Genomic DNA, 55,291 nt, shown 5'->3' with positions numbered 1-55,291 from the left:
CGCGGCCATCCTCCTCAATGACCGGCGACTTGCCGAGTGGATGGACGGCCTTCAGGCTGGCCGGCGCGCGCATGTCCGGGCCACGCTGATAGGTCTTCACCTCATAGGGCAGCCCCAGTTCCTCCAGCAGCCAGAGAATGCGGTGGGCACGGGAATTGTTGAGATAGTGAACGATGATCATGGCAATCGGCATTCAGGAGAACAGTTTGGCACGGCCGCCGGCGGGCCTCAGCAGACTGTGCTGAACGAGGGCCAAAAGCAACCAGGGGAGTGTGAGGATGACGACCAGCAGGAGCAAGTGCGGAAGGCTTGAGCCATCAAACACCACCGCATGCATGATCCGGTAGGGCATCAGCGTGAAGCCACCGGCAATCAGGATGCTGCCGACATAGATCTGCGTGACCAGCCGGCGATGCGCGGCAATGCGGCCGCGGCGCGCCAGCCAGACCACCCGCAGGCAGCCGACGACGACGAGGATCGACAGCAGGTGGATCGGGCTGAAACCCTGCCACATCCTCAGTTCGTGAATGAAGAAGGACGACAGCGCCGAGACCAGCATCAGACCGATCCAGATCTTGCCGAGCAGACGGTGCAGCGGTGTGCCCCGCCCGCGCCAGACCAGCAGGAAGGCGCCGATGAGGGCGGCCGGCAGGATGGTGGCCACATGGATCTGGATGGCCAGCGGCGCCTCCAGAAGGGGTTCAAGGGTCATGGAAACATGCCTCGCGGAAAGCCTCGATTGAATTCTGCTCCGATCTTCGGCAAAACGAAACGGGACGAAAGCGCATCTGCGCCAACCGGGAGAAATGCTTCGTGAATGCAGGGAAACTGCAATCCGCGCTTCGTGAATTGCAGGCCTTTCTGCTGGCGCCGCGCTATTGGCTGACGGTCGGCGTGGTCGTTGCGGTTTTCACCATCAGCGGCCCGTTCGGCACGCTGAAGGCCATGCCGCTTCTGCCGCGCCTTGCCTTCTGGCTGCTGCTGCATGGGTTCGCCTTTTGCGTGGCCATGGCGTTTGCCGTCGCCAGCAGCCTGCTGCTGGCACCCCTTCTCTCCTCGCGGCTGATCCGCATGATGATCGGCTCGGCGCTGGCCGCCCTGCCAATCGCGGGCTGGATCGTGATGCTGCAGGCAGGTTTCGTCAACGATCCGGTCACGCTTGCCGGCTTTACCGAGCAGGTGGGTGTCTCCGTTCCGCTCTGCCTGATCTTCTGTGTGCTGACCTATCTGACGACCGGCACCGGTGCGGAAGCCAGCCCGGCGCGGCAGGCCATGGATCATCCCGCCGTCCCTCCGGAGCTGTCCAAAAGCGAGCCGCAGGACGGGATTGCGCAGCCTGCAGCGACCCAGCCTGCCCTTCTCGCGCGCCTCAGGCCGGAGAACCGCGGGCGCCTGCTGAGACTTTCCGTACAGGATCATTACACGGAGGTGGTCACCTCCCGCGGACGCGAACTCATTCTGCTGCGCTTTGCCGATGCGCTGAACGAGACCGGCAACACGCCCGGCCGGCGCATTCACCGCTCCCACTGGGTCGCCGATGCGCATGTGGAGAGCCTGAAACGCGACAAGGGCCGCCTTTGCCTCTTGACCGGCGACGGCACCGAACTGCCGGTCAGCCGCCCATACGAGGCAGAGGTGCGCCACCATTATGCCAGTTCCACCGGAGATAAGACGGTTGCGGCAGAGCGTAACTGATCGTCCGGCATGGCTGTCGCCTGTCCGGGATTTCGCGCCCCGTTTCCTGGCGCCCCACACGGCATCCACAGGTCGGCGTTTTTCTGCGCAACAGGCAAGATCGGGGGTTCCTTCCGCGCGGACATTTGCCTATAAGCCGCTTCTAGCCTGAAAAAGAACACCTCTGTGCCCGACCGATGCCTCTGCATCCGGCCGGCTTTTTGCGCAGGGAAGAAGAAGCGGAAAGACGAGATGCCGAAGCGCCAAGATATCAAATCCATCCTTATCATTGGCGCGGGGCCAATCGTCATCGGCCAGGCCTGCGAGTTCGACTATTCGGGCACCCAGGCCTGCAAGGCGCTGAAGGAAGAGGGTTACCGGGTCATCCTGGTCAACTCCAACCCGGCCACCATCATGACCGATCCGGGCCTGGCGGACGCCACCTATGTGGAGCCGATCACCCCGGAAGTGGTGGCCAAGATCATCGCCAAGGAGCGCCCGGACGCGCTGCTGCCGACCATGGGCGGCCAGACGGCACTCAACACGGCGCTGTCGCTGAAGCGCATGGGCGTGCTCGACCGCTACAATGTCGAGATGATCGGCGCGAAGCCGGAAGCCATCGACAAGGCCGAGGACCGCGCTTTGTTCCGCGAGGCCATGGCCAAGATCGGCCTGGAAACGCCGCGCTCGATGCTGGCGAATGCCACCGAAATCAAGGACGCCGACCGCAAGAAGCATGAGGCCGAACGCGCCAAGCTGCGCGAAACCCTGTCCGGCGACGATCTCGACAAGGCGCTCGATGCGCTTGAAAACCAGTGGAACCTCGGCGAAACCGACCGCAAGCAGCGCTACATGGCGCATGCCATGGCGATTGCCGCCCAGGCGCTCGATCACGTCGGCCTGCCGGCCATCATCCGCCCCTCGTTTACGCTCGGCGGCACCGGCGGCGGCATTGCCTATAACCGCTCGGAATTCTTCGACATCGTCAATGGCGGTCTCGATGCCTCGCCGACCACCGAAGTACTGATCGAGGAATCGGTGCTCGGCTGGAAGGAGTATGAGATGGAAGTGGTCCGCGACAAGGCGGACAACTGCATCATCATCTGCTCCATCGAGAACATCGATCCGATGGGCGTTCACACCGGCGATTCCATTACGGTTGCCCCGGCGCTGACGCTGACGGACAAGGAATACCAGATCATGCGCAACGCATCGATTGCGGTGCTGCGCGAGATCGGCGTGGAAACCGGCGGCTCGAACGTGCAGTTCGCCGTCAACCCCGCCGACGGCCGCCTTGTCGTCATCGAAATGAACCCGCGCGTCTCGCGCTCCTCGGCGCTCGCCTCCAAGGCGACCGGCTTCCCGATTGCCAAGGTCGCCGCCAAGCTTGCCATCGGCTACACGCTGGACGAACTGGACAACGACATCACCGGCGGTGCGACGCCGGCCTCCTTCGAGCCGTCCATCGATTACGTCGTCACCAAGATCCCGCGCTTTGCCTTTGAAAAATTCCCGGGCGCAGAGCCGACGCTGACCACCGCCATGAAGTCGGTCGGCGAAGTGATGGCCATCGGCCGCACCTTTGCCGAATCGCTGCAGAAGGCGCTGCGCGGCCTCGAAACCGGCCTCACCGGCCTCGACGAGATCGAGATCCCCGGCATGGAAGCCGGCGAAGCCTCGAAGAACGCGATCCGCGCCGCCATCGGCACCCCGACGCCGGACCGCCTTCGCATGGTGGCCCAGGCCCTGCGTCTCGGCATGACCGAAGCCGAGGTGCATGAAGGCTGCAAGATCGATCCCTGGTTCATCGCCCAGTTCAAGGCGATCGTCGACATGGAAGCCCGCATCCGCGAGCATGGCCTGCCGACGGACGCGGAAAACCTGCGCATGCTGAAGGCCATGGGCTTTTCCGATGCGCGTCTGGCAAGCCTCACCGGCAAGCGCCCGAAGGAAGTGGCCGAACTGCGCAACGGCCTTGGCGTTCGCCCCGTCTTCAAGCGGATCGACACCTGTGCCGCCGAATTCGCCTCGCCGACGGCCTACATGTATTCGACCTATGAGACGCCCTTCGTCGGCCTCGCCCGCTCCGAGGCGCTGGTGTCTGACCGCAAGAAGGTCGTCATCCTCGGCGGTGGTCCGAACCGCATCGGCCAGGGCATCGAGTTCGACTATTGCTGCTGCCATGCGGCCTTCGCACTGAAGGATGCCGGCTTCGAAGCCATCATGGTCAACTGCAATCCGGAAACCGTCTCGACCGACTACGACACCTCCGACCGCCTCTATTTCGAGCCGCTGACAGCCGAAGACGTGATCGAGATCCTGCGCGCCGAGCAGGAAAAGGGTGAAGTGGTCGGCGTCATCGTGCAGTTCGGTGGCCAGACCCCGCTGAAGCTCGCCGAGGCGCTGGAAAAGAACGGTATCCCGATCCTCGGCACCGCGCCGGACATGATCGATCTTGCCGAAGACCGCGACCGCTTCCAGAAGCTTCTGATGAAGCTCGACCTGACGCAGCCGAACAACGGCATCGCCTATTCGGTCGAACAGGCCCGCCTCGTGGCATCCGAGATCGGCTTCCCGCTCGTCGTGCGCCCGTCCTACGTGCTTGGCGGCCGCGCCATGCAGATCATCCATTCGGAAGGCCAGCTGCAGAGCTACCTGCTGGATACGGTGCCGGGCCTGGTGCCGGAAGACATCAAGCAGCGTTATCCGAACGACAAGACCGGCCAGATCAACACCCTGCTCGGCAAGAATCCGCTGCTGTTCGACAGCTACCTGACCAATGCCGTCGAGGTGGATGTCGATGCCCTGTGCGACGGGGAAACCGTCTTCGTCTCCGGCATCATGGAGCACATCGAGGAAGCCGGCATCCATTCGGGCGACTCGGCCTGCTCGCTGCCGGTGCGTTCGCTTTCGAAGGAGATCGTCGACGAGCTGGAACGCCAGACGACGGCGCTTGCCAAGGCGCTCCATGTCGGCGGCCTGATGAACGTGCAATATGCCATCAAGGATGGCGTGATCTACGTTCTCGAAGTCAACCCGCGCGCCTCGCGCACGGTGCCCTTCGTGGCCAAGACCATCGGCGCGCCGATTGCCAAGATCGCTGCCCGCATCATGGCTGGTGAAAAGCTCGACGCGGCGATTGCCGCCTATGGCGAAAAGCCTGATCCGCGCAATCTGAAGCACATCGCCGTCAAGGAAGCCGTCTTCCCGTTTGCGCGCTTCCCCGGCGTCGATACGCTGCTGGGTCCTGAAATGCGTTCGACCGGCGAAGTCATCGGCCTTGACACCAGTTTCGCGCTGGCCTTCGCCAAGAGCCAGCTCGGCGCCGGCGTCGAACTGCCGCGCGAAGGTACCGTCTTCGTCTCCGTGCGTGACGAGGACAAGGAGCGCGTATTGCCGGCCATCAAGCTTCTGGTCGAAAACGGCTTCCGCGTGCTCGCCACCGGCGGCACGGCCCGCTTCCTCGGCGAAAAGGGCATCGAGGCCACCAAGATCAACAAGGTTCTGGAAGGCCGCCCGCATATCGAGGATGCCATCCGCAACCGCCAGGTCCAGCTGGTCTTCAACACCACCGACAGCAACAAGGCGATTTCGGATTCCAAATCGCTGCGTCGCGCAACCCTGATGCAGAAGGTGCCCTATTACACCACCATGGCCGGCGCCATGGCGGCCGCGGAAGCGATCCAGGCCCTGCGCAAGGGCCAGCTGGAAGTACGCCCGCTGCAGAGCTATTTCTGATCGGGCTTGCCCGTCCGGCCGCAGGTAGTTGCCCGTGGGAAGCCGGAGAGATTAAAGACGACGAAGGGCGGCTCAAGGCCGCCCTTCCGCGTTTCAGGGATGTGTCCGACACACCGGCCCGCGTCGGCCGCCGTCAGCCGCCTGGGCCGTCTTCAACGGCACGAAGCGGCATCAAGAACGGTCGGGATATGCCGGAACCATCGTGTCTGCGCGCGCGCCCGATCGCCCCGACGCACTCAGCATACGTCAGGCGGCCTTGCTCACCGTTTCATGGCCGGCAGCGGTGCGGACGACCTTCTGGCGCACCTGATGCCATTCGCCGGTCAGCGCGGTCCGATACTGGAAGATGATCTCGCCACCCGAGAAATCCGGTTCGAGAAGGATGATCGACGAGTAGTTTTCCGGAATGACCGGACCGACACCGGCATTGGAAGGCCAGAAGATTTCCGGCCAGCCCGTCAGGTCGATGCGGACCTTGGAGCCAGGCCCCATGACGGTTTCATAAATCAGGGTACCGGTGACATGCGAGGAGATGCCGAGCGGCGGATTGACGGCCTGCGTCACTTCCGAATGCCCGGTGACGATGCTCTTCGGCGTGTAAACCGTCAGGCTGAGCGTGTTGACCGGAGCCCCCGGCGCACCCTCCGAGCGCAGCGGCAACAGGAACAGACCCATTTTCTGAACACCTTCGATGGCCATGAAATTTCCTCCCTTTTCTATGGCGTACGATTTTCTGTGACGTAAATTCCCGAACATTGATCTCCTCTAAATCAACCTCCGGGCGCAATAATTATGCGCGTATTGCGAAATTATACAACCTTAAGAATTCAGGGAATTCTGCGTGCGGCAAGTCAAATGGACATCAATACAGCGGGAGGATTGCGTTATCGCTGTGGAGTTTACGAAAAAATCATGACGCGGCACCAAGCACATGCAGAAGGTCTTCACGGAACCGCGCATCTTCCGCCTGCCGTGCCTGAGGATCGGGAAGGCGCAGCAGATAAGACGGATGCACCGTGACCAGCAGCCGGCGCCCCTCCGTCATGCCGAGCATCTGGCCGCGTACGTCTGACAGACGGCGCCGCTCTCCGGTCAACGAGAAATAGGCGGTCGCGCCGAGGGCAACGATCAACCGGGGGCGGATCAGATCCACCTCCTGTTTCAGCCACCAGCGGCATTGGGCAATCTCCGCTTCGTTCGGCTTCTGGTGGATGCGCCGCTTGCCGCGCGGTTCGTACTTGAAGTGCTTGACCGCATTGGTGACGTAAAGCGCGGCGCGCTTCACGCCGATCTCGGAAAGAACCGCATCGAACAGTCTGCCGGCCGGGCCGACGAAGGGATGTCCGGAAAGATCCTCTTGGTCACCGGGCTGTTCGCCGACCACCATCACGCGCGCATCCTTCGGTCCCTCGCCGAACACGGTCTGCGTGGCGTGGCAATGAAGGGGGCAGCGGGTGCAGGCGCGTGCCGCCTCGCGCACCGCTTCCCATGAGCCCGCCGGCACAATGTCGTCCGCCCCGCGTTCCGCCTGCCGCGCCTGCAGGCGCGCATGGAAGGCCGGCGGCTGCGAGGTGGCCCTTTCCGCCATTTCCCGCACCTTCGCCTCTGCATTGGCGATGAGTTCAGGAATAAGCTCGGCCTCCGGCAGGTTCTTCCAGTATTTCCGCGGCATTTCCGCGGTCATCGCCTTCACCTTCAGCCGTGCCGGATTGAAGATGTTGGCATAATAGATGCGCCACAGATCGTCCGCATCGTCGCGGATCTCGGGTTTGTCGGCCGGGGCATCGCTCACCGTCAGTTGCTCGCCATCCCAGGCGGCCGATCCCTTCGGCGTCGCGATCACCCAGTCCATGTCGAAGAAGCGGCGGCGGAAGAAGGGCGCCATCCGCGCTACGATGAAATGATCGGGCTCGAACCAGGCCAGGAAGGAGCGGCGGCGGCCGGTCGGATCGCTGGAGGCCACCTCCTTGAAGCGGACGAAGGCCTTCATCTTGTGGCTGTCGCGCCGCACCGATTTTTCCAGCCTGCGCGCCGCCATCACATCCGGATCGGAGACGACCTGCAACAGATGGCGGTCGCCGCGAAGGCGCCACAGCAGCCGATAGAGCAGATCGAACCGCCCCGGCTCAGAATGGCAGATCACGGTTTCCGCCAGGTCCACGAAGGCCGGCGGCACCGTGACCGCCCTTCGCTCCGCCGGCAATGCGAGAGCCTGCCGTTCTGCGAAACCGGAAAGCGCACCGCCCTCCCCGGCGATCCGCCAGGCCACCGCGCCCGGTTCGATGTCATTGAACAGCAGCAGGCGCGCGGCATCGCGCCATTCCTCAAATTCGCCGCGCCCTTTCAGGAAGATCGTCTGCATCAGAATAGCGCCAGCTGTTCCGGTTTCGGCGCAAACAGGTCCCTCAGATCGGAGCGCTCCAGCAGCCGGTTCGGCGTCCAGCCTTCGGCCACGATGAAGGGCTGCACCTTGCGCAACGACACGCCGAGCCGACCGAGATCCTCCAGCCGGATGCGACGGAAACGGCGCGAGGACAGGATGGCATTGACCGTCTTTGTGCCGAAACCCGGCACGCGCAGCAACAGCTCCTTGCCTGCCCGGTTCACGTCCACCGGAAAGCGCTCGCGATGCGCCAACGCCCAGGCGAGCTTCGGGTCGAGGTCGAGATCGAGATTGCCATCTGCGGTCACCGCCGTGATCTCGCCGATCTCGAAGCCATAGAAGCGGTAGAGCCAGTCCGCCTGATAGAGTCGGTGCTCGCGCATCAGCGGCGGCTTGACCAGAGGCAGCTTGGCGGACGCATCCGGAATGGGACTGAAGGCGGAGTAATAGACGCGCTTCAGGCCATAGCTGCCGTAAAGCCTTGCACTGGTGCCGAGAATGGTGGCGTCGTTTGCCCCATCGGCACCGACGATCATCTGCGTGCTCTGCCCGGCCGGTACGAAATGACGGCGCCTCTTCGTGCGCAGCGTAGGCTCGGCCGCATCCTCGATCTTCAGCCGCAATTCGCCCATGGCGCGACGGATGTTTGCCGGCTTCTTTTCCGGCGCGAACCGCCCGATGCCGCTGTCGGTCGGAAGCTCGATATTGATCGACAGGCGGTCCGCATAAAGCCCCGCCTCCTCGATCAGCGCGGCCGAGGCTTCCGGAATGGTCTTCAGATGAATGTAGCCGCGGAAGTTATGGGTGGTGCGCAGCTCGCGCGCAATGCGTACCATTTCCTCCATCGTGTGGTCGGAGGAACGGATGATGCCGGAGGAGAGAAACAGGCCCTCGATATAATTGCGCCGGTAGAATTCCAGCGTCAGCCAGATCACCTCTTCCGGCGTAAAGCGCGCCCGCTCCACATTCGAGGAGGATCGGTTGATGCAATAGGCACAGTCATAGATGCAGAAATTGGTGAGCAGGATCTTCAAGAGAGAGATACAGCGCCCGTCCGGCGCATAGGCATGGCAGATGCCTGATCCTTCCGTCGAGCCCAGCCCGCCCAAGCCCGCGGAATGGCGTTTCGTCGTGCCGCTCGATGCGCAGGAGGCATCGTATTTGGCGGCATCCGAGAGAATGGCGAGACGTTCTTTCAGCGACTTCTTCATTAGCTTGTTCACTATACGTTCTGGTCGTCTCCGTCAAGATGCGGTTACCCCGGCGACAGACCACCTTGCTCGTGCTGGGCGGCGCCCTATTTCGAATTTTCTGGAAATTCGCGTCACGATTCTGCTATGATTCGCGAAGTTCAGGTTTTCACAGGGTTCCGGGGCATCCCTCCGGGACCTGTTTCTTTTTGTGGCCGCCGGTTGCGGCCATGAGACTGAGGAAAAGAGAAATGGTTGATAAGGTACCGATGACGCCGTCCGGATTCGCCAAGCTGCAGGAAGAACTGCGCTGGCGCCAGCAGGAGGAACGTCCCCGCATCATCGAGGCCATTGCCGAAGCCCGCGCCCATGGCGACCTTTCGGAAAATGCCGAGTACCATGCCGCCAAGGAAGCGCAGAGCCACAACGAAGGCCGCATCACCGAGCTGGAAGACCTGACGGCGCGCGCCGAAGTGATCGACCTTACCAAGATGTCCGGCTCCAAGATCAAGTTCGGCGCCCGGGTCAAGCTCGTGGATGAAGATACCGAAGAAGAGAAGGTCTACCAGATCGTCGGCGACCAGGAAGCCGATGTGAAGGAAGGCCGCATCTCCATCTCCTCACCGATTGCGCGCGCGCTGATCGGCAAGGAAGTGGGCGACAGCATTGAAGTGAACGCACCCGGCGGCTCCAAGGCCTACGAAGTGCTGTCCGTCAGCTGGGGCTGAGAGCCCCTGATCCTGTGACACGCGATCTCGCACAGGTCGAGGTCATCGCCCCGCACTTCAAGCGAAGACTGTCGGGCGTGACCTCCACCGTCATCCAGCTGGTGCCAGTTCAAAACAGCCTCGGCCAGAAGGTCGTAACCTTCGGGCCGGGCCTGCCCTCGCATCTGCCGTCGATGTCTGCCGCCGACCTGTGGCGCCTGTGGCGTTCGCCCGCCGGACGCCGTTACCGGGTCTGGCATGCGCGGCGCAATATCGAGATGCTGCCCGGCATTCTGCTGCGCGATGTGCTGCGCATGCCGCTGAAGCTCGTCTTCACCTCGGCCTCGCAGCGCAGGCATACCGGCTGGACGAAATGGCTGATCTCGAAAATGGACCGGGTAATCGCCGTCTGCCAGAAAACCGCGTCCTATCTGGAGCGGGAGAGCACCGTCATCCTGCACGGCATCGATCTCGAGCGCTTTTCGCCCGCCGGGGACAAGGCGGCCGCGAAACAGGCGCTCGGCCTCCATCCGGCCCGCCGCCATGTCGGCTGCTTCGGCCGCGTGCGCCATCAGAAGGGCACCGATCTCTTCGTGGATTCGATGATCCGGCTTTTGCCCGACCATCCGGACTGGGTGGCGGTGGTCGCAGGGCGCGCCACCGCCAAGCATGTTGCCTTCGAGGATGAACTGAAAGCGAAGGTGAAGACCGCCGGCCTTGGCGATCGCATCCTCTTTGTCGGCGAGCACACCAATATCAACGACTGGTACCGGGCGCTCGATCTGTTCGTCGCGCCACAACGCTGGGAAGGCTTTGGGCTGACCCCGCTCGAAGCCATGGCAAGCGCCGTGCCGGTGATTGCCGCCGATGTCGGGGCCTTTGCCGAACTGATCCTCGACGGAGAGACGGGCCGGATGGTGGAGCGCGGTTCGCTCGACAGCTTTGTCGATGGCATAACCCCCTATCTTGCAGACCAGACGCTCTGCCGCGAGCACGGCGCGCACGCCCTCGCCCATATGCGCGCCCATTTTTCCATCGAGCGCGAAGCGAAAGCGATCGGCGAGGTCTATGCGGACCTGCTGGACGCCGGATGAGGCCATCGTGACCATCTACGTGATCAATCTCGACCGCGCCACCGAACGCATGGCCCGCATGCAGGTGCTGCTCGAGGCGCGCGGCCTGCCCTTCCGGCGGATCCCCGCCGTGGACGGAAGGGCTCTGCCGCAGGAGACGCTGGCCGAATGGTCCGGCCGGCATGCCGATGGCAGCCTGATCCTGTCCCCCGGCGAAATCGGCATCCTGCTCAGCCAGCGGGAGGCCTGGTCGCTGATCGCGGCGGAGGGCGTTCCCGGCATCGTCTTCGAGGATGATATCCATCTGGCCAAGGGTGCGGAAACCCTGCTCGCGAACCTCGCCTGGCTGCCCGCCGATGCCGATCTCGTGAAATTCGAAACCACCGGCCGCAAGATTGCCGTGTCGCGCCGGCAGCAGGCGATTGCGCCCGGCATCCAGCTCGCCAGGCTCCGCAGCGCCCATCTCGGCGCCGCCGGCTATATCGTGACGCCGGCAGCCGCCCGGCGTCTGCTGGCAGTGGTGCGGCGGATCGACCGGGCCGTCGACCACGAGATTTTTGATCCCGTCGCCCCCCTGTTCGCGGAACTGACCATCTACCAGACGATCCCGGCGCTGTGCATTCAGGACCAGTTCGTCCGCCGCCAGCAACTGGGTCTCGGCGGAGAGATCGAGCGCGCCTGGGCGATCGAGAAGAAGAAGCGGAAGCTCCCCCTGCCGCAAAAGGTTCTGCGCGAAGGGCGGCGGCTTGGTACGCAGTTCGCCTTCGCCTGGGCCGGCTCGCCGCTCAATCCCCTGAGCAAATCGACCACGCTGCGCGTGCCCTTTGCGGGGGACGCCTGAACCCTCACACCTCCACCAGCCCCAGCTTCTTCACCTGGCGGATGGTCAGCATGGTGCGCACGGTATCGACATGTTCGTTGGCGGCCAGCACCTCGATCACGAAGTCCTGGAAGCTGGTCAGGTTTTCGGCCGTGCAGCGCAGCAGGAAATCGCTGTCGCCGGAAACCATCCAGGCCTCGCGCACGATCGGCCAGCTCTGGGCGAGCGCCGCGAAGGCCTTGAGATTGGCTTCCGACTGATGCTTGAGACCGACCAGGCAGAAAGCAACGAGGTCGAAGCCGAGCTTCGGGCCGTTGAGGATCGCGGCATAGCCCTCGATCACGCCCGCCTCTTCCAGCTTGCGCACGCGGCGCAGGCAGGGCGGCGCGGAAATGCCGACGCGCTCGGCCAGTTCCACGTTCGTCATGCGGCCATCCCGCTGCAGTTCGCGCAGGATCTTGATGTCGATGGCGTCGAGTTCAGCTCTGAGCACGGGAAACCTCATGTCGGTTTTTGCCATGCTATTAGCCAAAGGAATCCCGAACGCAAGGATTGCGCGCAAGATTATGTCGCCATAGCGCACCATTATTGTGCGTAACTTGGTCTGCCATGCCTTCGACGCAGTGCTGACCTTGAATTGGCGCATGGAACGTTCATAAATGAGCGTGAAAGGCGTCGAACGCTTGCGCCTGCACGGCAAGTTGCACGCGCGCGCGATGCCAGCTGAAAGGAAAACTGCAATGTCTGCCCGCCATGCCCACGTTCTCATCATCGGCTCCGGCCCGGCCGGTTATACGGCCGCCATCTATGCCGCCCGCGCCATGCTGAAGCCGGTGCTGATCGCCGGCATGGAACAGGGCGGTCAGCTGATGATCACCACCGATGTGGAGAACTATCCGGGCTTTGCCGATCCGATCCAGGGTCCCTGGCTGATGGACCAGATGCTGAAGCAGGCAAAGCATGTGGGCGCGGAGATCGTCAACGATCTCGTGACCGAAGTGCAGCTGGCGCAGCGCCCCTTCATCATCCGCACCGACTCCGGCCAGGTCTGGACCGCCGATACGCTGATCATCGCAACCGGTGCCAAGGCCAAGTGGCTCGGCATCGAGAGCGAGCAGCATTTCCAGGGCTTTGGCGTCTCCGCCTGCGCCACCTGCGACGGCTTCTTCTATCGCAACCGCGATGTCATCGTGGTCGGCGGCGGAAATTCCGCCGTCGAGGAAGCGCTCTATCTCTCCAATATCGCGAAATCGGTGACCGTCGTGCATCGCCGCGACAGCTTCCGTTCGGAAAAGATCCTGCAGGAGCGCCTGTTCCAGCGCCCGAATGTCGAGGTCGTCTGGAACAGCGAAGTGGCCGAGATCACCGGCGAGCCGGCAAAGCCGCCGATGCCGCCGTCGGTCAACGGCGTGAAGCTGCGCAACACGCTGACCGGCGAGATCAGCGAGCGCGCCACCCACGGCGTCTTCGTGGCAATCGGCCATGCGCCGGCAACCGAACTGTTCAAGGGACAGGTCCGGCTGAAGGACAATGGCTATATGTGGACGGCGCCGGATTCGACGGCGACGAACATTCCCGGCGTGTTTGCCGCCGGCGACGTGACCGACGACACCTTCCGCCAGGCCATCACCGCGGCCGGCATGGGCTGCATGGCAGCGCTTGAAGCGGAACGCTATCTCGCGGGCATCCAGCCCGTGGCCGAAGCAGCGGAGTAACAATGGGCGTGCCACTCGACTGGGACAAATTGCGCATTTTTCACGCGGCGGCGGAGGCCGGCTCGTTTACCCACGCAGCCGACAAGCTCCACCTGTCCCAGTCGGCCATCAGCCGTCAGGTCAGCGCGCTGGAACAGGATGTGGGCGTCAAGCTCTTCCATCGCCATGCGCGCGGCCTCATCCTGACGGAACAGGGCGAGCTTCTCTATCGCACCGCCCATGACGTGCTGCTGAAGCTCGAAAGCGTCAAGGTGCAGCTGACGGAGACGACGGAGAAGCCGAGCGGCAAGCTGCGCGTCACCACCACGGTCGGTCTCGGCCAGGGCTGGCTGACCGACAAGGTGCAGGAGTTCCTGCAGCTCTATCCGGAAATGTCGATCCAGCTGATCCTCGACAACGAGGAGCTGGACGTGAACATGCGCCATGCGGATTGCGCGATCCGCCTGCGCCAGCCGCAGCAATCGGACCTCATCCAGCGCAAGCTGTTTACCGTGCACATGCACGTCTACGCGGCGCCCTCCTACATCAACCGCTTCGGCGAGCCGCAGACGATCGAGGATCTCGACAACCACCGCATCATCACCTTCGGCGAGCCGGCGCCGAACTATCTGCTCGACGTCAACTGGCTGGAATATGCCGGGCGCAATTCCGATAATCCGCGCCTGCCGCACCTGCAGATCAACAGCCAGACCTCGATCAAACGGGCCTGCCTGCTCGGAATCGGCATCGCCGTGCTGCCGGATTACATCGTCGGGCGCGATCCAGGGCTGATTCAGCTGGCCATCAATGCCGACATTCCGTCCTTCGATACCTATTTCTGCTATCCGGACGAGATGAAGAATGCAGCCAAGCTGAAGGTTTTCCGCGACTTCATCGTGGCCAAGGCGCGCAACTGGAATTTCTGAGCGACCCTACGCTGCCCGTGAGACCTGCGTTTTGTCAACGAATTCGGGGGCTTGGCCTGCATGATGGGCAGCGGCAGAAAGTTATTTCGCATAGCATTGCGCGATCCGCATGGCTGCGTTGCACAAAAATGCATTGTTCACTGCACAAGAAAGCACCATATCGCACACAGCTGATGCACATGGTGGCTTTTCCTCCCAGTTCCACCGCAGCAGCTGTTCCCCTCTGGAGGTTTTTTGACCTTCACACTTATAAGGGCCCTGGAGCAATCCGGTGGCCCTCTTTTTTTAACGGCCTGTTGCCCGTAACTCCCAAAATTCGTTGAGAGAACCGCCTGCGCCTCTTGTCGCGCGAGATGATCCCACCCATATTGAAGGTAGCTGGTGCGTCCTGGCGACATCCCCTCGTTGCCCTGCGCCGGCTGTTCCCCTCTGGAGGTTTTTTAACCTTCACACTTCAGGCCTCGGGCATTCCGGGGCCTTTTTTTTGCTTAGCAGCACGACCCCCTTTAAATCGGAAAAACGCGATCCATATATCGTTCAGAAGCGATTTAAGACCGTTTCCGAAGGATCGCAGCATGGACAAGACCGAAATCCTGAAAGCCCTCTCGCATCCGGCGCGCGTGGAATTCCTCGAATGGATGCGGCAGCCCGAGGCCCACTTTTCCTCCCAGGCGCACCCGCTCGACATGGGGATCTGCGCCAACCAGTTCGAGAAGCGCTGCGGTCTCTCCCAGTCGACGGTGTCTGCGCATCTGTCGACGCTGGAAAAGGCAGGGCTGGTCAAGACCACCAAGGTCGGACAGTGGACCTTCTACCAGCGTGACGAGGAGATGATCCGCCAGTTTCTGACCCATTTGGGAGAGACGCTCTGAGCGCTTCATTGCCTCACCCGTCCTCCCGCCCCTCCCCATTCACTCCCCATTCACTCCCAAGACATCCAGAAAGAGGATATCCCATGCCGACATTGTTCGATGAGGTCACATTTGGCGATCTTTCGCTGAAAAATCGCGTGGTCATGGCCCCGCTCACCCGCAACCGCTCGCCGAAGGCGATCCCGAACGACCTCAACGTCGTCTATTACGACCAGCGCGCCACGGCAGGACTGATCGTCTCGGAAGGCACCGCCATCACGCAGCAGGGCCAGGGTTATGCCGATGTGCCCGGCCTCTATCTGCCGGAAGCGCTGGCGGGCTGGAAGAAGATCACCGATACCGTGCATGCGCGCGGCGGCAGGATCGTCGCCCAGCTCTGGCATGTCGGCCGCGTCTCGCATGTCTCGCTGCAGCCGAACGGCCAGGCGCCGGTGGCCCCGTCAGCGATTGCCGCCAAGTCCAAGACCTATATCATCAATGCAGACGGCACCGGCGGGTTTGCCGAAACCTCCACGCCGCGGGCGCTGGAGCTTGCCGAACTGCCGGGCATCGTCGAGGATTTTCGCAAGGCTGCACGCGGTGCCGTGGATGCCGGCTTTGACGGCGTCGAGATCCACGCCGCCAACGGCTATCTGCTCGACCAGTTCATGAAGGATGGCGCCAACAAGCGCGAGGATGCCTATGGCGGCTCGATCGAGAACCGCATCCGCCTGACGCTCGAAGTGGTCGATGCCGTCGCACAGGAAATCGGCGCCGGCAGGACGGGCATCCGCCTGTCGCCCACCACGCCTGCCAATGATGTCAGCGACAGCAATCCGCAGGCCGTGTTCAATGCGGTTGTGGAAGCACTCGCCACCCGCAACCTCGCCTTCATCCATGTCATCGAGGGCGCCACCGGCGGTCCCCGTGATCATCAGTACGAAGGCACACGCTTCGATTACCACGCCTTCAAGCAGGCCTATGTTGCGGCCGGCGGCAGGGGCGCCTGGATGTTGAACAACGGCTATACGGCGGAGAGTGCTGCCGAAGCCGTGGCCAGCGGCAAGGCGGACCTCGTCTCCTTCGGCAAGCCGTTTATCGCCAATCCGGATCTGGTGCGCCGCATCCGCGATGGCGCGGCCTGGAACACCATCAATCCGCAGACCCTCTATGGCGGTGGCGCGGAAGGCTATACGGATTATCCGGCACTCGACGCCGCCGAATAAACCCGACCTGACATTTGTCTCACGGAGGCCCGCCCTCAAGGCGGGCCTCTTCATGTTTCGGGAACCGGCGGCCCTCAGACCGGGCCGGCAACGGGCTTGCCCGCACGCGTCCGGCCCTCGGCCCTGCCATGGGTCTCATCCGGAAGGCATCCAAGGTCGCGCAGGGTGGTGCGAAGGGCATCATCGAGCGGAGTCTGCGGCTCGGCCCCGAGAAAGGCACGCAGCTTTGCATTGGAAAGCCGCACCGGGCGTTGCCAGAGATAGCGCATTTCCAGCACCTCGCGGAACAGCGGCACGAAGGGGCTGGCCAGCACCACCGCCCACCAGGGGAAGCGCCGATGCGAGAGCGGATGGCCGACAACCCGCTCGATGGCCTCGGCCATCTGCACGCCGCTGTGATCCCACACCCCGTCCATGTGGAAGGTCTCGAAGGAACCGAGCCGGTCCGGCATCGACAGCAGACGCACCATGGTTTCGGCGACATCGGGCAGATAGGCCCACTGGTGGCCGATGCCGGGGCGGGCAACGAAGCCGACCGAGCGCAGCGGCTTTCCCGGCTTGACCACGCCTTGCGCAAACCAGCTGTTGGCAGACCCGGGGCCGAAGAAATCGCCGGCACGAACGATCAGCACCGGCACGCCCTCTTTCGCAGCAACCTGCAGCCGCTGCTCCATCTGCACACGGATGGTGCCCTTTCGCGTCAGCGGCTTCTGCGGGCTTGTTTCCGCAATCAGCGGAAAACTGTCGGGACCATAATTGTAGACGGTGCCGGGCAGCAGGATGCGCGCCCCGTTTTCACGAGCGGCGGCAATCGTATTCTCCAGCATCGGCATCACCAGCTTGTCCCAGTCGCGGTAGCCGGGCGGATTGACCGCATGAACGATGAGGCGCGCGCCCTGCGCGGCAGAGCGCACCGCTTCGGCATCCATGGCGTCACCCTGTCTCCAGTCGAAGGCGGGTTCCCTGGCTGCAACCTCCGCCGCCTTGCGGTTCAGGGCGCGGATGCGCCAGCCCTCCTGCAGCAGACGGCGGGCCACCGCGCCACCAATGCCGCCGGTGGCGCCGAGCACCAGTGCCAGCGGCTGTTCGGTCTGGGACAATGCGATCTGGTTCTGCATGGCGGCAACTCCTTGTCTTGTGCCTTGTGTTTCGATGGCTGGAGTATCCGCGCAAACGGCGCTATACAAAATTGCCGAAACATGTGGAGCAATCATTCAAAAATGAATGACCCCGACTGGAGCCTCTACCGCACCTTTCTTGCCGTCTGCCGCACAGGCTCGCTGTCGGGCGCCGCGCGGGACCTGGGGCTGACCCAGCCGACGGCCGGCCGCCACGTGGATGAACTGGAACGGCTGCTGCGCCGCACGCTGTTTACCCGCTCCCCGCATGGGCTGATGCCGACGGATGCGGCGCTTGAAATCCGCCCCTACGCGGAAAGTCTCGCAACGACCGCCGCCGCTCTTCTGCGACAGGTCTCCGGCGCCACGGAGCGCGTGGAAGGGGTGGTGCGTATCACGGCAAGCGATGTCATCGGGGTGGAGGTGCTTCCGCCGATCCTGGTCCGCCTGCAGGCCGCCCATCCCGGTCTGGTGGTGGAATTGTCGCTCTCCGATCAGGTCGAGGACCTTCTGCATCGGGAGGCGGATGTGGCCGTGCGCATGACACGGCCCGTGCAGGATGCACTGGTGGTGCGCTCCATCGGCGAGATCGAACTCGGTCTTTACGCGCATCCCGACTACCTGACGCAGGCGGGAACGCCGGAAACGTTTGCCGACCTTTCCCTCCACCGCATGATCGGGTTCGACCGGCAGACGGCCTTCGTGCGCATGGCGGCGGCCGAAATGCGGCGCCTTAATCCCGGCTTTTCCACCGTGGAGGAAATCGGCTGGCATTACCGCACCGACAACAATCTGGCCCAGCTTGCCGCCATCCGTGCTGGCGCTGGCATCGGCTTTTGTCAGACACGGCTGGCGGAACGCGAGCCCCGGCTGCAGCGTGTCTTGCCAGAGGTCCGCTATCCGCTCCCCAGTTGGGTGGCCATGCACGAAGACCTGAAGACGTCGCCACGCTGCCGCGCCACATTCGATGCCCTTGTCGAAGGGTTGCAGGACTATGTCTCGCCCCCCTCAAGCCGGTAGACGACGCCCGCCCGCCGCGGCTATACAGGCGGCATTGGCAACAGCCGGATCGAGGCGTCTCGTGATTCATGCTTTCGCTGCCCGTGCCTTTTGGCCGGCTTTCCTGGCCGGCGGTCTGATCGGCACCTATTTCGCGTTCCAGTCCTCCAGCCCGCTCTTCTGGTTCAATGTGGTCTATCTCTCGGTGGTGGCGCTGATTGCGCTTGCTGAACGCCTGATGCCCTACGAGAACGAATGGCTGCAGGCCGATGGCGAAACCTTCAACAATGTCGCCCATACGCTGCTGAGCAAGGGGGCGGTGCAGGTGTTTGCTGCGATCGGCGCCTCGCTGCCGATGGGTATAGCCAGCATCGTGCAGCCGCTGACCGAGCCGCAGTTCGATCTGTGGCCCCAGCATGCGCCGATGGTGCTGCAGGTCGTGCTCGGACTGATCGTCGCCGAGTTCGGCCTTTATGCCGCCCACCGCATTGCTCATGAAAACCTGTTCCTCTGGCGCTTCCACGCGCTGCATCACAGTGTCAGCCGGCTTTGGGTGGTCAATACCGGGCGTTTCCACTTCATCGATTCCGGATTCAAGATCGCGCTCAGCCAGATCCCGCTCTATCTGATCGGCGCGCCGCTGCCAGTCTTCCTGTGGATCGGCGCGGTGACGGCCTTTGTCGGCCTGCTCACCCACTGCAACATCGCGGTCAACACCGGCCTTCTCGATTACATCTTCAGCACGCCGCGCCTGCACCGCTGGCACCATTCCAAGGTGATTGCCGAGGGCAACACCAATTACGGCGAAAACCTCGTGCTCTGGGACCAGATCTTCGGCACCTATTTCAACCCGCCCCGCGAACCCTCGACCGATATCGGTATCACCGGGCGCGTGTCGCCGCATTTCATCGGCCAGCTGGTGCAGCCATTCTCGAAAAAGGGTGCACGCCAGATCCTCGGCAAGGCGCCGAAGCCGGTCCCTTCCACCGTCAGCGAACAACCGATCGCAGCCATGGACGAAGCCGCCCCGTTACCCTGAGGGAACGGGGACGGTCGCTTGCGGCTGGATGCGGCGAGGCCGGGATCTTTCAGTGACGCACGGCGCGCGCCGCATAATCCGCGTCGTCGACCTCTGCCTCGGGGCGGTCGCCGCCATCGCTGTATTCCACGTGCCAGTTGCCGTCCGCATCCTGCCAGCTGATTTCCTCGGGATCGCCGCCCACCTGCTGTTCGGCAGCAACAATACGGGCCGCCGCCAGCGCATCGCGATGGCTCGGGAAGGTTTCGGAATAGACATCGCCCATCCGGTAGGCCCAGCCGCCATCATGCTGCACCACCTTGTAGATCACCTTGGTCATGGTTTTCCTCCTGTCTGTCCTTCAGTTATCCATTGATCCACGGACGGAATTCGAAACCACGGGCTTCGGTTCCGTCGGCAGTCCTGTCGGCAGAGGCAACGGAAACGGTTCGGCGGCAGCGGCGTGACGCAGGAACAGGCCGGATGCCGGCTTGATCGCTCCGGGCATCGCCATAGATTGCTCCCACACAAGCAGGAGCCGTTTCAGAGCATGCCATCACTCCTCAGCCGAGAAAAGTTTCTTCTGGTCGCACTTCTGCTGGCCGTGCTCACTCTCTTCACCGAGCACGCGATCCTAGAGGCAGGCAAGCTGGCAGCGCTCGGCGGCGCCGCCCTGCTGATTGTCGTCATCGTGCTCACCTCCACGCGGGTGGCGCATCATGCGGAAGTGCTGGCACACAAGGTCGGCGACCCCTATGGCACCATGATCCTCACGCTGTCGGCCGTGGCCGTCGAGGTGCTGATCCTCGCCATCCTGATGAATGACAGCGAATCCCCGACGCTGGTGCGCGACACGATCTATTCCGCCGTCATGCTCGACATTAACGGCATTCTTGGTCTTGCCGCGCTGCTCGGCGGCCTGCGGCACGGAGAACAACCCTACAACGACAATTCCGGCAAGACCTATGGCGTGATGATCCTGACGGCCATGGGCATTTCCATGGTGGTGCCGGAATTCGTGCCGAGCGATCGCTGGCACTATTACTCCGCCTTCACCATCGTCGCGATGATCGCGCTCTATGGCCTCTTCCTGCGCATGCAGGTGGGGCCGCACAGCTATTTCTTCTCCTACAGCTATCCGCGGCCGAAACCGCAGGCAACAGCCGCAAAGCCCGCCACCGGGGGGACCGGAGAAGGCTCCACCACCGCCGCCATCGCCATCATCCTGATCGGCGTCGTGCTGATCGGCGTGCTGGCGGAATTCATGTCCGCCTTCATCAATGCGGGACTGAAGGGAAGCGGTGCGCCGCCGGCGCTGATGGCCGTCATCGTCGCGGCGATTTCCGCAGCGCCGGAAATCCTGACCGCACTGAGGGCAGCGCTGCGCAACCGCATGCAGTCGGTCGTCAACATCGCCATGGGCGCCTCGCTTTCGACCGTCATCCTGACGGTACCGGTGATGGAGGCGATCGCGCTCTATACCGGCCAGCCCTTCGTGATGGCCATGACGCCGGTGCAGACGGTGATGGTGGCGATCACGCTGATTGCCGCCGCCATCAACCTCAACGACGGCGAAACCAATGCGATCGAGGGCATGACGCATTTCGTGCTGTTCGCCACCTTCCTGATGCTGACCATGATCGGCCTCTGACCGGCCCTGCGGTGGACAGAAGCGGCGATCACCCGCCGATAAAGCAAACTTGAACGGCGGCACGACGGGCGTGTGGCGCAGGCGACCCTACATCTCCTGCAGATCCGCCGCCTTGGACGGGTTGCAACATGGGAGCCGAACTCCGGGACGAGTTCGCCACTGACCGGGAGATAATCATGACGCGCCTGCCCCTTGCCCTTGCCAGTTCTCTGCTTGCCGCAGCCCTCGCCGCGTCGGCCCTTGCACAAGAGGCCGGCCCTCCTGCCGAACGCAAACCGCCGAACGCGCCGGACCAGCAGCCGGCCTTTTCCGGCCAGACCCGCGCGCCGCAACCGCCGCAGATGCCGAAGATCAGGGCCGAGACGGTGGCGGAACGCCTGCCGCATCTCTGGTCACTGGAATTCCTGCCGGATGGCCGCATGCTGGTGACGGCCAAGCAGGGCGCCATGCACATCCTGTCCCCTGATGGAAAGCCGGGCCCCGCGATTGCGGGTGTGCCGAAGGTGCTGGCAAGCGGTCAGGGCGGGCTGCTGGACATAGCGCTGGCGCCGGATTACCGCCAGTCGGGCCGCATCTTCTTTTCCTTCTCCGAACAGCGGGAAGACGGCAACGGGACCTCGGTGGCCTCCGCGCGGCTGGTCCCTGATGCACAAGGCGGCGGAAGACTGACCGACGTCAAGGTGATCTTCCGTCAGATGCCGAGTTATGACGGCAACAAGCATTTCGGCTCGCGCCTCGCCTTCGGGCCGGATGGCGCGCTGTACGTCACCGTCGGCGAGCGATCCGACCGCGAACCCCGCGTGCAGGCGCAGGATCTGAAGAGCGGCCTCGGCAAGATCTTCCGCATCACCGCGGACGGCAAGCCGATGGCAGGCAATCCCTTTATCGGCCGCAGCGATGCCCAGCCGGAAATCTGGTCGCTCGGCCACCGCAACCTGCAATCCGCCACCATCGATGGCCGGGGCCGGTTGTGGACAGTGGAGCACGGCCCGCGCGGCGGTGACGAGCTGAACCGCCCCGAGGCCGGCAAGAACTACGGCTGGCCGGAGGTGACCTATGGCGTGGAATACAGCGGCGATCCCGTCGGCAAGGGCATCACGCGCATGGCAAACACAGAACAGCCCGTCTACTACTGGGATCCGGTGATCGCCCCCTCCGGCATGGCCTATTACGACGGCAACGCCATTCCGGAATGGAAGGGCGCCTTCCTCGTCGGCGGGCTCGTCTCCCAGGGCGTCGTCGTGCTGCATATGGAGAATGACCGCGTGACGTACGAGGAACGCGTGCCGCTCAACGCCCGCATCCGCGACGTGAAGGTGGGGCCGGATGGCGCGGTCTATGCCGTCACCGAGCAGCGCGGCGGTGGAAGCTCGACCATCATCCGGCTGACCAAGGCCTGATCGCCATGCGCCTCAGGAGGCCATGCGCGCCAGGATGGCCTCCCGCTGCTGCCGCGATCCGGAAAGCCTTTGCCGGGCTGCAGCCAGCACCGTTGCGGACGCAGCATCCGGCGTTCCCGACGAAAACGGCGGTGCCGGCGCATATTCCAGCGCAAGCTGCACCGTTTCGGCCTCCTCAGCTCCCAGCAGTTCGGCAATCACCGCAAGGCCGAAATCGATGCCGGAGGTGATGCCGCCGGCGGTGATGAGATTGCCATCCCGCACGACACGTTCGGCGACCGGCTCGGTCCCGAAGGCTTGCAGAAAATCCATCGCATACCAATGGGTGGCGGCCTTTCGCCCCTGCAGCAGGCCGGCTGCACCAAGCACCAGCGAACCGGTGCAGACCGACGTGACGAGACGGGCGCCCGCCGCCTGCCGGCGCACGAAGTCCAGCACGGCCTCATCCTCCAGCAGCGCGTTTACGCCGGCACCGCCCGGAATGCAGAAGACATCATGCTGCGGACTGTCGGCGAAGGTGGCGTTCGGCTGGAAGGCGAGGCCGGTGGAAGAGATCACCGGTTCGCGCGTCTTCCAGACGAGATCGACACGGGTGCCGGCCGCGGCGGTGAACACTTCATAAGGACCCGTCAGGTCCAGTTGCTGGATCTGCGGAAAGATGAGAAAGCCGATGGAAATCGCCATGATCGAACTCCTGTTGACCCCAAAAGCATAGAGGCCAATAGTGTGGCGCGTTTGCCAAACATCCCTCCATTTCCGCCATGACCCTGCGTATCGAGATCCTAGCCTTCGACAAAAGCCAGGTCCTGGACATCACCGGGCCGCTGCAGGTCTTTGCGACAGCAAACGATCTGGCCCGCATTCGAGGCGTGCCAGCGCCCTACGAGATCCTCGTGGTGGCGCGCGAACAGCCGGTCTCTACGTCATCGGGGATGCAGATCGTTACGCTTCCCCTGCCGGATACCAATGGGGCGCTGCACACGCTGATCGTCTCTGGCGGCTACGGCGTCAATCAGGCCATGGGTGATGCGGACCTGATCACCTGGATCCGCGCGCGGTCGCGACGGGCAAGGCGCACGGCGTCCGTCTGCAGCGGCGCCTTCCTGCTCGCCACCGCGGGGCTTCTCAAGGGACGGCGCGCCGCCACCCACTGGCAGCGTGCCGCTGAATTTGCCGCCTGCTTTCCGGAGGTTCGGCTGGAAACCGATCCGATCTTCATCCGCGACGGATCGATCTGGACCTCGGCCGGCATCACTGCGGGCATCGACCTGGCGCTGGCCCTGGTGGAGGACGATCTTGGACACGAAACCGCGCTTGCCATTGCCCGGCAGCTCGTGGTGTTCATGAAGCGTCCGGGCGGACAGGCGCAGTTCAGTGCCGCCCTTCGCCTGCAGGATGCGGGAGGCCGGTTCGATGTGCTGCATGCCTGGATCGTCGAGAACCTCAACCGCCCGCTCTCCCTTGCGGTGCTCGCCGAGCGAATGGCGATGAGCGAGCGCAGTTTTTCGCGCCATTACCGGCAGGCGACCGGGCGCACGCCGGCCCGCGCGGTGGAGGATCTGCGGTTCGAAACGGCCAGGCGGCTTCTGGAACAGGGCGTCAGCGTGGCGCGCGTCGCAGCCCGCTGCGGTTTCGGTGCGGAGGAGACGATGCGACGCGTCTTCCTGCGGCAGATCCGCGTCAGCCCGAAGGCCTATCGCGAGCGGTTTTCCGAGTGAATGCAAAAAGGGCCCGCCTTTCGGCGAGCCCCACAAGACCCGTTAAAACAAGGCCTTACTTGCAGTTGTTGCAGAAACGCTGGATGCGGCGGCAGGCTTCTTCCAGAAGCTCCTCCGATGTGGCGTAGGAGATGCGGAAGTTGGGGCCGAGACCGAAGGCCGAACCATGCACCACGGCGACACCTTCCGTTTCCAGAAGCTCGGTGACAAAATCCTCGTCCGTCTCGATAAGCTTGCCCGACGGCGCCGTCTTGCCGATCAGACCGGCGCAGGACGGGTAGACGTAGAAGGCGCCTTCCGGGTTCGGGCAGGAAATGCCCTTGGCCTGGTTCAGCATGGACACGACGAGATCGCGGCGACCTTCGAAGATCTTCTTGTTCTTCGCCACGAAATCCTGAGGGCCGTTCAGCGCCTCGACGGCCGCCCACTGGGCAATCGACGCGGCACCAGACGTCTGCTGGCCCTGGATCATGTCCATGGCCTTGATCAGTTCCAGCGGGCCTGCCGCATAGCCGATACGCCAGCCGGTCATCGCATAGGCCTTGGAAACGCCGTTCATGGTCAGCGTGCGGTCATAGAGCTTCGGCTCCACTTCCACCGGGGTCACGAACTTGAAGTCGCCAAAGGTCAGGTGCTCGTACATGTCGTCCGTCAGCACCCAGACATGCGGATACTTGACGAGAACATCGGTGAGCGCCTTCAGCTCGTCGTGGCTGTAGGCAGCGCCCGACGGGTTGGACGGCGAGTTGAACACAAACCACTTGGTCTTCGGGGTGATCGCCTTTTCCAGTTCGGCCGCCTGGAGCTTGAAGTTGTTCTCCTGCGTCGTGGAAACGATCACCGGCGTGCCGCCGCACAGCGCCACCATTTCCGGATAGGACACCCAGTAGGGTGCCGGGATGATGACTTCGTCGCCGGCATTCAGCGTCGCCATGAAGGCGTTGAACAGGATCTGCTTGCCGCCCGTGCCGACAATCGTCTGCGCTGGCGTATAGTCGAGACCGTTCTCGCGCTTGAACTTGGCAGCAATTGCCTCGCGCAGCTGCGGAATGCCGGAAACCGGCGTGTACTTCGTCTCGCCGCGATTGATCGCATCGATGGCTGCCTGTTTGACATTGTCCGGCGTATCGAAATCCGGCTCGCCAGCACCCAGCCCGATCACGTCACGGCCCTTGGCTTTCAGCTCCCGGGCTTTCTGCGAAACGGCAATGGTGGCGGACGGCTTTACGCGGGAAAGTGCATCGGCAAGAAAGGCCATGATGTTGGGATCCTGAAGCTGTTGAAAACGGCAGGCCGGTTCGGTCCTGCCGCAGGGTTCTATGTCGAAGAAAATGGCCTGTTTCAAGGCCGAAACGACCGCCAGCGCGGTCTTTCTTGCCGTAAAACCGGCTCAGACAAAGTGCTTTCTTATCCTGCACTTGGCGTACCTGTCCCCTCATTCATGGTATCCAAATCGTTAACGCCTTGATTCTGCCACAATAAATGTCTGTGCCTGCCCCAATCCCGTCCTTCTCGCGTCGCTTTCACAGGGTCTTTTGACCGTCATTGATCGAGCACGTGAAGGATGACGCCATGTTTCTGGATGACGAGGAGGCCACCACCCGGCTTCGGCTTCGCAGACTGGGCAGCAGCATCTGGATTGCCGCTGCAGCCCTTGCGGCCTGCGTGGTGATGATGCTGGCACTGGTGGAAAGGGCACAGGCAGGCGAACTGCCGACGTTTTCCGAAGTGGTGGTACCACAGCTTCTGTTCAGCCCCGCCTCGTCCGGTGACCAGCGCGTTCTGTTCGGCGCATTGACCCTCATCTTCACGATGGCCGCCGCCGGCCTGTGGCGCCTCAGCTTCCGCGACCTGCCGTCGAAAACGCAACGCAAGACGGAAGACACGCGCATCAGCCGCTTCTGACCCTGCTTCTGCGGCAGGCAACCACCGGCTCGACGGTTGTCCGCCCCTCTACCCGACTGGACCGGACGGCTTTGCCCTTGAAGCCATGACCTCCCCCTGTTAGGGAGCGCCTGCAAGGCCCGCACGCGGCCACCTGACCGCCCTCCCCTTCAGGACCGATCCCATGACACGCATGCAGGCGAATCTCGTTCTTCTTCTGGCGGCCGCCATCTGGGGTGGCGGATTCGTTGCCCAGTCGGTCGCCATGGACAAGATCGGCCCCTTCTGGTTTGTCGGCCTGCGCTTTGCCATCGCGGCCCTGGCCGTGCTTCCCTTTGCGCTTGCCGAGCAGAAGCGGATCGGCTCGAAGCCGACAATGCGCCAGATGGGCAGCTTCGTGCTCGTCGGCACGGCCCTGTTCGGTGGCGCCATCACCCAGCAGATCGGCCTCGTTACCACGACGGTGACCAATTCCAGCTTCCTGACGGGGCTTTACGTCGTCTTCGTGCCGGTCATTTCCATCCTGCTGTTCCAGCGCTTTCCGCACTGGATCATCTGGCCGGTCGCACTGATGGCCCTTGTCGGCATCTTCCTGCTGAGCGGCGGCAATCTGCAGGCCATCTCCACAGGCGATCTCTGGAGCATTCTCTGTGCTGTCTTCTGGGCGCTGCAGATCGTGCTCGCGGGCCATTTCGTCGGCGGCTCCGGGCGGCCACTGGCGCTGTCGGCCACGCAGTTCGCCACCTGCGCGATCCTCGCAATCGCGCTCGGTCTTGCCTTCGAACCGCTCACGCTTGCGGCCGTCCAGGGATCGCTGGCGGAAATCCTGTATGTGGGACTTGTCTCTTCCGGTCTTGCCTTCGTGCTGCAGGTCATCGGCCAGCGTTACACCACCGCGCCTCAGGCCGCGATCTTTCTCTCGTCCGAGGCCCTGTTCGGCGCCTTCTTCGGCGCGTTGCTGCTCGGCGAGACGCTGCCGGCCTCCGGCTATGCCGGCTGCGCGCTGATCTTTGCCGCCATGCTGGTGGTGGAACTGGTGCCGGAACTTCTGAAACGGCGAAGCAGCCCGCGTTTGGCGGATTGACGAACGGGCGGAAAAGGCGTTTTCTTGCCTTTCATCCCGCCCTTGACTGCCCAAGAAAACAGCAACTTCAGGCCACCTCGCGCAAAACCCGCACCTTTTGAGGGTGGATAAAGCGCAGTGCGGTGTTGCGTATTCGCGTCAGAAAACTTTTTCTTGCCAATTTACGATAAACGCAGCACTCTGTGGCTGTTCGGGCAATTTGCGAGCATGGGAAAAGCTATAATGAAGCGATCCGGAAGCGCCAAAACTTCCGGGCGGGGGATGCGGTAAGGATGATGTCAAGTCCTGATCTCTTTCCCTGCGGTAACACGGGCCCCTTTCCTCCATTTTCGAAATGCCTGCCGCCTGCCCCTTGTGGGCAATATCGTGATGCTGTCCGCCGCTGAACACGGACAGAGGAAAAAGGACCTGATGCATGGCCGAAACTGGCACTGTAAAATTCTTCAACACGGACAAAGGCTTCGGCTTTATCAAGCCCGACAAGGGCGGAGCCGATATCTTCGTTCACATCTCCGCCGTCCAGGCTTCCGGCCTGTCCGGCCTGACTGAAAACCAGAAAGTAAGCTTCGACACGGAACCGGATCGTCGCGGCAAGGGCCCCAAGGCAGTCAATCTGCAGATCGCCGGCTGAGCCTGATCACCGCTTTCATTTCGAGTTGAAGCCCGGCAGTGATGCCGGGTTTTTTTGTGCCCGCACCCCGCATCGGCGCATCCCTGCAGCCGCCGAAGCAGGGACACCGGGTGCGGTCGCGCGTGCTCACATACCGCGCAGGAACTGGTTATCGCGGCGCTCGTCACCGAGGCGGCTGCCCGGACCATGACCACACAGGAACCCGACATCATCGCCGAGCGGGAGAACCTTGTCGCGAATGCTGTCGAGCAGCTGCTGGTGATTGCCGCCGGGCAGATCGGTGCGGCCGATCGAACCGTTGAACAGAACGTCGCCCATGATGATGAAGCGCATGTCGCGGTTGAAGAAGATCACGTGGCCGGGCGCATGTCCCGGGCAATGCAGTACCTCGAAACGATGCTCCCCGAAGGAAACGACGTCGCCATCGTTCAACCAGCGATCGGGGGTCAGCTTGCGGGCCGGCACGTCGAAGCCAAGGGCGGCGGCGCGCGTATCGAGGATGTCGAGAAGCGGCTTGTCGGCCTCGTTGGGTCCGATGACCGGTGCACCCAGCACCTCGCGCAGCTCGTCTGCGCCGCCGGCATGGTCGATGTGACCATGCGTGATCCAGATCTCCCTGATCGTCAGGCCCTGTTCGCGCACGACCGCGACGATGCGGTCCACATCCCCGCCGGGATCAACGACGACGCCTTCCTTGGTGTCGCTGTCGAACAGCACTGCGCAATTCTGCTGGAAGGGTGTGACTGGAATGATACCCGCTTGGAGCTGACCCATGATGCCTCGCGTGATGACAGGAAAGATCTTCCTATAGCGTCCCCGCTGCGGCATCGCAGCAAAAAATCAGTCGGAGACGAAGTAGCCCCCGTCCGCCGCCACCGTCGGCGCCATGGCGGCACACCCCACGAGCACGGCCGCGACTGCAAGCTTCGCGGCAAGAACGGCCACCAGAAGGGGGCGCAGGGAATGGGAAGGGCCGGATGCGGGCAGGTCAGCCTGCGCCGGCGCCAGTTTGGCGGGCGTTGCCAAGCTCATGTTATCTCTCCTGTTTTGTTGCCCTCGCAACGGGCTGGCGCGGGAAAGGTTCCGCAGATCCCGCAGCCGGAGCGGCGATTGCGGCAGGACGGCAACAGCCATGCCCCAGGGATCCTCAGCAAGCGCGACAGAAAATCGGGAGTGGCAGGGGACGAGAGCAGAGCAGCCTCACAATCCGGTTGATTGTTGGCCCGCTTCACGCTTTATCAGTGACTTCGTGAAAACTGTCGTTCGGACCCCTCAGCCGGCCGGACGGCGCGCCCGCTCCGGCTCCGGACGGCGGGCAGCGCGAAGGCTCGAAAGGAATGACTGGTGCCCTCGGGATCGACCGCCAAAGCCGTCAGGAAGACGCTGCCGCCGATGCCTGCCGTCGATGAAGGCAAGATCGACTTCGAAACGATCGAACTCTTCTTCTTCGCCTATCGCGATTTCATCTCGGATCCGGACGCCATCCTCGCCAAGATCGGCATGGGGCGGGCCCATCACCGGGTCGTCTATTTCGTCTGCCGGCAACCCGGCATGATGGTGACCGATCTTCTCGACACGCTGCAGATCACCAAGCAGAGCCTCGCCCGGGTGCTGAAGCAGCTGATCGACAGCGGTTATATCCGCCAGATGGCCGGCGCCAAGGATCGCCGCCAGCGCCGTCTCTATCCGACGCTGGCCGGACGCGAACTGGCGCTTGCCCTGTCGGAGCCGCAATCGGATCGCATATCGAAAGCCATGCAGGCGCTGACGCCGGAGCAGCGCGACGGGGTGGTGGCCTTCCTGCGGGCCATGCGGGGACGCGCCGAGGGGCTCGAGCCCCCCGAAGAAGAGGTGGACTGACCATGGGGAACAATCCGGTTTCGCTGTCCGATGATGCCGCCCATCTTCTGGTGGTGGACGACGACACGCGCATCCGCGCGCTTCTGCGCCGCTATCTCAGCGAGCAGGGCTTTCGCGTCACGATCGCCGGCGATGCGGCCGAGGCGCGGCGCAAGCTGGAGGGGCTGGATTTCGACCTGATCATCCTCGACGTGATGATGCCCGGCGAAACCGGCCTTTCACTCACCCAGTCGCTGCGCGACAAGCGCCGTATCCCGATCATCCTGCTGACCGCCCGCGCCGAAGCGGATGCCCGCATCGAGGGCCTGGAAGCCGGGGCCGACGACTACCTGCCAAAACCCTTCGATCCGCGCGAACTGGTGCTGCGCATCAACAACATCCTGCGCCGCAACACCAATCCGGACACGCCGAAGATCGACCAGATCATGTTTGGTCCCTTCACCTTCTCTATTGCGCGCAAGGAACTGCGCCGCGCCGCCGAAACCATTCGCCTGACCGACCGCGAACAGGACATCATGCTGCTGTTTGCGCTGCGGGCCGGCGACACCATTCCGCGCCACGAACTGATCGGCGACGATGCGGAGGTGGGCGAGCGCACCATCGACGTACAGATCAACCGGCTGCGGCGCAAGATCGAGGACGATCCGGCCAATCCCGTTTACCTGCAGACGGTGCGTGGCGTGGGCTATCGTCTCAGCATAGACTGATGCCCGCAGTCGAACGGGCGATCGGCAGCACGAAGCCGGAAGGACGGGCATGAAGGGCGTGGCAGAAACAGCCAGACGGCAGGCCGGAACCTTGCTGTCCCGCCTGCGGCAGGGACTGGCAGTCATGCGCTGCCAGTCGGTGCGGCTGCAGCCGCCAGGCTGGGCCGCCTTCGGCCGCTGGCTGAAGCGGCGCATGCCGACCGGGCTCTACATGCGCTCGGTTCTGATCGTCATCATTCCCATGCTTCTCCTGCAGAGCGTGGTGGCCGCCGTGTTCATGGAACGCCACTGGCGGCTGGTGACGGAACGCCTGTCACAGGCCGTCACCCGCGATATTGCCGCCATCATCGAGCTGATCCGCACCTATCCCGACCCGAGCGATGATTACAGCGCAATCACCCGCATCGCCCGCAACCAGCTGTCGCTCAACATTTCCATCGAACCGGATGCGCAGCTGCCGCCGCCGCGCTCGAAACCCTTCTTCTCGATCCTCGACGACATCCTCGCCGACCAGATCAACCAGCAGATCCGTCTGCCCTACTGGATCGACACGGTGGGCGACAGCCGGCTGGTGGAAATCCGCATCCAGCTGGACAACAAGGTGCTGCGCGTCTTCACCCTGCGCAACCAGACCTATGCGTCCAACACGCATATCTTCCTGGTCTGGATGGTCGGTACGTCGCTGCTGCTGATCGGCATTTCTGTTCTTTTCCTGCGCGGCCAGATCCGCCCCATCCTGGCGCTTGCCGATGCGGCCGAAAGCTTCGGCAAGGGCCAGAAGATGCCGGCGCCCTTCTCCCCGCGCGGTGCCGACGAGATCCGTCGCGCCGGCATCGCCTTTATCCAGATGCGCGAGCGCATCGAGCGGCAGATCGAACAGCGCACCGCCATGCTGACCGGCATCAGCCACGACCTGCGCACGATTCTGACCCGCTTCAAGCTGCAACTGGCGCTCGCCGGCGACAACCCCGACCTGGCCGGCATGGGCACCGACGTGGATGACATGCAGAGCATGCTGGAAGGCTATCTTGCCTTTGCCCGCAGCGAGGCTGCCGAGGATTTCGGCGAGATGCGCCTCAGCGAGTTGCTGGAGAAGATGACGGCGGATTTTGCCCTGCACGGAAAGACGATGACCTACCGCATCGACGGCGAGGACAAGATCGCGGTGCGCCCCGGCGCCTTCCAGCGTCTCGTCGGCAATCTGGCGTCCAACAGCCGCCGCTATGCCAACAGCCTGCATGTGGAGGCCCGCCACAACGCCAAATGGCTGACGCTCACCTTCGATGATGACGGCCCCGGCATTCCGGAAGCATCACGCGAGGATGTGTTCAAACCCTTCTATCGGCTGGACGAGGCGCGCAATCTGGATGCCTCCGGCACCGGCCTTGGCCTTGCGATTGCCCGCGACATTGCCCGCGCCCATGGCGGTAACGTGACGCTGGGTGACAGCCCGATGGGGGGCCTGCGAGCCACCGTGCGCGTGCCGGCCTGATCCAGCCCGGCCCCGCGCCTCACATCATCTTCATGCCGTTGGGGACAGGTCTCTCGACGCCGGCGAGCACGATGGCGCCGGTCTCGTCGGCAAAGCCGAGCGTCAGCACTTCGGAACGCACCGGCCCGATCTGGCGTGGCGGAAAATTGACGACGCCGAGCACCTGCCGACCGACAAGCGACTCCGGCGTGTAATGCACGGTGATCTGCGCGGACGAGCGCTTCACGCCGATCTCCGGCCCGAAATCGATGCGCAGCTTGTAGGCAGGCTTGCGCGCCTCCGGGAAGGGTTCGGCCTCTATGATGGTCCCGACACGGATATCGACCTTTTCAAAGTCGTTCCAGCTGATCTCTTCCGCCATCAGGCCTGCCCCTTCCGTCCTGTCCGCCCTCAGCGTCCCAGTTCCTCGGCCCGCTTGCGGGCGGCGGCAAGCGCCGCATCGAACAGCGGCTGCATGCCCTTTTCGTCCATCAGCACCGACAGCGCAGCCGCCGTCGTGCCGCCGGGCGAGGTGACGTTCTGGCGCAGGCGCGAGGCTTCATCGCTCGACTGGAAGAGAAGCTCGCCGGCGCCGGCCACGGTTTCGCGCGCCAGCCGCATGGCGAGATCGGCCGGCAGGCCGAGCTTGCGCCCCGCTTCGGCCATGCATTCCACGAGATAGAAGACATAGGCGGGACCGCTGCCGGACAGCGCCGTGACGGAATCGATATCGCTTTCGGCGGCCACCCATTCCACGGGGCCGCTGACCTTCAGCAGGTCGTGCACATTTGCGCGCTCAGCTTCGCCGACGCGCGCATTGGCATAAGCGCCGGTGACGCCGCGGCCGATCATGGCCGGCGTGTTCGGCATGGCGCGCACCATGGCCGCCTCGCCGAGATGGCTTTCAAGGAAGGCGAGCGTCTTGCCGGCTGCGACCGAGACGACGACGGTATCGGCCCCCACCAGAGGCTTCAGCGGCGGCAGAACCGCCTCCATCACCTGCGGCTTGACCGCAAGAAACAGGATCGCCGCCTCAACGCCGGAAGGCGCTGCCGTTTCGTGGCGCACGCCCGAAGCCGCAAGCCTTTCCTTCATCGCCTCGGAAGGCGACGGATCAATCACAAGAATGGACGATCCCGGCACCCCGCTTTTCAGCCAGCCCGACAGCATGGCACCGCCCATATTGCCGGCACCGACCAGCACCACAAGCCCGGATACGGTCGCAGACATCAGCACTCTCCGACGGTCTCGAACAGAACCGCATCCATGGCGGCCTTGGCCTCCATGCCGGACCACACGACGAACTGGAAAGCCTGATAATAGGTCTCGCAGGCTTCGAGCGCGCTGGAGAGCAGCACTTCCACCTGCTGGTTGGTGGGTTCCGCACCGCCTGCCAGCAGCAGCGACTGGCGGAAGATCACCACATCCTCCTGGCGCCACAGGTCGAAATGCCCCATCAGCACCTGACCGTTGACGTGGGAGAGCAGGCGGATCACCTCGTTGACGCGCGGTTCGGGCACCTTGATGTCGAAGGCGCAGGCCAGATGCAGCGCCTCGAACTCCTCCATCCAGGAGAAGGAGACGTGATAATCGGCCCAGTGACCCGCAACGGTCATGGCGATCTCGTCCTCGCCGGACCGTTCGAAGGTCCAGTCATTGGACGCAGCCACGAATTCGATCATGTCGACCGGATTCGACTGGCGTTCCATCTGTATGTCCATGAGGCTCATGCGGCACCCTCTTAACCGGAATGGAAGCGACATTCGTGTTAACGAAAAACACACCAACGCACGCGTACTGACCGGAAATCCAACCCCTCGATGATTCCCCGCGACGGTCAGTCCAGCACATTCATCCTGCGCGGAACGGCCCATCGGACGTTTCGAATCATCATTTAAAATCAGTGTATCGGCCCGGAGTCCGAGTACCAGCCCCCGGCTTTCGTTTTTGCGGGGACGACTCAGGTTTGCGCTTCGCCCGCGGCCTCAGCCGCAGCGATTAACCGACTCTGGATGAAGCGTTTTTCGACTATGTCCACAGGCTGCGATTTTGTTGGGCAAACAACCGTGAAAACTTGCGTCAAGACACAAAAAAGCGCGCCCCCCGTTTTCCAGAGACCGCGCTCGACTGTCGAAGATGATTCAGGCTGGACGGCCGCAATTACTCGGCGTTTCCGGCAAGCTTTGCTTCCAGCGCATCCAGACGTGCCTTCAGCGCATCGTTTTCATCGCGCGCCTTGATTGCCATATCGCGCACGACATCGAATTCCTCGCGGCGCACGAGATCCATACTGTTGAGAAAGCGCTCGGCCTGCGCCTGGAAGGCCGTCTCCACTTCGCGGCGCATGCCCTGGGCCGCACCGGCGGCATCCGTCATCAGGCGCGCGAATTCATCCATCATGCGGTTCGGTCCGGTGGACATGACCTCATCTCCCGTTGGCTGCGCCGCAAGGCGGCGTTCGGTCTCATTGCCTGCGTGGAGGTAGGGTCTGATGCAGGCCGTTGCAAGGAGAATCGCCGGAAGCGCCCAAATTCCCGCCAATTCCTTGAGGATCATCATGAAACCGAAAACATGGGTCTTGACCCGAACAGGGGCTGCCGCCATGTTCCGCCGCAAACGCGGCACGTGGCCAGGGTACGTTAAACTTGTATTCACCAGCATCATTCCTCGCCATCTTGCCATTTCCCAACATCGATCCGATCGCGGTTTCCATCGGGCCTCTTGCGATTCACTGGTATGGCCTCGCCTATGTCGCAGGCATCATGCTCGGCTGGTTCTATGCCCGCGGTCTGATCGCCAGGCCTGAGCTGTGGGCCGGTGGAACGCCGCCGACAAGCCGGGAGAAGCTGGACGATTTCCTCGTCTGGGCCGCCGCCGGTATCGTGCTCGGCGGGCGCATCGGCTACGTGCTCTTCTATGACCTTGCGGCCGTGATGGAGAACCCGGTCCGCGCCATCGAGATCTGGAACGGCGGCATGTCCTTCCATGGCGGCCTGACCGGCACGACGATTGCCATGATCCTGTTTGCCCGGCGCCACAATATTCGCGTCTGGAGCCTGTTCGACCTCGTGGCCTCCGTCGCCCCCTTCGGCCTGTTCTTCGGGCGCATTGCCAATTTCATCAATGGAGAACTCTGGGGCCGCATCACGGATGTGCCTTGGGCGATCGTGTTTCCCACAGGCGGACCTTTTGCCCGCCACCCGAGCCAGCTTTACGAGGCGGCGCTCGAGGGAATCGTGCTATGGGTCGTCCTGAGAATCGCCACCCACGGCGGCAAGGCGCTGCGGCAGCCGGGTGTCGTTTCGGGCATTTTCGTCTGCGGCTATGCGCTGTCGCGTATTTTCGTGGAATTCTTCCGGGAGCCTGACGCGCAGCTGGGCTATCTGGCCTTCGGCTGGCTGACCATGGGAATGCTCCTGTCCCTGCCGATGCTGTTCATCGGGCTCTGGGCCATCTGGCGCGGCCGCCGCGCTGCCGCCACCATTTGACGCGAGGACGAGTCATCCATGACCACGCCGCTTGCAGACAAGATCAAAAACCTCATCCGGGCGAACGGGCCGATCAGCGTGACCGACTATTTCGCGCTGTGCCTGGCAGATCCGGACCATGGCTACTACCGCACGCGCGATCCCTTCGGCCGCAACGGGGATTTCGTCACGGCTCCCGAAATCAGCCAGTTGTTCGGCGAGATGCTCGGGATCTTCATGGTGCATGCCTGGCAGCAGCATGGCAGCCCGACGCCGGCCAACCTCGTGGAAGTGGGCCCCGGCCGCGGCACCATGATGCAGGATATGCTGCGGGTGATCCGCCGCCTGGCGCCCGGCCTCTACGAGAACCTCGACGTCCACATGGTGGAAACGAGCGACCGTCTGCGCGGCGTGCAGCGGGTGACGCTGGAAGCCTATTCCTCCAAGATCACCTGGCATGCGGCCTTCGAGGATGTGCCCGGCGGCTTCACGCTGATTGCCGCCAACGAACTGTTCGATGCCATTCCGATCCGCCAGTTCATCAAGACCCCGACCGGCTTTCGCGAGCGGATGGTGGGGCTTGATGCCAATGATCGACTGACCTTTGGCGTCGGCATCGCCACCATCGACCCGGCGCTTCTGCCCTCCTCCCATGCCAAGGAACGGGACGGCACCATCTTCGAGATCGCGCCTGCCCGTCAGGCGGTGATGAGCGCGCTCTGCGACCGGCTGAAGCGCCATGGCGGTACGGCTCTGATCATCGACTACGGCCACATGGTGACCGGATTTGGCGACACGCTGCAGGCGGTGCTGCGCCATGATTACGACCCGCCGCTTGCCCATCCCGGCGAGGCGGACCTCACCAGCCATGTCGATTTCGAGGATCTCGCGCGCATCGCCCGCGGATCGGGCATTCAGATCAATGGCTGCCTGCATCAGGGTGATTTCCTCTACGGCCTTGGCCTTGCCGAGCGTGCCGCCGCCCTTGCCAGCGGCAAGAGCGAACCGGAGCAGCGCGCGATCGCCGTTTCTGCCGACAGGCTGGCCGGCGCCGGCGAAGGCAAGATGGGCGAACTGTTCAAGGTTCTCTCTGTCTCCAGCCCGTCCGTGACGCTCGCCCCCTTCCGCCCGGCGCGGGATTGAGCCAGCGCTCCGGCGGTTGACAGGACGCCGGGGCTCGGGCCACAGTCGCCTTCGAACGAAGCAGCCCCGTGCCTGCGGCCGCGCCTTCGCGGCGCCCCGAGCCGTCATCATCCCTTCAGAAAACGGACCGATCGAGCCATGCAGGATCTCTCGCCGATCACAAGCCCCCTGCTGAGCGCCCGTATCGGCGCGAGCCCCATTCGCCATGGCTTCTTCACCCGCCAGGGGGGCGTCTCCGGCGGTTTTTATGGCAGCCTCAATGTCGGCCTCGGCTCGAACGACCGCCGCGAGGACGTGCTGGAAAACCGCCGCCGCGTGGCCGGCTGGTTCGGCCAGCCGCTGGAACGGCTGGCGACCGTCAACCAGGTGCACTCGCCCGACGTGGTCACCCTTTCGGCCTCCTATGCCGGCGAACGGCCAAGCGCAGACGCCATGGTGACGAGCACGCCCGGGCTCGTGCTCGGCGTGCTGGCGGCCGATTGCGGACCGCTTCTGTTTGCCGATGCCGAGAACCGGGTGATCGGCGCGGCCCATGCCGGCTGGAAGGGTGCGCTTGGCGGCGTGGCCGAAAACACCATCGAGGCGATGATCGCGCTCGGTGCGCGACGGGACACCATCATCGTCTGCCTCGGCCCCTCGATCGCCCAGCCAAGCTACGAGGTCGGCCCGGAATTTGTTGCGCGTTTCCTGGAAGTCGATGCCGGTTTTGCCCGTTTCTTTCGCCCCTCGGCGAAGCCCGGGCATTCGCTGTTCGACCTGCCGGGGCTCACCATGCTGCGCCTGGAGCGCGCCGGCGTGAGAGCAGAGAACCTCGACCTCGACACCTATCCCGATACCACGCGCTTCTTTTCCTATCGCCGCACCACGCATGCAGGCGAACCCGATTATGGGCGACAAATTTCCGCTATCGCGATTCTGGAGGACTGACATGGGACTGCATTTCGAGCATACCGAATATGCCGCGCGGCTTCAGCGCCTGACGGCCGCCATGCAGGCGGAAAAGCTGGACGCCATGCTGCTGTTTGCGCAGGAAAGCATGTACTGGCTGACCGGCTATGACACCTTCGGCTACTGCTTCTTCCAGTGCCTGGTGGTGAAGGCGGACGGCACGATGGCCCTCATCACGCGTTCGGCGGATCTGCGGCAGGCACGCCACACCTCGATCATCGACAACATCACCATCTGGGTCGACAGGGTGAACGCCGATCCGACGGCGGACCTGAAGAACCTGCTTGCAGACCTCGACCTGCTCGGCAGCACCATCGGCGTGGAATATGACACGCACGGCATGACCGGCCGCGTCGCCCGCCTGCTCGACAACCAGCTCGCGACCTTCGGCGAAATCGTCGATGCCTCGCATGTGGTGAGCCGCCTGCGACTGGTAAAGAGCGCCGCCGAACTCGCCCATGTGGAGCGCGCGGCCGTGCTGGCCGACGATGCGCTCGACGCAGCCCTTCCGCTGATCCGCGCGGGCGGCGACGAGGCCGATATCCTTGCCGCCATGCAGGGCGCTGTCTTCGCCGGCGGCGGCGATTATCCGGCCAACGAGTTCATCATCGGCTCCGGTCCGGACGCCCTGCTCTGCCGCTACAAGGCCGGGCGGCGTCGTCTCGATGCCGAGGACCAGCTGACGCTGGAATGGGCAGGCGCCAGTGCGCATTACCATGCGGCGATGATGCGCACCGTGGTGATCGGCGAGCCGACGAGCCGCCACCGCGAACTCTACAGTGCCTGCCGGGAAACCATCGAAGCCATCGAGGAGGTTCTGACGCCCGGGCACACCTTCGGCGACGTCTTCGACACCCATGCCCGCATCATTGATGCCCGCGGCCTGACGCGGCACCGCCTGAATGCCTGCGGCTATTCGCTTGGTGCGCGCTTCTCGCCATCGTGGATGGAGCACCAGATGTTCCATCTCGGCAACCCGCAGGACATCCTGCCGGACATGTCGCTCTTCGTGCACATGATCATCATGGATTCCGACAGCGGAACGGCCATGTCGCTCGGCCACACCTACCTCACGACGGAAACAGCGCCGAAGGTTCTGTCGCGGCATAGCCTCGACATGATTAACCTTTAATAAAGATTTTCCGAAGCATGGAATGGTTGACTCCAAGTAAACGCGCACCGTAAACTTGTCTCCTAGTGGGACGGCGAGGGGTATTGCGTATGTTCGGCTTGGATTCAGCAAAGCCATGGCTTGCACTGGGAACTATACTATTAGGGTTGTCGTCCTGCAGCTCGCCGGAGGATCTCGTGCCGCGCAGCAACGTGGGCACCGGCTATGGCAGAGCGATGCCGCGCTACAGCGACCCAGCGCCCGGCGATCAGTTGCTCTACCGCCTGCCTGACCAGCAGGGCTATCGACCTGTCACATCGACCCGCTCCAGCAGATCGCCTGTCTACGCCACGCGGACGACACGGCGCCCGGCGACCGGGCGCGTGCCCGATTACCGGGATCCCTATGCCGACATGCCGGCCACCGGATATCAGTCGCCCGCTTATGGCGACGGCGTCTATACCGGTGGCGCCAATCGCTACCCGAGCGTCAACGGCGGCGCTTATGGTGGCGGTTACGGCGCCTATCCGCCGCCGCCAGGCTACACGGCGCCGCCGGCGACCTACCCGCCCTCCCCCTACGATACCAACGGCTACTACGCACCAGCGCCGAGCTATAACGGCAATGGCGGCTACGCGCCCTATCAGACGGCACCGCTGCCGCCGGTGCAGACGGCGCCAATCTATCGCCAGCAAAGCACCTATCGTCCGCCGCCTGCCAATACGCTGCAGGCACAGGTCGTGGACCGGGGCGGGCGCTCGCCGGTCGCTTCAAAGCCGCTGCCTGCCACGCCGACAAGCGCCGTCGCACAGGCTTCACCTGTCCGCCAACAGGCGGCAAGGCCGCAGCCGCAGAGACAGCAACCCGTGCAGACGGCACGCACACAGCCGGTGCGCCAGCCGCCGCAGGCAGCCGCCCCGGCGGCACCGGCGCAGACCGATGTGGCCGCCCGCGCCCGCCAGCTTTCGCCGAGCGCCTCTCCGCAGCCGCTGCAGCGCGAGGAGGAGACCGCCAGCCTGCCGCGCGGGGGCAATGTCGGATCGGTCCGTTTCCTGCCGATCATCGGCGCCCCCGTCGAAGCCGTAACCCCCTTGTCGCGCCAGCTCGGCGTTTCCGCCCGCGCGAGCGGCCTCACCATCAAGGCCTCCACCGATACCAGCAGCGAGCATATCCTGAAGGGGTATCTTTCGGCCGTCGCCGAAGGCAGCCAGCTCACGATCAACTATGTCTGGGATGTGCTCGACAGCCGCGGCAACAGGCTGAACCGCATCCAGGGCCAGGAACGCGTCCCCTTCTCGGGCGGGGATCCCTGGGCGGCAGTGCCGCCGGAGACGATGCGCGTCATCGCACAGAAAACAATCTCGCTTTACATGAACTGGCGCGAAGGCCTGCAAGGCTGACGCCGGACATACCGACCCTTGCGCGGCACCAGCCCGCCCGGTCGCGCTTACCATGTTTCACGCTGGCTTCACAAAAAGTGCTTGATGGCCGCGCTTCGGTCTTGCATTCGGGAGCCGCAACGGTAAAAGGCCCCCATCCAGCGTCAAAACAGGCGGACCCCAATGAAGGTTTTCGCAGGGAATTCGAACCGGCATTTGGCCGACGCGATCTGTTCCTATCTTAATGTTCCAGTCGGAAAAGCCAGCGTCAGACGGTTTGCAGACCAGGAAATCTTCGTCGAGATCCAGGAAAACGTGCGCGGTGAGGATGTGTTCGTGGTTCAGTCCACGTCCTTTCCCACCAATGACCACCTGATGGAACTCTTGATCATGATCGATGCCTTCCGCCGCTCGTCGGCGAAGCGCATCACCGCAGTACTTCCCTACTTCGGCTATGCCCGCCAGGATCGTCGCGCCTCGGGCCGCACGCCGATCTCGGCAAAGCTCGTTGCCAATCTCATCACCGAGGCCGGTGCAGACCGCGTGATGACGCTCGACCTGCATGCCGGCCAGATCCAGGGCTTCTTCGACATCCCGACCGACAACCTGATGGCGGCTCCGATTCTGGCCCGCGACGTGAAGGATCATTACGATCTGCAGAACGTCATGGTCGTGTCGCCGGATGTCGGCGGCGTGGTGCGTGCCCGCGCGCTCGCAAAGCGTCTGGACTGTCAGCTGGCGATCGTCGACAAGCGCCGCGAACGCGCCGGCGAGTCCGAAGTGATGAACATCATCGGCGACGTGACCGGCAAGGACTGCATCCTGATCGACGACATCGTCGATTCCGGCGGCACGCTCTGCAATGCAGCCGAGGCGCTCCTGAAGAGCGGCGCGACCAGTGTCACCGCCTATATCACCCATGGCGTCCTGTCCGGCGGCGCTGTTGCGCGTGTCAGCTCCTCGAAGCTGCGCGAACTGGTCATAACCGACTCGATCCAGCCAACCACGGCCGTCCAATCCGCCCCGAACATCCGCGTGGTCTCGACCGCTGCCCTGCTCGGCGAGGCGATCAACCGCACGGCCCTCGAACAGTCGGTTTCCAGCCTGTTCGACTGACAGGCATGACGGATCACTTGAAATCGCCCCGCCTGCCCCGCAGGCGGGGCGATTTGCTTTCGGCGTGCAAACCGAAGCAAAGCAACGCTTTTGGCCGTCGCGAACTTGCAACAAATACCCAGTTGGTCTATAGGCCCCTCGTCCGCGCAGACACCCTTGGAGGCACCGCGGATGGAGCGCATCGGACGATGTCCTCCCAAACCCGTTGTCCGACCAGTCGTTCGACGCCGGGTTTCTCCAAATAACCTCGAAAGGATATGCCATGAGCCACGCAACTTACGAGCTCAAGGCCGAGGCGCGCGAACGGGTTGGTAAGGGGTCCTCCCGTGAACTTCGCCGCAACGGTTTCATTCCCTCTGTCATCTATGGTGACAAGCAGGCCCCGATTTCGATCGCTCTCAACACCAATGAAGTGACGAAGCGCATCCATGCCGGCGGTTTCATGACCACGGTCGCCACGATCGACTACAACGGCGAGAAGATCTCCGTTCTGCCGAAGGACTATCAGCTGGATCCGGTGCGCGACTTCGTCCTGCACGTCGATTTCCTGCGCGTTTCGGCCAACAGCCAGGTCACCGTTGAAATTCCGGTTCACTTCATCAACGAAGAGAAGTCCGGCATCAAGATCGGCGGCGTTCTGAACATCGTTCGCCACGAAGTCGAAATGACCTGCCCGGCCAACGACATTCCGGAATTCATCACCGTCGACCTCGACGGCTTCAAGATCGGCGACAGCATCCACATCTCGCATGTGAAGCTGCCGGCTGGCGTTGCCCCGACCATCACCGACCGCGACTTCACGATCGCCACGATCGTTGCTCCGGCTGGCGGCACGTCGGAAGACGGCGCAGACGCGTAAGCCCTGCACGACTTGCAAGCACACATTCGAACCCGTCCGGCCTCGCCGGGCGGGTTTTTCTTTGCACGTATCATAATCCCACAGAAGATCTGCACGCTGCGGTCACAATACGGCCAAGGGGACTCGCTACCTGCAGTCAACATCTGTTAGTCTCAAGGCAGTAATTGCTTAATTCATGGATGAAACCATGCCGGGCAGTTCCAGATCTCTGCCGGATCTGTGCACGGTGACAGGGAGCAGAAGTCCGCTTCAATGACGCATTCCGTCGAGAGTCGGTTCATCGCCATTATCAGCGGAGCGCTCCTCATCGTCGTTGCGCCACTGTTTACGCTGTTCCTCGTTCTGTCCTCACAGCAGGCCGCACAAAGCCTGCGCGAGCGTCTGGAAATCCGCCTTGCCGCCAATGCCCAGGCGCTGAGCAAGCCGCTCTGGGACCTCGACATCGACAGCATCCGCCAGACGACCAGCAATCTTTCCAGCGAAAGCGGCATCCGCGTTGTGCAGGTCATCGACACCCTGGGCAAGCTTGACATCACCGAGAGCAACGTGCGCGATGCGGGCGAAAGTCTCGATCACATGTCGCGCGCCATCACATACCGGGGTCCGGACGGTGAGATCGGGGTCGGCACGATCACCATCTATTTCAGCCGGGTTGGTCTGCTGTCGGCGCTCAGCAATCGCGAACTGGCCTTCATCGCCATCTTCGTGGTGGCGATTTTCACCGTGGTGGGAGCGGCCATCTTCGGCAATCGCACCATGATCATCCGGCCCCTGATGCGGTTGACTGCCGCAATCGAGGCAACGCGTCGCCTCGGTTCGCGCCATCACGTCGACTGGCGCTCGAGCGACGAAATGGGTCGGCTTGCCAAAAGTTTCAACGAGATGCAGATCCAGCTGGAGCGCGAGGAACTGGAGCTGAAACTGGCCCACCAGCAGACCACCGAGACCTACAATCTCACGCCCGCCATGCTGTTTTCGCTGAACGAGCGTGACCTGATCTGGGCGGTCAGCGATTACTGGCTGCTGGCCACCGGCTACGAGCGCAAGGACGTGCTGGGGCGGCCCTTCGTCGATCTCATCACACCGGCCGATCGCATGCGCTATCTGACACGCAAGGCACTCGGCCATCGCGGGCCACAGGCGGGCCAGCCAGATGACCGAAGGTCACAGACCTGCGAGATCACCGCGGGCTTTCTGTGTGCCGATGGCCGCGTGATGGACGTGCTGATCCTCGAGACGGAACTGTTTGCGGCAGGTTCGGATTCGCCTGCTTCCCTCAGCGTCATGACCGATGTCACCGAATTGCGGCAATCGGAGATGCGCAATCACCGGCTGGCGATCACCGATCACCTCACCGGCCTTCTGAACCGCCAGGGTTTCGAAGCCGTGCTCGATGAGAAGATCGCCGAAGCGGACAAGAGCGGCTCCCATGTCGCCTGTCTGTTCATCGACCTCGACCGCTTCAAGACGATCAACGACACGCTCGGCCACGCCTCTGGCGACAGCGTGCTGTGCCAGTTCGTGTCCCGTATCACCCCGCTGATCGAAGGCGGCGATATCGCGGCCCGCCTCGGCGGCGACGAATTTGCGCTGCTGATCACCGGCCGCCACGCCGAAGCGCGCGCCGACCGGATCTGCGGCCAGATCGTTGACATGTTCGACGTTCCCTTCCGCACCGGCGGCACCACGGTGCGCCTCAGCGCCAGCATCGGCCTTGCCTTCTATCCACGCCATGCAGCAAGTGCCGCTGAGCTTCTGCAAAAGTCTGACATGGCGATGTATGTCCGCAAGCGCGACGGCAAGAACGGTGCAAAGCTCTATGACGAAACCATCCTCGACCGTGCGCGTGAACGCGCCGAGATCGAGACCGACATCGAGATGGCGGTGGCCGCCCGCTGGTTCGAATCCCACTTCCAGCCGGTCATCAATGTGCAGAACGGCCGCATCGAAGGGTTTGAGGCGCTGATGCGCCTGCGCCATCCGAAGAAGGGGCTGCTGTCGCCTGCCCGTATCATCGAGGTGGCCGAGGAAACCGGCTCGATCAACCAGATCGGCTCCATCATGCTTGAGGAGTCGCTTGCCAACCTGCAGCAGATCAGCGCCCTGCCAGGGCTGGCGCACAGCTATGTGGCGGTAAACTTCTCGCCGCTGCAGTTCGAACCCAGCCTGCCGGCCCGGCTGGCCGCGCTGGTGGCGCGCCATGGCATACAGCCGCATCGCCTGGTGGTGGAGATCACGGAAGCCGTGCTGATGCATGACGATCCGAAGGTGCGCAAGATCCTGGACGAGATCAAGGCCTTCGGCTGTCGCATCGCGCTCGACGATTTCGGCACCGGCTATTCCTCGCTCTCTTACATGAGCCGCTTCCCGGTGGATATCGTGAAGATCGACCAGTCCTTCATCCGCTCGATCGGCGGCGACCAGCCCGAGGTGGAACAGAAGAACCGCATGCTGGTGGAGGGTATCAGTGCGATCTCCCACAAGATGAACTGCACCGTGATTGCCGAAGGGGTCGAGACCCGCCAGCAACATGCCCTGCTGAAGCAGATCGGCGTGGACTGCGCCCAGGGCTACCTCTTTTATCCTCCCCGCAGCCTGCTGGACCTGATGGCTGATCTTCAAACCTGCACATCGGATCTGGAAAGTTTGACCGGATGAGTTCATACTAAAGTCTAAGAGATTGTCGGAGGGGGACATGAGGCATCTCGTCATGACTGCGCTTGCCCTGATGAGCATCAGCAGCGCCCATGCCACCAGTCTTGTGTTCACCACGGAATCCTACCCGCCCTACAGCTACCGTTCGCTGCACGGCGAGGTTCTGGGAATGAGCGTGGAGCAGGTGCGGGAAATCATCCGCTCCAGCGATGCCGATATCAGCTACACGATCGAGCTTCTTCCCTGGGCACGCGCGCTGGCACTGGCTGAAACACAGCCGGACCACTGCGTTTTCCTGACGGCACGGACACCGGAGCGCGAGGCGCAGTTTCAGTGGGTTTCACCACTGGCGGTTACACGCAATTTTCTGGTCAGTCTGGAAGATCGTGACATCCGCGCAACCTCGCTCGCGGATTTGCGCTCCTATACCGTCGGCACGCAGCGCGAAGACTACACGGAAAGCCTGCTGCGTCAGAACGGCTTTCAGCATCTCGATCTCAGCGCCAGCTATGACTTCACCCTGTCCAAGCTTCTGAATGGCCGCATCGACCTGATGCCGATGTCGCAAACGGTGATCGAACAGTTGAAGGACAAGGGAACACCGGTCGCACCGGTCGTGCAACTGGCGGAGCAGACGCTCGGCATCGCCTGTAACAAGGCCGTCTCCACGCAGATCATCGCCAGCCTGCAGACGTCCCTCGACCGCATGCTCTCTGACGGCAGGATGAGCGACATCGCCCGGGCCTATGGCGTTTCGCGGGTGCCCTGAACGTGGTCTTCCCGAAACCGCTTGACTTGCCGGCGGTTTCGCGTTGGGAAGCAGCCCTGCCATCAAGGGATCCATTCAGATGCTCATCATCGCCGGCCTTGGCAATCCAGGCGCCAAATATGCGGGCAACCGCCACAATATCGGCTTCATGGCGCTCGATGCCATCCAGCGCAAACCTGGCTTTTCGCCCTGGTCGAAGAAGTTCAAGGCGGAAATTGCCGAAGGCGAACTCGGCGGCGAGAAGGTGCTGCTGATGAAGCCGCAGACCTTCATGAACCTGTCCGGCGAAGCGGTCGGCGAGGCCATGCGCTTCTACAAGCTGGGCCCCCAGAACATCGTGGCGATCTATGACGAACTTGACCTGCCACCGGGCAAGGCGCGGATCAAGGTGGGCGGCGGCCATGGCGGCCACAATGGCGTCAAATCGCTCGACGCCCATTGCGGCAAGGAGTATCGCCGCCTGCGCCTCGGCATCGGCCATCCCGGCGCCAAGGAACTGGTGCACAACCACGTGCTCGGCGATTTCGCCAAGGCGGATGCCGCCTGGCTGGAGCCGCTTCTCGACGCGCTGGCCGACCATGCCGACATGCTGGTGAAGAACGAGGACAGCCAGCTGATGAACAAGCTGGCGCTTGCCGTGGGCGGCAAGCCGGACGACGAGCCGGCGAAACCCGCGAAGGCGGCAAAGGAACCGAAACCTGCCGGCCAGTCTCATATCCGCCAGGCGCGCAATTTTGCACAGCCGAAGAAACTGCCGGACAGCGGCCCGATGGCAGAGATGCTGAAGCGGATGTTTTCCAGGAAGGACGAGGAGTGAGCGCCATTCGGCCGGATGTGATCCTTCGTCCGGCCGTCGCCGGCGATCTGAGCGATCTGCTCCTTCTCTACCGGGATTTGAACCCCGCCGATCCGCCGCTTGCCGAGCAAGCGGCCAGACGCGCCTTCGAGACGATGCTGGCGCAACCCGGCCTCACCCTCTTTCTGGCCGAGACCGACGGCGAGGTTCTGGCCACGGCCACGCTGATCGTCATCCCCAACCTCACGCGCGGCGCCCGCCCCTATGGCCTCATCGAGAATGTGGTGACGCGTGCATCCCGGCGCGGAACCGGGTTCGGGGAAGCGGTGGTGCGCCATGCCATCGCGGAAGGCTTCGCCGCCGATTGCTACAAGATCATGCTGCTGACTGGCCGGCAAAGGGACGAGGTTCACCGTTTCTACGAGCGCTGCGGCTTCGTTCAGAACAAAACCGGCTTCCAGATCCGCAACGACTGAGCTTACTCCTCCGGCTCTGCGGTAAACAGCAGCGGAAACGCCGCCTCCTTGGCGAGGTCCATCGCCTCCTTCACCTTGGTTTCGGCGACATCCTTGGTGCAGACCACCACCACGCAGGAGCCCATACGGTGCGCGGTCATCATCACGCGCTGGCTGGTTTCCGCGCCCATGCGGAACACCACCTTCAGCACCAGCACCACGAATTCGCGCGGCGTATAATCGTCGTTGTGCAGCAGCACCTTGTAGAGCCGCGGGCGCTCGACCTTCGGCTTCGTCACTGTCTTTGGCGAAAGATCGACCTGATTTGCCATGCGCTTGCCTGATCCCTGTCCCTTTCGCCCCATCCCTGCCGCATGGCAACGCATCCGCGCCTTTGCGGTCGATGGCGAAAGCCATGTCCGATTCCTGTGCCAATGACATGAAAGATAGTGTGCAAAGGCGGCTCAGCCAATGGCCGGCATCGGAAAGGCGCGCCGACCCTTGACCGTCTGGCCGCTTTCCCCCATAGCCACAGCAAGATCGAACACGTGAGACGGGTGAACCCTGATGGGCTTCAAATGCGGTATCGTCGGCCTGCCGAATGTCGGCAAGTCGACCCTCTTCAACGCGCTGACCAAGACGGCCGCAGCGCAGGCAGCCAACTATCCCTTCTGCACCATCGAGCCGAACACCGGCGAAGTGGCGGTGCCGGATCCGCGCATGAAGATCCTGGCGGGCATTGCCGGCTCCAGGGAGATCATCCCCACCCGCATCTCCTTCGTGGACATTGCCGGTCTGGTGCGTGGCGCCTCCAAGGGGGAAGGCCTCGGCAACAAGTTCCTCGCCAATATCCGCGAAGTGGATGCCGTGGTGCATGTGCTGCGCTGCTTCGAGGATGACGACATCACCCATGTCGAAGGCCGCATCAACCCGGTCGGCGATGCCGAGACGATCGAGACCGAGCTGATGCTTGCCGATCTCGAAAGCCTCGAGCGCCGCGTCGAGCAGACCCGCAAGCGCGCGACCGGCAAGGACAAGGACTCCATGGCGCAGCTTCCGGTCATGGAAGCCGTCGTGAAGCTTCTGAACGAGGGGAAGCCGGCGCGCCTTCTCCTCAAGACGCTGGCAGCCGACGAGATCGAGATCCTCAAGGGCCTGAACCTTCTGACCTCGCATCCGGTGCTCTATGTCTGCAACGTCGCGGAGGGAGACGCCTCGACGGGCAACAAGCATACCGAAGCCGTGGCCGCCATGGCCAAGGCGCAAGGAGCGGAATGCGTGATCATTTCCGCTGCCATCGAAGCCGAAGTGGCCCAGCTTCCGGAGGAGGAAGCCACGGAATTCCTCTCCGCGCTCGGCCTTGAAGAAGCCGGTCTCGACCGCCTGATCCGCGCCGGCTACCACCTGCTGGACCTCATCACCTATTTCACAGTCGGCCCGAAGGAATGCCGCGCCTGGACGATCGTGCGCGGCACCAAGGCGCCGCAGGCCGCCGGCGTGATCCACACCGATTTCGAACGCGGCTTCATCCGCGCCTTCACCATTTCCTATGACGATTACGTCGCCTACAAGGGCGAAGTGGGCGCCAAGGAAGCCGGCAAGGGCCGCGACGAAGGCAAGGAATACGTCGTGCAGGATGGCGACGTGATCCACTTCCGCTTCAACACCTGATCGACGCGAACGGGCATTCGTTCTTCCTGCCGCCCTTCTCCCGAGGGGCGGCAGTGTCGTTTACGGCCATGCTCGACCGGTGGTCCTCACGATGCCGGCTGCGGCAACGGACCATGGACCCGCCGCTGTTTCCGGGGCATAAGACGGGTCAGCAGAAGGATCGGCAGGATGACGGACAGCATGTCGGACGCAACACTTCATTTCGAGGATTTTGTCCCCGAACGCCAGTTTCCCCTTGGACCCAAGATCGTTTCGGCCAAGGAGATCATCGAATTTGCCGCTGAATTCGATCCGCAGCCGATGCATCTCTCCGAGGCCGCCGGCAAGGCCAGCATTCTCGGCGGGCTGGCCGCCTCCGGCTGGCATACCTGCGCGATGATGATGCGGATGATCGTCGACAGCTTCATCGGCCGCTCCACCTGCCAGGGCGCACCCGGCGTGGAGCAGATGGACTGGAAGAAGCCGGTGCTGGCCGGCGACACGCTGAAAGGGTTCGGCGTGGTGCTGGAGGCACGGCCGCTGAAATCCCGCCCCGGCATCGGCATCGTGCGCATGCGCACCGAACTTCGCAACCAGCGCGCCGAGACCGTCTGCATCGCCGAGCAATCGATCATGTTCCGCATGCGCGAGAGCGGGGAGAACAGGGCATGAGATTTGCCGAACTGATGGCGATCGGCACCCGCATCGAGACGGGAACGCTGGAATTTTCCGCCGAGGACATCGTCCGCTTTGCGGAAAAATTCGACCCGCAGCCCTTCCATCTCGATCCGGAGGCGGCAAAGGGCTTCGTGTTCGGTGGCCTGTGCGCCTCCGGCTGGCATACCGCGGCCGGCTGGATGAAGATGTTCCTCGCCTATTGGGCGGCCGAAAGCGCGCGGCTGCAGGCGGCCGGCATCGCCCCGCCCGACATGGGCCCCTCACCCGGCTTCCGCAGGCTGCAATGGCTGCGGCCTGTCTATGCCGGCGACCGCATTACCTATTATGCCACGCTGCAGGCCAGCTGCGAACTGGCCTCCCGCCCCGGCACCTGGCTGAACACCACGCTGAACGAAGGCGTCAACCAGAACGGCGATCTCGTCATCCGCTTCGAAAGCAACGTGCTGGAATTCGCCTGAGCCGGCAGACAGCTTGCGGCCATCCTCAGCGGGCGGCGATCACCGCCGCTCCGGCCCCCACCATCACGGCGCCGGCAGCCCGGTTGACGCGCCGCAGCACACGCGGACTGCGCAACAGGCCGCGTACCCGGCTGGCCAGCAGCACATGGCCACCGATCACGACGGCCTCCACCAGCAGGATGACCGCGGCAAGACTTGCCAGATCGGCAACTGTCAGGTTCGGCCCGACGACATTCGGCAGAAGCGCCACGTAGAACAGCGGCATCTTGGGATTGCCGAGATTGAGCAGGATGCCCGTCACGAAACCGCGCCTGAGGTCGCCGGCATCGATTGTCGCGCGCACCTCAGGCACCACGGCCGGCGCCATCCACAGGCGGATCCCCATCCAGACGAGATAGGTCGCCGCCGCATAGCGCAGGATGGCCATGCCCATGCCCATTTCGGCGGCGATCGCCGACAAACCGAAACAGGCCAGCGTAAGAAAGACGAGAATGCCGGTAACGGTGCCAAGCCCATAGGCGAGGCCGGACAGGGGCCCGCCCTGTACGGTGCGGGCGATGATCGTCATGTTGTCCGGGCCGGGGCTTGCGGCAAACACGAAGAAGGTCGCCCCGAAGGCGACCAGCGTGGATAGTTCCATGATCGTTCCCTTTTTATCGTCGGGAACGAGGCTACGCCCGCGACTGCCCGCCGGCAAGGCCCTCCGACCGGGACGATCAGTGGCCTTCGAAGGCAACCAGCGTGCGCACTTCCACGCCGAGTGCTTCCAGCTTTCTGCGACCGCCGAGTTCTGGCAGGTCGATCACGAAACAGGCCGACACCACGTCGGCGCCCAGCTGCCGCAACAGCTTGACGGCGCCTTCGGCCGTGCCGCCGGTGGCGATCAGGTCGTCGCAGAGGATCACCTTGTCGCCGGGCTTCACCGCATCGACATGCATTTCCATCTCGTCCGTGCCGTATTCCAGACTATAGGCCATGCGCACCGTCTGATGCGGCAGCTTGCCCTTCTTGCGGATCGGCACGAAGCCGGAGGACAGCTGGTGCGCCATGGCGCCGCCCAGGATGAAGCCGCGCGCCTCGATGCCGGCCACCTGATCGACCGGCAGCGACTGATACGGCCGTACCAGTTCATCGACGGCCTGGCGGAACGCCTTGGCATTGCCCAGCAGCGTGGTGATGTCGCGAAAGATGATGCCCGGCTTCGGATAATCGTGAATGGCACGAATGGAAGCGGCGAGCGAATTGGCAATGTCGGACATGGGATCTTCCGCTGGGCTGGACAGGTTGGGGACCGGATCGCTTTCACCACATGAAAAAGGCGGCCCGAAAGCCGCCTTCTTAACCGCACCGCACGCCGGGCTCAATGCTCCTTGTTGGCGTAGACGGACTTCTTCGTCAGGTAGATCAGGATCGTGAAGATCGCGAGGAACATCATCACCATGAAGCCGGTGCGCTTGCGCTCTTCCAGATGCGGCTCTGCGGCCCACATCAGGAAGGCGGAGACATCCTTCGAATACTGGTCGAGCGTCTGCGGCGCGCCGTCGTCATAGGTCACCTGACCGTCAGAGAGGGGCGGCGCCATCTTCAGCGCCACGGCGCTGGCGAAATAGGGATTGAAGTGGGTACCTTCGGCCACCTCGATCCCCTGCGGCGGCTCGTGATAGCCGGTCAGCAGCGAATAGATGTAATCCGGACCACCCTGCTGATACTGGGTGAAGATGTCGAGGATGAAGAGCGGGAAACCGCGCTCCACGCCACGCGCCTTGGCCAGCAGCGACATGTCGGGCGGCGCCGCACCGCCATTGGCCGCAGCCGCCGCTTCCTTGTTCGGGAAAGGCGACGGGAAATGGTCTGACGGTACGGCCTTGCGGGTGTACATTTCCCCCTCGGCATTCGGGCCATCCTGCACTTCATATTCCGCGGCGAAGGCCTTGATCTGGCCGTCGGAGTAACCGAGGTCCTCCAGCGTGCGGAAGGACACCAGATTCATCGAATGGCAGGCGGAACAGACTTCCTTGTAGATCTTCAGGCCGCGCTGCAGCTGACCCTTGTCATACTTGCCGAACGGTCCGCCGAAGGACCAGTCGACGTTCTTCGGCTTCAGGACGGGGAAATGCCCGGCCTGAATGGCATGCTCGGTCTCGGCCGCCAGGTCATGCGGCTCTGCGGCATGGCCGAGCGTCGCTCCGAACACGGTCGTGGCGGCGACGAGGGCGAGGCTTGTGACAAGCTTTTTCATGGATCTCGTTCCTCTTCGCTCTCAGGCCTGAACCGCGGCAGACTTGCCGTTCTTCTCAAGCACGGCTTCCGTGATCGAGTTGGGAATGCGACGCGGCGTCTCGAAGAGGCCGAGCAGCGGCATGATCACCAGGAAGAAGGCGAAGTAGTAGATCGTACCGAACAGCGCCATCTGGGTGTAGAGGTCCGACGGCTGACGCGAGCCGAGCCAGCCCAGCATGATGCAGTCGGCAACGAAGACCCAGAAGAACAGCTTGTACCAGGGACGGTAGACCGCCGAACGAACCTTCGAGGTATCGAGCCAGGGCAGGAAGAACAGCACGATGATCGAGCCGAACATCACCAGAACGCCGCCGAGCTTGGAATCGATGGGGCCAATGTTGAAGGTGATGGCGCGCAGCATGGCGTAGAAGGGCAGGAAGTACCATTCCGGCACGATATGCGCCGGCGTCTTCAGGGCGTCGGCCATGATGTAGTTGTCGGGATGGCCGAGATAGTTCGGCATGTAGAAGACGAACCAGGCATAGACCAGCAGGAAGACGGAGAGGCCAAGCGCATCCTTCAGCGTCGCATAGGGCGTGAAGGGAACGGTATCGGTCTTGGTCTTGATCTCCACGCCGGTCGGGTTGGTCTGGCCGGTCACGTGCAGGGCCCAGATATGCAGGATGACGACGCCCGCAATCATGAAGGGCAGCAGGTAATGCAGCGCGAAGAAGCGGTTCAGCGTCGGCTGGTCGACGGCAAAGCCGCCAAGCAGGAACTGCTGGATCCATTCGCCCACCAGCGGAAAGGCGGTGAAGAAGCCGGTGATGACGGTGGCGCCCCAGAAGGACATCTGGCCCCAGGGCAGCACATAGCCCATGAAGGCGGTCGCCATCATCAGGAGGAAGATTACGACGCCGAGGATCCAGAGGATTTCGCGCGGCGCCTTGTAGGAGCCGTAATAAAGGCCGCGGGCGATGTGCAGATAAACGGCGATGAAGAAGAACGAGGCGCCATTGGCATGCATGTAGCGCAGCAGCCAGCCGTGGTTGACGTCGCGCATGATCTTTTCGACGGAGTTGAAGGCGACAAACGTGTCAGCCGCGTAATGCATCGCCAGCACGACCCCCGTCAGGATCTGCACCACCAGCATGATCGCCAGCATGCCGCCGAAGGTGTAGGCGTAATTGAGGTTGCGTGGCACCGGAAAGGCCACGAAGCTGTCATAGACCAATCGCGGCAGGGGAAGCCGTGCGTCGATCCACTTCTCGATGCCGGTCGAAGGCTGATAACTGGAATGCCCACTCATTCTTGAAGTCCCCTCACCCGATCCGGATCACGGTATCGGTCGTAAACGTAAATGTCGGGATGGCCAGGTTCTGCGGCGCCGGGCCTTTGCGAATGCGGCCCGCCGTATCGTAGTGCGAGCCATGGCAGGGACAGAACCATCCGCCGAAATCGCCGGACTGGCCGAGCGGCACGCAGCCGAGATGGGTGCAGGAGCCGATCATGACGATCCAGTTTTCCTTGCCCTTGCCGGCCGAACGGTCGATGTCCGTCGCCTTGGCATCCGCCGCGATATTGGCGTTGCGGGCCACCGGGTCCTTGAGGTCGGTCAGCTGGACGGCATTTGCCTCCTCGACTTCCTTCGGGGTGCGGTTGCGGATGAAGATCGGCTTGCCGCGCCACTTCACGGTGAGAGACATGCCCGGCTGAACACCGGAGACATCCACTTCGATGGAAGCCAGCGCCAGCGTGGAGGCGTCGGGCCGCATCTGATCAATGAAGGGCCATGCGACGGCAACGGCGCCGACAGCGCCCGCCATGCCCGTCGTCAGGTATAGGAAATCGCGGCGCGTAGGCTCGCCCACGGTTCCGCTCGTCGTGTCGTGCTCGCTCACGGTCTAGCTACCCTCTGCACAGAAATGTGATGATACTGCATGCCCCCTCACCCCTCTCGAAATCCAATTCGGACACAATTGGACTCTATTTCCCCCACGCAAATTTCTAGTCATGATCGCAGGATAAGTCCAGAGTGGCACACTGGATACGGGCAGATTGTCGCGGACCTGCCATTCGGCAAGAATATTGCTTTGTCTTCACAGCCGAATTCCGTTCGACAGGATCGTTTGAAGACACCGGGACGAACCCGGCGATTGCAGCCGGAATGCGGTCCTGCACGCCGGCCTTTGTTGCGGCGCACAAGGGTGCGTGATAGAGCAACGGCTCCCAGATGAGCAGTTCAGAATTCCATGCGTCCTTATCTTTCCTTCGGTCTGTCCCTGCTCACGGCAGTGGTTCTCGCCCTTGTTGCCACGCGTTTCTTCACCGACAGCTTTCTGTTTGCCATCGTCCACAATCTGCAGCTTCATCTCTCCGCAATCGGCATCGTCGTTGCTGCGCTTGCCCTCGTCATTCGCTTCAACATATTCGGCGTGGCGGTCCTCGGCACGGCGACGGCACTGTTCCTGCACGGCTTCGTGCTGTCGGAACGTTTCGCGCAGGATTTTGCACCGCAGCACGGACAGCCTTTCAGACTTCTGTCCTTCAATGTGATGAGCACAAACACCGCCAATGCGTCATCGCTCGTCAATGAAATCGTCGCCTCCGGTGCGGATGTCGCCAACATCATGGAGGCTCCGGCCGTCTTGCCGGAACTGCCGCGCCTGCTTGCGACCTATCCCTACCGAATCGGCTGCGGGGAAAAAACCAAGGGCTGTGACCTCATGATGGTGTCGAAATATCCCCTGGACGGAATTGTCGCCGGCATGGGGATAATGTCGCAGCAACGTCTCATCGTCGCCAAGGCCGCACTTCCATCCGGCCCTGTCACCGTTGTGGCCATCCACACGACAAAGCCCTATTTCGACAGCTACCACGCGGAGGAATTGCAGATTGCAACGCAGTTCTTTAACCGTGTCCAGGGCCCCTTTATCGTCTCGGGCGACTTCAACGCCTCCAGCATCGGCCCGGACATGCAGGATTTCCTGCGCAATACCGGCCTGCGCCATGCCGCCTTCCAGCCCGGAACCTGGCCGGTGGGCGCCGGCGACTGGGGTGTGCCGATCGACCACATCTATGTGAAGGCACCGATCGGCATCAAACAGGTGACGCGCATCGCGGATGCGCACGGATCGAACCATTACGGCCTGATAGGCGACTTGATCCTGCCACCGGCGCCGTGATGCCTCAGGCAGGGTCGTCCACGGCGATGAAGCCGCCGGACTGGCGCGACCAGAGTTCTGCGTAAAGCCCGCCGGAGGCGATCAGTTCTGCATGGGTGCCCTGCTGTACGATGCGACCCCGGTCCATCACGATCAGCCGGTCCAGTGCTGCAATCGTGGAGAGGCGGTGGGCAATGGCCAGCACCGTCTTGCCCTGCATCAAGGTATCGAGATTGGACTGGATCGCCGCCTCCACCTCGGAATCCAGCGCCGAGGTCGCCTCGTCCAGCACGAGGATCGGCGCATCCTTCAGCATCACGCGGGCAATCGCGATGCGCTGACGCTGGCCGCCGGAGAGTTTTACGCCGCGCTCGCCGACATGGGCGTCGAACCCCTTGCGGCCGCGCTGGTCCTCCAGCGCCTGAATGAACCCGTCCGCCTCGGCGCGCTCGGCCGCCAGCAGCAACTGCGCATCGCTGGCGTCCTGCCGGCCGAACAGGATGTTGTCGCGGATCGAGCGATGCAGCAGCGAGGTATCCTGCGTAACCATGCCGATCTGGCCGCGCAGCGATTCCTGCGTCACGCCGGCAATATCCTGCC

General features: G+C 63.1%; 58 protein-coding genes (2 of these 58 only partly in view). 35 read left to right on the top strand and 23 right to left on the bottom strand.

The window, feature by feature from the left end; genetic code table 11:
- A protein-coding gene (locus F3H95_RS08110; RefSeq protein WP_149745509.1) for a glutathione S-transferase crosses the window boundary here: on the bottom strand, window positions 1-181 show its start. The gene continues 491 nt to the left of window position 1, outside the view; 181 of the gene's 672 nt are visible here — the first part of the coding sequence; the start codon lies at window positions 179-181; its stop codon lies beyond the left edge, outside the window.
- Window positions 182-193: 12 nt separating this feature from the next.
- Window positions 194-712, bottom strand: coding sequence for a DUF2306 domain-containing protein (locus tag F3H95_RS08105; RefSeq protein ID WP_149745508.1), 519 nt, complete (start codon window positions 710-712; stop codon window positions 194-196).
- Window positions 713-813: 101 nt separating this feature from the next.
- On the opposite strand from F3H95_RS08105, the gene F3H95_RS08100 reads away from it, so the two are divergent.
- Both F3H95_RS08100 and carB read left to right on the top strand, forming a co-directional pair.
- Entirely contained in the window at window positions 814-1,695 is an 882-nt protein-coding gene (locus F3H95_RS08100; protein ID WP_149745507.1) for a LytTR family DNA-binding domain-containing protein, read from the top strand.
- A gap of 231 nt (window positions 1,696-1,926) precedes the next feature.
- Window positions 1,927-5,412 carry a carbamoyl-phosphate synthase large subunit gene (gene carB / locus F3H95_RS08095; protein WP_143125773.1) on the top strand — a complete coding sequence of 1,162 codons (3,486 nt, stop codon included), beginning with the start codon at window positions 1,927-1,929 and terminating at the stop codon, window positions 5,410-5,412.
- 246 nt (window positions 5,413-5,658) lie between these two features.
- Here carB and F3H95_RS08090 read toward each other — a convergent pair whose 3' ends face one another.
- The 3 genes from F3H95_RS08090 to F3H95_RS08080 form a co-directional block, all read right to left on the bottom strand.
- Complete coding sequence (locus tag F3H95_RS08090; protein ID WP_185969853.1) at window positions 5,659-6,111, bottom strand: DUF1842 domain-containing protein; 453 nt, start codon at window positions 6,109-6,111, stop codon at window positions 5,659-5,661.
- 211 nt (window positions 6,112-6,322) lie between these two features.
- Complete coding sequence (locus tag F3H95_RS08085; RefSeq protein WP_149745506.1) at window positions 6,323-7,774, bottom strand: UdgX family uracil-DNA binding protein; 1,452 nt, start codon at window positions 7,772-7,774, stop codon at window positions 6,323-6,325.
- Window positions 7,774-9,006, bottom strand: a complete 1,233-nt coding sequence (locus tag F3H95_RS08080; RefSeq protein WP_149745631.1) for a putative DNA modification/repair radical SAM protein — start codon at window positions 9,004-9,006, stop codon at window positions 7,774-7,776. Before F3H95_RS08080 ends, F3H95_RS08085 begins: the two co-directional genes overlap by 1 nt.
- 230 nt (window positions 9,007-9,236) lie before the next feature.
- Here F3H95_RS08080 and greA point away from each other — a divergent pair, with 230 nt between their 5' ends.
- Genes greA through F3H95_RS08065 form a run of 3 tightly spaced genes read left to right on the top strand, consistent with a single transcriptional unit; the run spans window position 9,237 to window position 11,606 of the window.
- Window positions 9,237-9,713, top strand: a complete 477-nt coding sequence (gene greA / locus F3H95_RS08075) for a transcription elongation factor GreA (RefSeq protein WP_143125776.1) — start codon at window positions 9,237-9,239, stop codon at window positions 9,711-9,713.
- 14 nt (window positions 9,714-9,727) lie between these two features.
- Window positions 9,728-10,786: a glycosyltransferase family 4 protein gene (locus F3H95_RS08070; protein ID WP_244617916.1), complete on the top strand. Its 1,059-nt coding sequence runs from the start codon at window positions 9,728-9,730 to the stop codon at window positions 10,784-10,786.
- Window positions 10,787-10,793: 7 nt separating this feature from the next.
- Window positions 10,794-11,606 (top strand): glycosyltransferase family 25 protein, encoded by an 813-nt coding sequence (locus F3H95_RS08065; protein ID WP_188134320.1) that lies wholly within the window; start codon window positions 10,794-10,796, stop codon window positions 11,604-11,606.
- Window positions 11,607-11,610: 4 nt separating this feature from the next.
- Here the strand turns inward: F3H95_RS08065 and F3H95_RS08060 are convergent, their stop codons facing one another.
- Window positions 11,611-12,078 (bottom strand): Lrp/AsnC family transcriptional regulator, encoded by a 468-nt coding sequence (locus tag F3H95_RS08060; protein WP_143125779.1) that lies wholly within the window; start codon window positions 12,076-12,078, stop codon window positions 11,611-11,613.
- 247 nt (window positions 12,079-12,325) lie between these two features.
- On the opposite strand from F3H95_RS08060, the gene trxB reads away from it, so the two are divergent.
- The 4 genes from trxB to F3H95_RS08040 all read left to right on the top strand — a co-directional run bounded on the left by trxB (window position 12,326) and on the right by F3H95_RS08040 (window position 16,282).
- A complete protein-coding gene (gene trxB / locus F3H95_RS08055; RefSeq protein ID WP_149745503.1) occupies window positions 12,326-13,300 on the top strand; it encodes a thioredoxin-disulfide reductase in 975 nt (324 codons plus the stop codon).
- Between the two features lie 8 nt (window positions 13,301-13,308).
- The gene (locus F3H95_RS08050) at window positions 13,309-14,205 is read left to right on the top strand and encodes a LysR family transcriptional regulator VtlR (RefSeq protein WP_342782392.1); all 897 of its coding nucleotides are present in this window, start codon (window positions 13,309-13,311) and stop codon (window positions 14,203-14,205) included.
- Between the two features lie 575 nt (window positions 14,206-14,780).
- A complete protein-coding gene (locus tag F3H95_RS08045; RefSeq protein ID WP_143125782.1) occupies window positions 14,781-15,077 on the top strand; it encodes a metalloregulator ArsR/SmtB family transcription factor in 297 nt (98 codons plus the stop codon).
- Between the two features lie 83 nt (window positions 15,078-15,160).
- Window positions 15,161-16,282: an alkene reductase gene (locus F3H95_RS08040; RefSeq protein WP_149745502.1), complete on the top strand. Its 1,122-nt coding sequence runs from the start codon at window positions 15,161-15,163 to the stop codon at window positions 16,280-16,282.
- A gap of 74 nt (window positions 16,283-16,356) precedes the next feature.
- Here F3H95_RS08040 and F3H95_RS08035 read toward each other — a convergent pair whose 3' ends face one another.
- A complete protein-coding gene (locus F3H95_RS08035) occupies window positions 16,357-17,400 on the bottom strand; it encodes an SDR family oxidoreductase (RefSeq protein WP_149745501.1) in 1,044 nt (347 codons plus the stop codon).
- 102 nt (window positions 17,401-17,502) lie between these two features.
- Here F3H95_RS08035 and F3H95_RS08030 point away from each other — a divergent pair, with 102 nt between their 5' ends.
- A complete protein-coding gene (locus F3H95_RS08030) occupies window positions 17,503-18,420 on the top strand; it encodes a LysR family transcriptional regulator (RefSeq protein WP_149745500.1) in 918 nt (305 codons plus the stop codon).
- Window positions 18,421-18,481: 61 nt separating this feature from the next.
- A complete protein-coding gene (locus tag F3H95_RS08025) occupies window positions 18,482-19,438 on the top strand; it encodes a sterol desaturase family protein (RefSeq protein ID WP_244617915.1) in 957 nt (318 codons plus the stop codon).
- Between the two features lie 49 nt (window positions 19,439-19,487).
- Here the strand turns inward: F3H95_RS08025 and F3H95_RS08020 are convergent, their stop codons facing one another.
- Window positions 19,488-19,757 carry a DUF2188 domain-containing protein gene (locus tag F3H95_RS08020; protein WP_149745498.1) on the bottom strand — a complete coding sequence of 90 codons (270 nt, stop codon included), beginning with the start codon at window positions 19,755-19,757 and terminating at the stop codon, window positions 19,488-19,490.
- Between the two features lie 210 nt (window positions 19,758-19,967).
- On the opposite strand from F3H95_RS08020, the gene F3H95_RS08015 reads away from it, so the two are divergent.
- The gene (locus F3H95_RS08015; protein ID WP_149745497.1) at window positions 19,968-21,068 is read left to right on the top strand and encodes a calcium:proton antiporter; all 1,101 of its coding nucleotides are present in this window, start codon (window positions 19,968-19,970) and stop codon (window positions 21,066-21,068) included.
- A gap of 176 nt (window positions 21,069-21,244) precedes the next feature.
- Window positions 21,245-22,468 carry a PQQ-dependent sugar dehydrogenase gene (locus tag F3H95_RS08010; protein WP_149745496.1) on the top strand — a complete coding sequence of 408 codons (1,224 nt, stop codon included), beginning with the start codon at window positions 21,245-21,247 and terminating at the stop codon, window positions 22,466-22,468.
- A gap of 12 nt (window positions 22,469-22,480) precedes the next feature.
- On the opposite strand, the gene F3H95_RS08005 is transcribed toward F3H95_RS08010, so the two are convergent.
- Window positions 22,481-23,152 carry a DJ-1/PfpI family protein gene (locus F3H95_RS08005; RefSeq protein ID WP_149745495.1) on the bottom strand — a complete coding sequence of 224 codons (672 nt, stop codon included), beginning with the start codon at window positions 23,150-23,152 and terminating at the stop codon, window positions 22,481-22,483.
- A 77-nt stretch (window positions 23,153-23,229) separates the two neighbouring features.
- Here F3H95_RS08005 and F3H95_RS08000 point away from each other — a divergent pair, with 77 nt between their 5' ends.
- Window positions 23,230-24,186, top strand: coding sequence for a helix-turn-helix domain-containing protein (locus F3H95_RS08000; protein WP_149745494.1), 957 nt, complete (start codon window positions 23,230-23,232; stop codon window positions 24,184-24,186).
- Between the two features lie 55 nt (window positions 24,187-24,241).
- Here the strand turns inward: F3H95_RS08000 and F3H95_RS07995 are convergent, their stop codons facing one another.
- Complete coding sequence (locus F3H95_RS07995) at window positions 24,242-25,444, bottom strand: pyridoxal phosphate-dependent aminotransferase (protein ID WP_149745493.1); 1,203 nt, start codon at window positions 25,442-25,444, stop codon at window positions 24,242-24,244.
- A gap of 314 nt (window positions 25,445-25,758) precedes the next feature.
- Between F3H95_RS07995 and F3H95_RS07990 the strand changes: the two genes are divergently transcribed.
- From F3H95_RS07990 to F3H95_RS07980, 3 genes are all read left to right on the top strand, one after another.
- Window positions 25,759-26,091, top strand: coding sequence for a hypothetical protein (locus tag F3H95_RS07990; protein WP_149745492.1), 333 nt, complete (start codon window positions 25,759-25,761; stop codon window positions 26,089-26,091).
- A gap of 163 nt (window positions 26,092-26,254) precedes the next feature.
- A complete protein-coding gene (locus tag F3H95_RS07985) occupies window positions 26,255-27,154 on the top strand; it encodes a DMT family transporter (RefSeq protein ID WP_149745491.1) in 900 nt (299 codons plus the stop codon).
- Between the two features lie 415 nt (window positions 27,155-27,569).
- Entirely contained in the window at window positions 27,570-27,785 is a 216-nt protein-coding gene (locus tag F3H95_RS07980) for a cold-shock protein (protein WP_143125795.1), read from the top strand.
- 126 nt (window positions 27,786-27,911) lie between these two features.
- On the opposite strand, the gene F3H95_RS07975 is transcribed toward F3H95_RS07980, so the two are convergent.
- The gene (locus F3H95_RS07975) at window positions 27,912-28,559 is read right to left on the bottom strand and encodes an MBL fold metallo-hydrolase (RefSeq protein ID WP_143125796.1); all 648 of its coding nucleotides are present in this window, start codon (window positions 28,557-28,559) and stop codon (window positions 27,912-27,914) included.
- Window positions 28,560-28,625: 66 nt separating this feature from the next.
- Window positions 28,626-28,817 (bottom strand): hypothetical protein, encoded by a 192-nt coding sequence (locus tag F3H95_RS07970; protein ID WP_149745490.1) that lies wholly within the window; start codon window positions 28,815-28,817, stop codon window positions 28,626-28,628.
- 360 nt (window positions 28,818-29,177) lie between these two features.
- Between F3H95_RS07970 and F3H95_RS07965 the strand changes: the two genes are divergently transcribed.
- From F3H95_RS07965 to F3H95_RS07955, 3 genes are all read left to right on the top strand, one after another.
- Window positions 29,178-29,645, top strand: a complete 468-nt coding sequence (locus F3H95_RS07965; protein ID WP_143125798.1) for a MarR family transcriptional regulator — start codon at window positions 29,178-29,180, stop codon at window positions 29,643-29,645.
- 2 nt (window positions 29,646-29,647) lie between these two features.
- Entirely contained in the window at window positions 29,648-30,352 is a 705-nt protein-coding gene (locus F3H95_RS07960) for a response regulator transcription factor (RefSeq protein WP_149745489.1), read from the top strand.
- Between the two features lie 124 nt (window positions 30,353-30,476).
- The gene (locus F3H95_RS07955) at window positions 30,477-31,844 is read left to right on the top strand and encodes an ATP-binding protein (RefSeq protein ID WP_149745630.1); all 1,368 of its coding nucleotides are present in this window, start codon (window positions 30,477-30,479) and stop codon (window positions 31,842-31,844) included.
- Window positions 31,845-31,863: 19 nt separating this feature from the next.
- Here the strand turns inward: F3H95_RS07955 and F3H95_RS07950 are convergent, their stop codons facing one another.
- The 4 genes from F3H95_RS07950 to F3H95_RS07935 form a co-directional block, all read right to left on the bottom strand.
- The gene (locus tag F3H95_RS07950) at window positions 31,864-32,205 is read right to left on the bottom strand and encodes a tRNA-binding protein (protein ID WP_149745488.1); all 342 of its coding nucleotides are present in this window, start codon (window positions 32,203-32,205) and stop codon (window positions 31,864-31,866) included.
- Between the two features lie 29 nt (window positions 32,206-32,234).
- Window positions 32,235-33,053 carry a pyrroline-5-carboxylate reductase gene (proC, locus tag F3H95_RS07945; protein WP_143125801.1) on the bottom strand — a complete coding sequence of 273 codons (819 nt, stop codon included), beginning with the start codon at window positions 33,051-33,053 and terminating at the stop codon, window positions 32,235-32,237.
- Entirely contained in the window at window positions 33,053-33,553 is a 501-nt protein-coding gene (locus F3H95_RS07940) for a YbjN domain-containing protein (protein WP_143125802.1), read from the bottom strand. Before F3H95_RS07940 ends, proC begins: the two co-directional genes overlap by 1 nt.
- A gap of 430 nt (window positions 33,554-33,983) precedes the next feature.
- Window positions 33,984-34,244, bottom strand: coding sequence for an accessory factor UbiK family protein (locus F3H95_RS07935; RefSeq protein WP_143125821.1), 261 nt, complete (start codon window positions 34,242-34,244; stop codon window positions 33,984-33,986).
- A 224-nt stretch (window positions 34,245-34,468) separates the two neighbouring features.
- On the opposite strand from F3H95_RS07935, the gene lgt reads away from it, so the two are divergent.
- The 11 genes from lgt to F3H95_RS07880 all read left to right on the top strand — a co-directional run bounded on the left by lgt (window position 34,469) and on the right by F3H95_RS07880 (window position 46,542).
- Complete coding sequence (gene lgt, locus F3H95_RS07930) at window positions 34,469-35,311, top strand: prolipoprotein diacylglyceryl transferase (protein ID WP_143125803.1); 843 nt, start codon at window positions 34,469-34,471, stop codon at window positions 35,309-35,311.
- Between the two features lie 18 nt (window positions 35,312-35,329).
- Window positions 35,330-36,433 carry a class I SAM-dependent methyltransferase gene (locus F3H95_RS07925; RefSeq protein WP_143125804.1) on the top strand — a complete coding sequence of 368 codons (1,104 nt, stop codon included), beginning with the start codon at window positions 35,330-35,332 and terminating at the stop codon, window positions 36,431-36,433.
- 138 nt (window positions 36,434-36,571) lie between these two features.
- A complete protein-coding gene (gene pgeF / locus F3H95_RS07920; protein ID WP_149745487.1) occupies window positions 36,572-37,360 on the top strand; it encodes a peptidoglycan editing factor PgeF in 789 nt (262 codons plus the stop codon).
- 1 nt (window position 37,361) lies between these two features.
- The gene (locus tag F3H95_RS07915; protein WP_143125806.1) at window positions 37,362-38,513 is read left to right on the top strand and encodes a Xaa-Pro peptidase family protein; all 1,152 of its coding nucleotides are present in this window, start codon (window positions 37,362-37,364) and stop codon (window positions 38,511-38,513) included.
- Window positions 38,514-38,689: 176 nt separating this feature from the next.
- On the top strand, window positions 38,690-39,892 hold the full coding sequence (locus F3H95_RS07910; RefSeq protein WP_149745486.1) for a hypothetical protein: 1,203 nt from the start codon (window positions 38,690-38,692) through the stop codon (window positions 39,890-39,892).
- A gap of 162 nt (window positions 39,893-40,054) precedes the next feature.
- Complete coding sequence (locus F3H95_RS07905; RefSeq protein ID WP_143125808.1) at window positions 40,055-40,987, top strand: ribose-phosphate pyrophosphokinase; 933 nt, start codon at window positions 40,055-40,057, stop codon at window positions 40,985-40,987.
- A gap of 262 nt (window positions 40,988-41,249) precedes the next feature.
- The gene (locus F3H95_RS07900) at window positions 41,250-41,846 is read left to right on the top strand and encodes a 50S ribosomal protein L25/general stress protein Ctc (protein ID WP_143125809.1); all 597 of its coding nucleotides are present in this window, start codon (window positions 41,250-41,252) and stop codon (window positions 41,844-41,846) included.
- A gap of 252 nt (window positions 41,847-42,098) precedes the next feature.
- Complete coding sequence (locus F3H95_RS07895; protein WP_149745485.1) at window positions 42,099-44,504, top strand: EAL domain-containing protein; 2,406 nt, start codon at window positions 42,099-42,101, stop codon at window positions 44,502-44,504.
- A gap of 37 nt (window positions 44,505-44,541) precedes the next feature.
- Complete coding sequence (locus F3H95_RS07890; protein WP_244617914.1) at window positions 44,542-45,270, top strand: transporter substrate-binding domain-containing protein; 729 nt, start codon at window positions 44,542-44,544, stop codon at window positions 45,268-45,270.
- Window positions 45,271-45,349: 79 nt separating this feature from the next.
- Window positions 45,350-46,087 (top strand): aminoacyl-tRNA hydrolase, encoded by a 738-nt coding sequence (pth, locus tag F3H95_RS07885; protein WP_149745484.1) that lies wholly within the window; start codon window positions 45,350-45,352, stop codon window positions 46,085-46,087.
- Window positions 46,088-46,092: 5 nt separating this feature from the next.
- A complete protein-coding gene (locus F3H95_RS07880) occupies window positions 46,093-46,542 on the top strand; it encodes a GNAT family N-acetyltransferase (RefSeq protein ID WP_149745629.1) in 450 nt (149 codons plus the stop codon).
- Between the two features lie 2 nt (window positions 46,543-46,544).
- Here F3H95_RS07880 and clpS read toward each other — a convergent pair whose 3' ends face one another.
- Complete coding sequence (gene clpS / locus F3H95_RS07875) at window positions 46,545-46,853, bottom strand: ATP-dependent Clp protease adapter ClpS (protein ID WP_143124569.1); 309 nt, start codon at window positions 46,851-46,853, stop codon at window positions 46,545-46,547.
- A 235-nt stretch (window positions 46,854-47,088) separates the two neighbouring features.
- Between clpS and ychF the strand changes: the two genes are divergently transcribed.
- The 3 genes from ychF (at window position 47,089) to F3H95_RS07860 (ending at window position 49,307) form a co-directional block, all read left to right on the top strand.
- The gene (gene ychF / locus F3H95_RS07870) at window positions 47,089-48,192 is read left to right on the top strand and encodes a redox-regulated ATPase YchF (RefSeq protein ID WP_143124567.1); all 1,104 of its coding nucleotides are present in this window, start codon (window positions 47,089-47,091) and stop codon (window positions 48,190-48,192) included.
- A 180-nt stretch (window positions 48,193-48,372) separates the two neighbouring features.
- A complete protein-coding gene (locus tag F3H95_RS07865) occupies window positions 48,373-48,843 on the top strand; it encodes a MaoC family dehydratase (protein ID WP_143124582.1) in 471 nt (156 codons plus the stop codon).
- A complete protein-coding gene (locus F3H95_RS07860) occupies window positions 48,840-49,307 on the top strand; it encodes a MaoC family dehydratase (protein ID WP_149745483.1) in 468 nt (155 codons plus the stop codon). The genes F3H95_RS07865 and F3H95_RS07860 overlap by 4 nt, the downstream gene beginning before the upstream one ends.
- 25 nt (window positions 49,308-49,332) lie before the next feature.
- On the opposite strand, the gene F3H95_RS07855 is transcribed toward F3H95_RS07860, so the two are convergent.
- The 5 genes from F3H95_RS07855 to petA all read right to left on the bottom strand — a co-directional run bounded on the left by F3H95_RS07855 (window position 49,333) and on the right by petA (window position 53,428).
- Window positions 49,333-49,947, bottom strand: a complete 615-nt coding sequence (locus tag F3H95_RS07855) for a LysE family translocator (protein WP_149745482.1) — start codon at window positions 49,945-49,947, stop codon at window positions 49,333-49,335.
- A 76-nt stretch (window positions 49,948-50,023) separates the two neighbouring features.
- Complete coding sequence (locus F3H95_RS07850; protein WP_149745481.1) at window positions 50,024-50,566, bottom strand: adenine phosphoribosyltransferase; 543 nt, start codon at window positions 50,564-50,566, stop codon at window positions 50,024-50,026.
- 101 nt (window positions 50,567-50,667) lie between these two features.
- On the bottom strand, window positions 50,668-51,546 hold the full coding sequence (locus F3H95_RS07845) for a cytochrome c1 (protein ID WP_143124558.1): 879 nt from the start codon (window positions 51,544-51,546) through the stop codon (window positions 50,668-50,670).
- A 21-nt stretch (window positions 51,547-51,567) separates the two neighbouring features.
- A complete protein-coding gene (locus F3H95_RS07840) occupies window positions 51,568-52,836 on the bottom strand; it encodes a cytochrome b N-terminal domain-containing protein (RefSeq protein WP_143124556.1) in 1,269 nt (422 codons plus the stop codon).
- A 13-nt stretch (window positions 52,837-52,849) separates the two neighbouring features.
- A complete protein-coding gene (gene petA, locus F3H95_RS07835) occupies window positions 52,850-53,428 on the bottom strand; it encodes a ubiquinol-cytochrome c reductase iron-sulfur subunit (protein ID WP_143124555.1) in 579 nt (192 codons plus the stop codon).
- Window positions 53,429-53,779: 351 nt separating this feature from the next.
- Here petA and F3H95_RS07830 point away from each other — a divergent pair, with 351 nt between their 5' ends.
- Window positions 53,780-54,712, top strand: a complete 933-nt coding sequence (locus F3H95_RS07830; protein ID WP_149745480.1) for an endonuclease/exonuclease/phosphatase family protein — start codon at window positions 53,780-53,782, stop codon at window positions 54,710-54,712.
- A 4-nt stretch (window positions 54,713-54,716) separates the two neighbouring features.
- Here the strand turns inward: F3H95_RS07830 and F3H95_RS07825 are convergent, their stop codons facing one another.
- Window positions 54,717-55,291 carry the final stretch of an ABC transporter ATP-binding protein gene (locus F3H95_RS07825; RefSeq protein ID WP_149745479.1) on the bottom strand. Its footprint extends 1,288 nt past the window's final position, so the window shows 575 of its 1,863 coding nt (coding positions 1,289-1,863); the start codon falls outside the window, past its right edge; the stop codon is at window positions 54,717-54,719.

This window comes from Rhizobium sp. RU35A, from assembly GCF_900156005.1.
Taxonomy (GTDB): domain Bacteria; phylum Pseudomonadota; class Alphaproteobacteria; order Rhizobiales; family Rhizobiaceae; genus Neorhizobium; species Neorhizobium straminoryzae.
This window is presented reverse-complemented; position numbering and strand designations above follow the sequence as displayed.

Coding starts and splice junctions, on each gene's coding strand:
- F3H95_RS07990 (WP_149745492.1), top strand. CDS start 25,759: ATGTTTCTGGATGACGAGGAGGCCACCACCCGGCTTCGGCTTCGCAGA.
- F3H95_RS08040 (WP_149745502.1), top strand. CDS start 15,161: ATGCCGACATTGTTCGATGAGGTCACATTTGGCGATCTTTCGCTGAAA.
- F3H95_RS07955 (WP_149745630.1), top strand. CDS start 30,477: ATGCGCTGCCAGTCGGTGCGGCTGCAGCCGCCAGGCTGGGCCGCCTTC.
- F3H95_RS07995 (WP_149745493.1), bottom strand. CDS start 25,444: ATGGCCTTTCTTGCCGATGCACTTTCCCGCGTAAAGCCGTCCGCCACC.
- F3H95_RS07970 (WP_149745490.1), bottom strand. CDS start 28,817: ATGAGCTTGGCAACGCCCGCCAAACTGGCGCCGGCGCAGGCTGACCTG.
- carB (WP_143125773.1), top strand. CDS start 1,927: ATGCCGAAGCGCCAAGATATCAAATCCATCCTTATCATTGGCGCGGGG.
- F3H95_RS07985 (WP_149745491.1), top strand. CDS start 26,255: ATGACACGCATGCAGGCGAATCTCGTTCTTCTTCTGGCGGCCGCCATC.
- F3H95_RS07845 (WP_143124558.1), bottom strand. CDS start 51,546: ATGAAAAAGCTTGTCACAAGCCTCGCCCTCGTCGCCGCCACGACCGTG.
- F3H95_RS08085 (WP_149745506.1), bottom strand. CDS start 7,774: ATGCAGACGATCTTCCTGAAAGGGCGCGGCGAATTTGAGGAATGGCGC.
- F3H95_RS08035 (WP_149745501.1), bottom strand. CDS start 17,400: ATGCAGAACCAGATCGCATTGTCCCAGACCGAACAGCCGCTGGCACTG.
- F3H95_RS08105 (WP_149745508.1), bottom strand. CDS start 712: ATGACCCTTGAACCCCTTCTGGAGGCGCCGCTGGCCATCCAGATCCAT.
- ychF (WP_143124567.1), top strand. CDS start 47,089: ATGGGCTTCAAATGCGGTATCGTCGGCCTGCCGAATGTCGGCAAGTCG.
- F3H95_RS07865 (WP_143124582.1), top strand. CDS start 48,373: ATGTCGGACGCAACACTTCATTTCGAGGATTTTGTCCCCGAACGCCAG.
- F3H95_RS07830 (WP_149745480.1), top strand. CDS start 53,780: ATGCGTCCTTATCTTTCCTTCGGTCTGTCCCTGCTCACGGCAGTGGTT.
- F3H95_RS07850 (WP_149745481.1), bottom strand. CDS start 50,566: ATGTCCGACATTGCCAATTCGCTCGCCGCTTCCATTCGTGCCATTCAC.
- clpS (WP_143124569.1), bottom strand. CDS start 46,853: ATGGCAAATCAGGTCGATCTTTCGCCAAAGACAGTGACGAAGCCGAAG.
- F3H95_RS07855 (WP_149745482.1), bottom strand. CDS start 49,947: ATGGAACTATCCACGCTGGTCGCCTTCGGGGCGACCTTCTTCGTGTTT.
- greA (WP_143125776.1), top strand. CDS start 9,237: ATGGTTGATAAGGTACCGATGACGCCGTCCGGATTCGCCAAGCTGCAG.
- F3H95_RS07925 (WP_143125804.1), top strand. CDS start 35,330: ATGACCACGCCGCTTGCAGACAAGATCAAAAACCTCATCCGGGCGAAC.
- F3H95_RS07860 (WP_149745483.1), top strand. CDS start 48,840: ATGAGATTTGCCGAACTGATGGCGATCGGCACCCGCATCGAGACGGGA.
- F3H95_RS08020 (WP_149745498.1), bottom strand. CDS start 19,757: ATGACCAAGGTGATCTACAAGGTGGTGCAGCATGATGGCGGCTGGGCC.
- F3H95_RS07950 (WP_149745488.1), bottom strand. CDS start 32,205: ATGGCGGAAGAGATCAGCTGGAACGACTTTGAAAAGGTCGATATCCGT.
- F3H95_RS07975 (WP_143125796.1), bottom strand. CDS start 28,559: ATGGGTCAGCTCCAAGCGGGTATCATTCCAGTCACACCCTTCCAGCAG.
- F3H95_RS07940 (WP_143125802.1), bottom strand. CDS start 33,553: ATGAGCCTCATGGACATACAGATGGAACGCCAGTCGAATCCGGTCGAC.
- trxB (WP_149745503.1), top strand. CDS start 12,326: ATGTCTGCCCGCCATGCCCACGTTCTCATCATCGGCTCCGGCCCGGCC.
- F3H95_RS07890 (WP_244617914.1), top strand. CDS start 44,542: ATGAGGCATCTCGTCATGACTGCGCTTGCCCTGATGAGCATCAGCAGC.
- F3H95_RS08090 (WP_185969853.1), bottom strand. CDS start 6,111: ATGGCCATCGAAGGTGTTCAGAAAATGGGTCTGTTCCTGTTGCCGCTG.
- proC (WP_143125801.1), bottom strand. CDS start 33,053: ATGTCTGCGACCGTATCCGGGCTTGTGGTGCTGGTCGGTGCCGGCAAT.
- F3H95_RS08015 (WP_149745497.1), top strand. CDS start 19,968: ATGCCATCACTCCTCAGCCGAGAAAAGTTTCTTCTGGTCGCACTTCTG.
- F3H95_RS07905 (WP_143125808.1), top strand. CDS start 40,055: ATGAAGGTTTTCGCAGGGAATTCGAACCGGCATTTGGCCGACGCGATC.
- F3H95_RS07965 (WP_143125798.1), top strand. CDS start 29,178: ATGCCTGCCGTCGATGAAGGCAAGATCGACTTCGAAACGATCGAACTC.
- F3H95_RS07895 (WP_149745485.1), top strand. CDS start 42,099: ATGACGCATTCCGTCGAGAGTCGGTTCATCGCCATTATCAGCGGAGCG.
- F3H95_RS08080 (WP_149745631.1), bottom strand. CDS start 9,006: ATGAAGAAGTCGCTGAAAGAACGTCTCGCCATTCTCTCGGATGCCGCC.
- F3H95_RS07960 (WP_149745489.1), top strand. CDS start 29,648: ATGGGGAACAATCCGGTTTCGCTGTCCGATGATGCCGCCCATCTTCTG.
- F3H95_RS08030 (WP_149745500.1), top strand. CDS start 17,503: ATGAATGACCCCGACTGGAGCCTCTACCGCACCTTTCTTGCCGTCTGC.
- pgeF (WP_149745487.1), top strand. CDS start 36,572: ATGCAGGATCTCTCGCCGATCACAAGCCCCCTGCTGAGCGCCCGTATC.
- F3H95_RS07915 (WP_143125806.1), top strand. CDS start 37,362: ATGGGACTGCATTTCGAGCATACCGAATATGCCGCGCGGCTTCAGCGC.
- F3H95_RS08045 (WP_143125782.1), top strand. CDS start 14,781: ATGGACAAGACCGAAATCCTGAAAGCCCTCTCGCATCCGGCGCGCGTG.
- F3H95_RS08010 (WP_149745496.1), top strand. CDS start 21,245: ATGACGCGCCTGCCCCTTGCCCTTGCCAGTTCTCTGCTTGCCGCAGCC.
- F3H95_RS07840 (WP_143124556.1), bottom strand. CDS start 52,836: ATGAGTGGGCATTCCAGTTATCAGCCTTCGACCGGCATCGAGAAGTGG.
- F3H95_RS07935 (WP_143125821.1), bottom strand. CDS start 34,244: ATGTCCACCGGACCGAACCGCATGATGGATGAATTCGCGCGCCTGATG.
- pth (WP_149745484.1), top strand. CDS start 45,350: ATGCTCATCATCGCCGGCCTTGGCAATCCAGGCGCCAAATATGCGGGC.
- F3H95_RS07900 (WP_143125809.1), top strand. CDS start 41,250: ATGAGCCACGCAACTTACGAGCTCAAGGCCGAGGCGCGCGAACGGGTT.
- F3H95_RS07980 (WP_143125795.1), top strand. CDS start 27,570: ATGGCCGAAACTGGCACTGTAAAATTCTTCAACACGGACAAAGGCTTC.
- F3H95_RS08000 (WP_149745494.1), top strand. CDS start 23,230: ATGACCCTGCGTATCGAGATCCTAGCCTTCGACAAAAGCCAGGTCCTG.
- F3H95_RS08005 (WP_149745495.1), bottom strand. CDS start 23,152: ATGGCGATTTCCATCGGCTTTCTCATCTTTCCGCAGATCCAGCAACTG.